General features: G+C 71.2%; 52 protein-coding genes, 1 tRNA gene and 1 pseudogene (2 of these 54 running past the window's edge). 26 read left to right on the forward strand and 28 right to left on the reverse strand.

Annotation, left to right across the window (positions count from 1 at the left end):
• A protein-coding gene (locus tag JR065_RS00735) for an efflux RND transporter periplasmic adaptor subunit (protein WP_206231398.1) crosses the window boundary here: on the reverse strand, nt 1-841 show its 5' portion. It extends 308 nt beyond the left edge of the window; only the first 841 of its 1149 coding nucleotides appear in the window; its start codon is at nt 839-841; its stop codon lies beyond the left edge, outside the window.
• A gap of 166 nt (nt 842-1007) precedes the next feature.
• Between JR065_RS00735 and JR065_RS00740 the strand changes: the two genes are divergently transcribed.
• The gene (locus JR065_RS00740) at nt 1008-1649 is read left to right on the forward strand and encodes a TetR/AcrR family transcriptional regulator (RefSeq protein ID WP_206231399.1); all 642 of its coding nucleotides are present in this window, start codon (nt 1008-1010) and stop codon (nt 1647-1649) included.
• A gap of 13 nt (nt 1650-1662) precedes the next feature.
• Here JR065_RS00740 and JR065_RS00745 read toward each other — a convergent pair whose 3' ends face one another.
• The 3 genes from JR065_RS00745 to JR065_RS00755 all read right to left on the reverse strand — a co-directional run bounded on the left by JR065_RS00745 (nt 1663) and on the right by JR065_RS00755 (nt 4393).
• The gene (locus tag JR065_RS00745) at nt 1663-3234 is read right to left on the reverse strand and encodes a protein adenylyltransferase SelO (protein WP_206231400.1); all 1572 of its coding nucleotides are present in this window, start codon (nt 3232-3234) and stop codon (nt 1663-1665) included.
• Nucleotides 3235-3341: 107 nt separating this feature from the next.
• Nucleotides 3342-4037: a glutathione S-transferase family protein gene (locus JR065_RS00750; protein WP_206231401.1), complete on the reverse strand. Its 696-nt coding sequence runs from the start codon at nt 4035-4037 to the stop codon at nt 3342-3344.
• Between the two features lie 146 nt (nt 4038-4183).
• Nucleotides 4184-4393 (reverse strand): cold-shock protein, encoded by a 210-nt coding sequence (locus JR065_RS00755; protein ID WP_019796342.1) that lies wholly within the window; start codon nt 4391-4393, stop codon nt 4184-4186.
• 355 nt (nt 4394-4748) lie between these two features.
• On the opposite strand from JR065_RS00755, the gene JR065_RS00760 reads away from it, so the two are divergent.
• Nucleotides 4749-5213: a YaiI/YqxD family protein gene (locus JR065_RS00760; RefSeq protein ID WP_206231402.1), complete on the forward strand. Its 465-nt coding sequence runs from the start codon at nt 4749-4751 to the stop codon at nt 5211-5213.
• Nucleotides 5214-5323: 110 nt separating this feature from the next.
• On the opposite strand, the gene JR065_RS00765 is transcribed toward JR065_RS00760, so the two are convergent.
• Nucleotides 5324-6226, reverse strand: coding sequence for a pseudouridine synthase (locus tag JR065_RS00765; protein WP_206231403.1), 903 nt, complete (start codon nt 6224-6226; stop codon nt 5324-5326).
• A gap of 42 nt (nt 6227-6268) precedes the next feature.
• Here JR065_RS00765 and JR065_RS00770 point away from each other — a divergent pair, with 42 nt between their 5' ends.
• The 3 genes from JR065_RS00770 (at nt 6269) to JR065_RS00780 (ending at nt 10260) form a co-directional block, all read left to right on the forward strand.
• Nucleotides 6269-6814, forward strand: coding sequence for a YaeQ family protein (locus JR065_RS00770; protein ID WP_206231404.1), 546 nt, complete (start codon nt 6269-6271; stop codon nt 6812-6814).
• Nucleotides 6811-8007 carry an NAD(P)/FAD-dependent oxidoreductase gene (locus JR065_RS00775; protein ID WP_206231405.1) on the forward strand — a complete coding sequence of 399 codons (1197 nt, stop codon included), beginning with the start codon at nt 6811-6813 and terminating at the stop codon, nt 8005-8007. The genes JR065_RS00770 and JR065_RS00775 overlap by 4 nt, the downstream gene beginning before the upstream one ends.
• 180 nt (nt 8008-8187) lie before the next feature.
• Nucleotides 8188-10260 carry a GGDEF/EAL domain-containing response regulator gene (locus JR065_RS00780; RefSeq protein WP_206231406.1) on the forward strand — a complete coding sequence of 691 codons (2073 nt, stop codon included), beginning with the start codon at nt 8188-8190 and terminating at the stop codon, nt 10258-10260.
• A gap of 138 nt (nt 10261-10398) precedes the next feature.
• Here JR065_RS00780 and htpX read toward each other — a convergent pair whose 3' ends face one another.
• A complete protein-coding gene (htpX, locus tag JR065_RS00785) occupies nt 10399-11283 on the reverse strand; it encodes a protease HtpX (protein ID WP_206231407.1) in 885 nt (294 codons plus the stop codon).
• A gap of 103 nt (nt 11284-11386) precedes the next feature.
• Between htpX and gluQRS the strand changes: the two genes are divergently transcribed.
• The 3 genes from gluQRS (at nt 11387) to phaR (ending at nt 13787) form a co-directional block, all read left to right on the forward strand.
• The gene (gene gluQRS, locus JR065_RS00790) at nt 11387-12286 is read left to right on the forward strand and encodes a tRNA glutamyl-Q(34) synthetase GluQRS (protein WP_206231408.1); all 900 of its coding nucleotides are present in this window, start codon (nt 11387-11389) and stop codon (nt 12284-12286) included.
• 52 nt (nt 12287-12338) lie between these two features.
• Nucleotides 12339-13079: a beta-ketoacyl-ACP reductase gene (locus tag JR065_RS00795; RefSeq protein ID WP_206231409.1), complete on the forward strand. Its 741-nt coding sequence runs from the start codon at nt 12339-12341 to the stop codon at nt 13077-13079.
• Between the two features lie 186 nt (nt 13080-13265).
• Nucleotides 13266-13787, forward strand: a complete 522-nt coding sequence (phaR, locus tag JR065_RS00800; protein ID WP_206231410.1) for a polyhydroxyalkanoate synthesis repressor PhaR — start codon at nt 13266-13268, stop codon at nt 13785-13787.
• A gap of 45 nt (nt 13788-13832) precedes the next feature.
• Here the strand turns inward: phaR and JR065_RS00805 are convergent, their stop codons facing one another.
• The 6 genes from JR065_RS00805 to JR065_RS00830 form a co-directional block, all read right to left on the reverse strand.
• On the reverse strand, nt 13833-14795 hold the full coding sequence (locus JR065_RS00805) for a TraB/GumN family protein (RefSeq protein WP_206231411.1): 963 nt from the start codon (nt 14793-14795) through the stop codon (nt 13833-13835).
• A gap of 13 nt (nt 14796-14808) precedes the next feature.
• On the reverse strand, nt 14809-15735 hold the full coding sequence (locus JR065_RS00810; RefSeq protein WP_206231412.1) for a DUF1684 domain-containing protein: 927 nt from the start codon (nt 15733-15735) through the stop codon (nt 14809-14811).
• Entirely contained in the window at nt 15735-17591 is a 1857-nt protein-coding gene (mutL, locus tag JR065_RS00815; protein ID WP_206231413.1) for a DNA mismatch repair endonuclease MutL, read from the reverse strand. Before mutL ends, JR065_RS00810 begins: the two co-directional genes overlap by 1 nt.
• Before the next feature lie 148 nt (nt 17592-17739).
• Nucleotides 17740-19467 carry an N-acetylmuramoyl-L-alanine amidase gene (locus JR065_RS00820; RefSeq protein ID WP_429001823.1) on the reverse strand — a complete coding sequence of 576 codons (1728 nt, stop codon included), beginning with the start codon at nt 19465-19467 and terminating at the stop codon, nt 17740-17742.
• A gap of 64 nt (nt 19468-19531) precedes the next feature.
• Nucleotides 19532-20011 carry a tRNA (adenosine(37)-N6)-threonylcarbamoyltransferase complex ATPase subunit type 1 TsaE gene (tsaE, locus tag JR065_RS00825; RefSeq protein ID WP_206231415.1) on the reverse strand — a complete coding sequence of 160 codons (480 nt, stop codon included), beginning with the start codon at nt 20009-20011 and terminating at the stop codon, nt 19532-19534.
• Nucleotides 20008-21492: an NAD(P)H-hydrate dehydratase gene (locus tag JR065_RS00830; protein ID WP_206231416.1), complete on the reverse strand. Its 1485-nt coding sequence runs from the start codon at nt 21490-21492 to the stop codon at nt 20008-20010. The genes tsaE and JR065_RS00830 overlap by 4 nt, the downstream gene beginning before the upstream one ends.
• 24 nt (nt 21493-21516) lie before the next feature.
• Between JR065_RS00830 and queG the strand changes: the two genes are divergently transcribed.
• Entirely contained in the window at nt 21517-22623 is a 1107-nt protein-coding gene (queG, locus tag JR065_RS00835; RefSeq protein ID WP_206231417.1) for a tRNA epoxyqueuosine(34) reductase QueG, read from the forward strand.
• A gap of 60 nt (nt 22624-22683) precedes the next feature.
• Nucleotides 22684-24030: an exodeoxyribonuclease VII large subunit gene (gene xseA, locus JR065_RS00840; RefSeq protein WP_206231418.1), complete on the forward strand. Its 1347-nt coding sequence runs from the start codon at nt 22684-22686 to the stop codon at nt 24028-24030.
• Nucleotides 24031-24484: 454 nt separating this feature from the next.
• Here xseA and JR065_RS00845 read toward each other — a convergent pair.
• A tRNA-Phe gene (locus tag JR065_RS00845) sits at nt 24485-24560 on the reverse strand.
• Between the two features lie 241 nt (nt 24561-24801).
• On the opposite strand from JR065_RS00845, the gene JR065_RS00850 reads away from it, so the two are divergent.
• The 11 genes and pseudogenes from JR065_RS00850 to dxs all read left to right on the forward strand — a co-directional run bounded on the left by JR065_RS00850 (nt 24802) and on the right by dxs (nt 36006).
• Nucleotides 24802-25014 (forward strand): hypothetical protein, encoded by a 213-nt coding sequence (locus JR065_RS00850; RefSeq protein ID WP_206231419.1) that lies wholly within the window; start codon nt 24802-24804, stop codon nt 25012-25014.
• Between the two features lie 91 nt (nt 25015-25105).
• Nucleotides 25106-25642 carry a lipocalin family protein gene (locus JR065_RS00855; protein WP_206231420.1) on the forward strand — a complete coding sequence of 179 codons (537 nt, stop codon included), beginning with the start codon at nt 25106-25108 and terminating at the stop codon, nt 25640-25642.
• 294 nt (nt 25643-25936) lie between these two features.
• A complete protein-coding gene (locus tag JR065_RS00860) occupies nt 25937-26413 on the forward strand; it encodes an LEA type 2 family protein (protein ID WP_206231421.1) in 477 nt (158 codons plus the stop codon).
• A 356-nt stretch (nt 26414-26769) separates the two neighbouring features.
• A pseudogene (locus JR065_RS21660) lies at nt 26770-26892 on the forward strand (exodeoxyribonuclease VII large subunit); the annotation flags it as partial.
• A gap of 366 nt (nt 26893-27258) precedes the next feature.
• Nucleotides 27259-27756 carry a MarR family winged helix-turn-helix transcriptional regulator gene (locus JR065_RS00870; protein ID WP_206231422.1) on the forward strand — a complete coding sequence of 166 codons (498 nt, stop codon included), beginning with the start codon at nt 27259-27261 and terminating at the stop codon, nt 27754-27756.
• Nucleotides 27753-29921, forward strand: a complete 2169-nt coding sequence (locus JR065_RS00875) for an FUSC family protein (RefSeq protein WP_206231423.1) — start codon at nt 27753-27755, stop codon at nt 29919-29921. The genes JR065_RS00870 and JR065_RS00875 overlap by 4 nt, the downstream gene beginning before the upstream one ends.
• Complete coding sequence (locus JR065_RS00880) at nt 29905-30111, forward strand: DUF1656 domain-containing protein (RefSeq protein WP_206231424.1); 207 nt, start codon at nt 29905-29907, stop codon at nt 30109-30111. The genes JR065_RS00875 and JR065_RS00880 overlap by 17 nt, the downstream gene beginning before the upstream one ends.
• Nucleotides 30112-30119: 8 nt before the next feature.
• Nucleotides 30120-31115 carry a biotin/lipoyl-binding protein gene (locus JR065_RS00885; RefSeq protein ID WP_206231425.1) on the forward strand — a complete coding sequence of 332 codons (996 nt, stop codon included), beginning with the start codon at nt 30120-30122 and terminating at the stop codon, nt 31113-31115.
• Nucleotides 31116-31289: 174 nt separating this feature from the next.
• On the forward strand, nt 31290-33074 hold the full coding sequence (locus JR065_RS00890) for an acyl-CoA dehydrogenase C-terminal domain-containing protein (RefSeq protein WP_206231426.1): 1785 nt from the start codon (nt 31290-31292) through the stop codon (nt 33072-33074).
• Between the two features lie 211 nt (nt 33075-33285).
• Nucleotides 33286-33951, forward strand: a complete 666-nt coding sequence (locus JR065_RS00895; RefSeq protein WP_206231427.1) for an HNH endonuclease — start codon at nt 33286-33288, stop codon at nt 33949-33951.
• A gap of 150 nt (nt 33952-34101) precedes the next feature.
• Nucleotides 34102-36006 carry a 1-deoxy-D-xylulose-5-phosphate synthase gene (dxs, locus tag JR065_RS00900; protein ID WP_206231429.1) on the forward strand — a complete coding sequence of 635 codons (1905 nt, stop codon included), beginning with the start codon at nt 34102-34104 and terminating at the stop codon, nt 36004-36006.
• 673 nt (nt 36007-36679) lie between these two features.
• Here the strand turns inward: dxs and lpxK are convergent.
• The 14 genes from lpxK to JR065_RS00970 form a co-directional block, all read right to left on the reverse strand.
• Nucleotides 36680-37714: a tetraacyldisaccharide 4'-kinase gene (lpxK, locus tag JR065_RS00905; RefSeq protein WP_206231430.1), complete on the reverse strand. Its 1035-nt coding sequence runs from the start codon at nt 37712-37714 to the stop codon at nt 36680-36682.
• A complete protein-coding gene (msbA, locus tag JR065_RS00910) occupies nt 37711-39462 on the reverse strand; it encodes a lipid A export permease/ATP-binding protein MsbA (RefSeq protein WP_206231431.1) in 1752 nt (583 codons plus the stop codon). The genes lpxK and msbA overlap by 4 nt, the downstream gene beginning before the upstream one ends.
• Complete coding sequence (locus tag JR065_RS00915) at nt 39459-39881, reverse strand: biopolymer transporter ExbD (protein ID WP_206231433.1); 423 nt, start codon at nt 39879-39881, stop codon at nt 39459-39461. Before JR065_RS00915 ends, msbA begins: the two co-directional genes overlap by 4 nt.
• Nucleotides 39882-39884: 3 nt before the next feature.
• Nucleotides 39885-40556, reverse strand: a complete 672-nt coding sequence (locus JR065_RS00920; protein WP_206231622.1) for a MotA/TolQ/ExbB proton channel family protein — start codon at nt 40554-40556, stop codon at nt 39885-39887.
• Entirely contained in the window at nt 40450-43005 is a 2556-nt protein-coding gene (locus JR065_RS00925) for a DNA internalization-related competence protein ComEC/Rec2 (protein WP_206231434.1), read from the reverse strand. The genes JR065_RS00920 and JR065_RS00925 overlap by 107 nt, the downstream gene beginning before the upstream one ends.
• 492 nt (nt 43006-43497) lie before the next feature.
• Nucleotides 43498-44235: a lipoprotein-releasing ABC transporter ATP-binding protein LolD gene (gene lolD, locus JR065_RS00930; protein ID WP_206231623.1), complete on the reverse strand. Its 738-nt coding sequence runs from the start codon at nt 44233-44235 to the stop codon at nt 43498-43500.
• Nucleotides 44236-44245: 10 nt separating this feature from the next.
• A complete protein-coding gene (locus tag JR065_RS00935) occupies nt 44246-45490 on the reverse strand; it encodes a lipoprotein-releasing ABC transporter permease subunit (protein WP_206231436.1) in 1245 nt (414 codons plus the stop codon).
• Nucleotides 45491-45512: 22 nt separating this feature from the next.
• Complete coding sequence (locus JR065_RS00940) at nt 45513-45962, reverse strand: hypothetical protein (RefSeq protein WP_206231437.1); 450 nt, start codon at nt 45960-45962, stop codon at nt 45513-45515.
• Nucleotides 45913-46161, reverse strand: coding sequence for a succinate dehydrogenase assembly factor 2 (locus JR065_RS00945; protein WP_206231438.1), 249 nt, complete (start codon nt 46159-46161; stop codon nt 45913-45915). The genes JR065_RS00940 and JR065_RS00945 overlap by 50 nt, the downstream gene beginning before the upstream one ends.
• Nucleotides 46162-46272: 111 nt before the next feature.
• Nucleotides 46273-47055, reverse strand: a complete 783-nt coding sequence (locus JR065_RS00950; RefSeq protein WP_206231439.1) for a succinate dehydrogenase iron-sulfur subunit — start codon at nt 47053-47055, stop codon at nt 46273-46275.
• A 104-nt stretch (nt 47056-47159) separates the two neighbouring features.
• On the reverse strand, nt 47160-48950 hold the full coding sequence (sdhA, locus tag JR065_RS00955; protein ID WP_206231440.1) for a succinate dehydrogenase flavoprotein subunit: 1791 nt from the start codon (nt 48948-48950) through the stop codon (nt 47160-47162).
• Nucleotides 48951-48984: 34 nt separating this feature from the next.
• Nucleotides 48985-49371, reverse strand: a complete 387-nt coding sequence (sdhD, locus tag JR065_RS00960) for a succinate dehydrogenase, hydrophobic membrane anchor protein (RefSeq protein WP_206231442.1) — start codon at nt 49369-49371, stop codon at nt 48985-48987.
• A complete protein-coding gene (gene sdhC / locus JR065_RS00965) occupies nt 49368-49760 on the reverse strand; it encodes a succinate dehydrogenase, cytochrome b556 subunit (protein ID WP_206231443.1) in 393 nt (130 codons plus the stop codon). Before sdhC ends, sdhD begins: the two co-directional genes overlap by 4 nt.
• A 60-nt stretch (nt 49761-49820) precedes the next feature.
• Entirely contained in the window at nt 49821-49991 is a 171-nt protein-coding gene (locus tag JR065_RS00970) for a DUF1674 domain-containing protein (protein ID WP_206231444.1), read from the reverse strand.
• A gap of 38 nt (nt 49992-50029) precedes the next feature.
• Here JR065_RS00970 and JR065_RS00975 point away from each other — a divergent pair, with 38 nt between their 5' ends.
• Complete coding sequence (locus JR065_RS00975; RefSeq protein WP_206231445.1) at nt 50030-50893, forward strand: folate-binding protein YgfZ; 864 nt, start codon at nt 50030-50032, stop codon at nt 50891-50893.
• 95 nt (nt 50894-50988) lie between these two features.
• Here the strand turns inward: JR065_RS00975 and JR065_RS00980 are convergent, their stop codons facing one another.
• Nucleotides 50989-52077, reverse strand: coding sequence for an ABC transporter ATP-binding protein (locus JR065_RS00980; RefSeq protein ID WP_206231446.1), 1089 nt, complete (start codon nt 52075-52077; stop codon nt 50989-50991).
• A 430-nt stretch (nt 52078-52507) separates the two neighbouring features.
• On the opposite strand from JR065_RS00980, the gene zwf reads away from it, so the two are divergent.
• From zwf to edd, 4 genes are all read left to right on the forward strand, one after another.
• Nucleotides 52508-53944: a glucose-6-phosphate dehydrogenase gene (gene zwf / locus JR065_RS00985; protein WP_206231447.1), complete on the forward strand. Its 1437-nt coding sequence runs from the start codon at nt 52508-52510 to the stop codon at nt 53942-53944.
• On the forward strand, nt 53941-54948 hold the full coding sequence (gene glk, locus JR065_RS00990) for a glucokinase (protein WP_206231448.1): 1008 nt from the start codon (nt 53941-53943) through the stop codon (nt 54946-54948). The genes zwf and glk overlap by 4 nt, the downstream gene beginning before the upstream one ends.
• Complete coding sequence (pgl, locus tag JR065_RS00995; protein ID WP_206231449.1) at nt 54945-55664, forward strand: 6-phosphogluconolactonase; 720 nt, start codon at nt 54945-54947, stop codon at nt 55662-55664. Before glk ends, pgl begins: the two co-directional genes overlap by 4 nt.
• Before the next feature lie 124 nt (nt 55665-55788).
• Nucleotides 55789-56098, forward strand: partial view of a phosphogluconate dehydratase gene (gene edd / locus JR065_RS01000; protein WP_206231450.1) — the start only. 1607 nt of this gene lie beyond the right edge of the window; 310 of the gene's 1917 nt are visible here — the first part of the coding sequence; the start codon lies at nt 55789-55791; its stop codon lies off the right edge, out of view.

Raw genomic sequence — 56098 nt, forward strand, 5'->3', positions numbered from 1 at the left:
TGGGGAAGCGTGCGCGCAGGGTGACGCTGCCGGTGCCCTCCGCCACGTCGATGTCGGCGAACTGCAGCGTGCCCGGCAGCGGATAGTCGCTGCCGTCGGACAGCTTCAGCCGCACCTGGGCCGAGGACGGCTGCACGCCGCCGGCGGCGATCGCCCGGCGCAGCGCCAGGAACTGGCTGCCGGACTGGGTGATGTCCACGTTCATCGGATCCAGTTGCTGGATCTTGGCGATCGCATCGGCCTGGCTGGCGGTCACCAGCGCCCCCGGGGTCACCCGCGCGCGGCCGATGCGGCCGCTGATCGGCGCGTCCACGGTGGCGAAGCGCAACTGCGTACGCGCGGTGTCCAGCGCGGCGCGTGCGGCATCGCGCGCCGCCACGGCCTGCTGGTAGCTGGCCTGCGCGTCGTCGACCTCCTGCTGCGCCGCCAGCTGGGTCCTGCCCAGCGTCCGGTAGCGTTCGGCGCGCAGCCTGGCGGTGACCAGCGCCGCGTCCGCGGTGGCCAGGTTGGCCTGCGCCTCGTTGGCCGCGGCCTGGTACAGCGTCGGCTCGATCTGGAACAGCGGTTGTCCGGCACGCACCTGCGCGCCTTCCTCGAACAGCCGGCGCACCAGGATGCCGCCGACCTGCGGCCGCACCTCCGACTCTTCCGACGCTGCCGTGCGCCCGGCCAGCTCCACGCTCAGCGCCACCGACTCCGGCCGCAGCGTCAGCACCCCCACCGCCTTGGGCGCCGCGGCGGCCTTGGGCTCGGAACGACCGCATCCACCCAGCGCCGCCGCGGCGGCGAGCAGCACACACGGCAACAGCGCCCGGCGCAGAAAGGGGCGGGTCGGGGTCATGCGCTTGATCCTAGGCGGCAACAGGGAGATGATTTAATTTACTTAAAGACAAATAAACAATAGTGAAGAGCAGCTTACCGACCGATCGGCGCCTGCCGCCGCAGCGCCCGATCGATGCATCGCCGCGCGTGCGGCGCCGGTGGCGGCGCGCTGGGGCAGGTGCGCGATGAGCGCGGCGAACGCACCGCGCCATCGCGGCCGGCCGATGGTCACCCGTCCGCGGCTGCTGCAGGCCGCGCGCGAGCTGTTCCTGGCGCAGGGGCTGGACGTGTCGCTGGAGCAGATCGCGCGCCACGCCGGCACCACCCGGCAGAGCCTGTACAACCACTTCGCCGGCAAGCCCGAGTTGCTGATGCAGGTGTTCGAGCAGCTCACCGACGAGATGCAGCTGCCGCTGGAGGGGATCGTCCGCCACGACGCGCAGGAACTGCCGCAGGTGCTGCAGCACATCGCCGCCACCGTGCAGTCGCACCTATTCGCGGCCACCACGCTGAGCATCCACCGCCTGCTGGTGCAGGCCACCGCGCAGATGCCGGCGCTGCTGCGTTCGATGCACGAACGCCGCGCCGGCCGCCTGCGCCAGCGCCTGGCCGACCTGCTGCTGCACCTGCACCGGCAGGGACGCGTGCAGGTGGACTCGCCGGCGCTGGCCGCCACCGCCTTCCTTGGCGCGGTGATGGGCTATGCCTACCCGATGGCCATCCTCAACGAGCGCGCGCCCGATCCGGCCGCGCAGCGCGCGCTGGCCGACGAGGCCATCGCCAGCTTCCTGCTCGCGTGGCGCTATCGCGCCGATCCGCCTGGCTGAGCCGGCGCCCGCGTCAGGAGCTGCACGACAGCATCGAGCACCCGGCGCGCTCGCGCGCCCAGTCCGGGCGCTTGGCGGCCAGAGCCGCGTACTGCGGCTGATCGTCGTACGGCCGCCGCATGACCTCCAGCAGTTCCAGCACGCCGCCGTTGTCGCCCTGCTCGGCGCGGTCGATCGCCTGCTGCGCCAGGTAGTTGCGCAGCACGTAGCGCGGGTTCGCTGCGCGCATCCGCGCACTGCGCGCGTCCGCGCTCCACCCGCCGTCGTCCAGGTCCTCGCGCAACCGCTGCGCGTAGCGCGCCAGCCAGGCCTCGAACGCCGGCGCCTGCGCCGCGTACTTGCCCGGGTCGTAGAACGCTTCGGCCAGCGGCGCCAGCGCCGGCGCCCGCGGATCGAGCCCGATCAGGCCACGGAACCACAGGGTCATGTCCACCTCGCCCTGCTGCAGCAGCTGCAGCAGGTCCTGCATCAGCGCCAGGTCCTCGTCGCGGCACGCGGCCAGGCCGAGCTTGGCCGCCGTATTGTCGCGCTCGGCCTGCGCGTAGCGGTCCTGGTACTGCGCCAGCCCGGCCTGCAGCGGCTCGACGTCGGCCAGCAGCGGCGCCAGCGCCTGCGCCAGCCGCACCAGGTTCCAGTACGCGACCTGCGGCTGGGTGCCGAAGCGGTAGCGGCGGCCCTGCGCGTCGGTGGTGTTGGGGGTCCAGTCCGGGTCGTAGTCGTCGATCCAGCCGTAGGGGCCGTAGTCGATGGTCAGGCCGAGGATGGACATGTTGTCGGTGTTCATCACCCCGTGCACGAAGCCGACGCGCATCCAGGCCGCCACCATGTCCGCGGTGCGCACGCACACCTGCGCGAACCAGTCGCCGTAGCGCGACGCGCCCTCGCCGCGCAGCTGCGGGAAGTCGCGGTCGACGACGAAATCGGCCAGCTGCCGCAGCAAGCCGACATCGCCGCGCGAGGCCGGCAGCTCGAAGCTGCCGAAGCGCACGAACGACGGCGCCACCCGGCACACCACCGCGCCCGGCTCGGCGCGCGGATGGCCGTCGTAGAACATGTCGCGGACCACCCGCTCGCCGGTGCCCACCAGGCTCAGCGCGCGCGTGGTCGGGACGCCCAGATGGTGCATCGCCTCGCTGCACAGGAACTCGCGGATCGACGAGCGCAGCACCGCGCGGCCGTCGGCGCCGCGCGAGTACGGCGTGCGTCCGGCGCCCTTGAGCTGCAGTTCCCAGCGCTGGCCGTCGCTGCCGAGCACCTCGCCCAGGCCGATCGCGCGCCCGTCGCCCAGCTGGCCGGCCCAGTGCCCGAACTGGTGGCCACCGTAGTTGGCCGCGTACGCACGCATGCCCGGATAGCGCGCGTTGCCCGCGAACACCTGCGCGAACTCCGGCGAGCGCACCTGCTCGTCGCTCAGGCCGAGCAGCGCGGCGACCTCGCGCGAATACGCCAGCAACTGCGGCGCGGCGACCGGGGTCGGCTCCACCTCCGACCAGAGCGCACCGAGGACCTCGCGCAGGCGCGGCCCGCGCTCCGGGTCGCCGGGCAGTTCGGCGGTGAAACGGTTGTCGAAGCGTAATGTGTCCATGCCGCCAGCTTAGTGCAGGCGCGTGAACCTCCGGTCCGCTGCGCGTCAGCGGCGCGTGGCCGCATCGCGCCGTTGCCGTAGCCACCCGCGTCAGGCGGCGCGGCGCCTCAGCGCGGCCGGACGCCGCCGAGCAGGTCGAACGGACCGCCCTGCTGCAGCGCGCGCCGGTAGGCCGGGCGCTGCTCGATGCGCTGCACGAAACCGGCCAGGTTCGGGTATGCGTCCAGGCTCGCGCGGACCGCGGCGGCCTGCACCGGGAAACTCATCTGCACGTCGGCGGCGGTGAAGCGATCGCCGGCGAACCAGCCGCTGGCTTCCAATTCGCGCTCCATCCAGTCCAGATGCAGCTTCAGCTGCGGCCCGACGAAGCCCTGCATCGCCTTGTCGACGATCGCGCGGGCGATCGGGCGGGCGAAGAACGGCATCTTCGCCGAACGGATCCTGGCCAACACCAGGCTCATCAGCAGCGGCGGCATCGCCGAGCCCTCGGCGTAGTGCATCCAGTAGCGGTAGCGCAGGCGTTCGGGCGCATCCAGCGGCTGCGGCGACGGCGACAGCCGGCGCTCGCCGTCGTAGCGGTCGGCCAGGTATTCCAGGATCGCGCCGGACTCGGCGAGCACGTGGCCGTCGTCGACCAGCACCGGCGATTTGCCCAGCGGGTGGATCGCGCGCAACTCCGCCGGCGCCAGCCAGCTGCGCCGGTCGCGCTCGTACTTGACGATCTGGTACGGCAGGGCCAGTTCTTCCAGCAGCCACAGCACGCGCTGCGAGCGCGACTGGTTGAGATGGTGGACGGTGATCATCGGCAGGTTCGCAAGGGCCAGCGGCGGATGATAGCCGCCCCGCGCGGGCGGCCCTGCAGGCGCCGCCGCCATGGGGCGCACACAAAAGAAAACGCCGGAAGCTTGCGCTTCCGGCGTTCTGGCAACCTAACGGTGGCCGGCGGGTATTAGACCGCCTGCACCTGGTCAGCCTGCATACCCTTCTGGCCCTGCACGGCGACGAACGTCACCTTCTGGCCTTCCTGCAGCGATTTGAAGCCGGTGCCCTGGATCGCGCGGAAATGCACGAACAGGTCCGGGCCGCTTTCCGGGGTGATGAAGCCGAAGCCCTTGGCGTCGTTGAACCACTTGACGGTACCGTTCTGACGATCAGACATTTACTAACTCCTGAAACATTTAATTGAAGAAATCGCAGCCACCGGGTATCGGGACCGAGACTGAGTTGCAGGCGTTGGTAAAGCGGAACGATGAAGCGGATCGCGAGATCAACTGCACCAGGCCACGATTCACGGTGACCCTAGCAAACACAGTGGGATGCACCATACGCGGGTTGCGGGCAAAAAGCGACTGGTTCGTGTAGACAAAACCGGGATGGCCGGCAAACAAGCTTGATGCGGGCCTAAAGCCGGGCCGACGGCGGCCGATATCGCTGCCGTCCTGCATCCCCTGCCCGGCCAAGGCGGCCTGGCGAGGCGCCGCCGCAAGCCCAGCCCACATACTTACACTGGCCGCATGACCACCGCCAGCCTGCCCCGGATCTGGGTCGATGCCGACGCCTGCCCCGGCGTCATCAAGGACATCCTGTTCCGTGCCGCCGAACGCGCCCAGGTGCCGGTGACGCTGGTGGCCAACCACCCGCTTCGCACCCCGCCCTCGCGCTGGGTCCGCGCCGTTCAGGTTCCCGCCGGCCTGGACGTGGCCGACGGCGAGATCGTGCGCCGCGTCGGGCGCGGCGACCTGGTGGTGACCCAGGACATCCCGCTGGCGGCGCTGGTGCTGGACAAGGCCGCCGTGGCGCTGAATCCGCGCGGCGAGCTGTACACCCCGGACAACATGGCCGAACGGCTGTCGATGCGCAATTTCATGGAGGAACTGCGCGGCAGCGGCGTCGCCACCGGCGGCCCGGCGGCGCTGCACGCGCGCGACCGCCAGGCCTTCGCCAACCAGCTCGATCGCTGGCTGGCGCAACGGCGCTAGCCGGCGACGCCATGTCCACGGCCAGCGCAGCGCCACCGCATGCGGCGGCGCCAGGCCCGCGCAGCGGCCGGCGCCGGCGCGCCGGCGAGCGCAGCCCGCAGACACGCCCCCTACTCCGGCGGCGGCCATGGCAAGGCGCGCTCGCTGACGAAGCGCCGCGTGATGCCGGTCAGCGGGTCGGCGAAGGCCAGCGAGCGCGCCAGCAGCTGCAGCTCACGCTCCGGGTCCGCCGCCTCGCGCAGCGCCGGATACAGCGCATCGCCGAGGATCGGCGCGCCCAGCGCGGCCATGTGCACCCGCAGCTGGTGCTTGCGCCCGGTCAGCGGCGCCAGCGCGTAGCGCCACACCGGCCCGGGCGGCGCCTGCAGCAGCTCGATCCGGGTCAGGCTGTTCGGCAGGCCGGGCGCCTCGGCCATGCGGAAGAACGGCTCGCCGCGCACCAGGCGGCTCTCGCGCGCCAGCGGAAACGCCTGCGCCGGCAGCGCCGGCGCCAGCGCCTCGTAGGCCTTGTCGATGCGCCGCTCGCGGAACAGCGCCTGGTACGCGTCGCGACTGCGCGGATCGGCCGAGAACAGCACCAGGCCCGCGGTGCCGCGGTCCAGGCGGTGCAAGGGCACCAGGTGGGGATTGCCCAGCCGCGCGACCAGGCGCGCCAGCAGGGTCTCGCGCACGAAGCGGCCGGCCGGCGTCACCGGCAGCCCGTGCGGCTTGTCGGCCACCACCAGGTGCGCGTCGGCATGCACGATGCGCTCCAGGCCCGGCACCGGCGCCTCGTCGGCCACTTCGCGGAAATAGCGCACCTCCAGCCCGACCCGGTACGGCAGCGACGCCGGCAACGGCCGGCCGTGCACGTCCTGCACCCGCCCGCGCGCGAAGCGGTCCAGCCAGTGCCCGCGCGGCACCTGCGGAAAGCGCGCGCACAGCCCGTCCAGCAGCGTCGCCCACGGGCCGGGCGGCAGCTGCAGACGGCTCGGGGCCGGTTCGAACGGCAGCGGCGCGCGGGGATCGGGCATCGCCAAGCATTATCATGGCCGCCCTTTGATCCCGGTAGCCGCATGGCCCCCAACGCCACCCTCCGCAAGGCCGAGCTGCAGATTTCCGACATGGACCGCGGCTACTACGCGGCGCATTCGCTGACCCTGGCCCAGCACCCCTCCGAAACCGACCAGCGGCTGATGGCGCGGCTGCTGGCCTTCGCCCTGTACGCCGACGAGCGGCTGCTGTTCGGCAAGGGCCTGAGCAGCGACGACGAGCCGGACCTGTGGCGGCTGGACTACACCGGCGCGGTCGAGCAGTGGATCGAGGTCGGCCAGCCCGACGAATCGCGCATCCGCAAGGCCTGCGGCCGCGCCCGCGAGGTGATCGTGGTCAACTACGGCGGCCGCGCCGCCGAGATCTGGTGGGAGAAGAACGCCTCCGGCCTGCTCAAGCTCAAGCCGCTGCAGGTGGTCGACCTGCCCGCCGACGCGGTGGTCGCGGCCGGCGAGCTGATCCAGCGCGCGATGCGCTTCGACGTGGTGATCCAGGACGGCGAAGTGCAGCTGCTCGGCGACGACCACAGCGTGGTGTTCACCCCGACGGTGCGCAAAGCCGCGGCATGAGCGGGCGCGCCGAGGCCACCCGCGTCGACGTGCTGGTGATCGGCGCCGGCGCCGCCGGACTGATGTGCGCGCTGACCGCCGGCCAGCGCGGGCGCACGGTGCGGGTGATCGAGCACGCCAACAAGGTCGGCAAGAAGATCCTGATGTCCGGCGGCGGGCGCTGCAACTTCACCAATACCGGCGCGGCGCCGGGCAACTTCCTGTCGGCCAACCCGCACTTCTGCAAGTCGGCGCTGGCCCGCTACACCCCGGCCGACTTCGTGGCGATGGTCGAGCGCCACGGCATCGCCTACCACGAGAAGGAACTGGGCCAGCTGTTCTGCGACGTCTCCTCCAAGCAGATCGTGCGCATGCTGCTGGACGAATGCGACGCGGCCGGGGTGCGGATCCACGTGGGCTGCGCGGTCGACCGGGTCGAGTCCGGCGCCGACGGCTTCCGCGTGGACACCGGCGAAGGCCGTTTCGAGGCCGCCTCGCTGGTGGTGGCCAGCGGCGGCCTGTCGATCCCCAGCCTGGGCGCCAGCGGCTTCGGCTACGCGCTGGCGCGCCAGTTCGGCCACGAGGTGCTGCCGACCCGCGCCGGGCTGGTGCCGCTGACCCTCACCGGCAAGCACCAGGAACGCCTGAACGACCTCAGCGGCGTCGCCCTGCCGGTGGAGGCGCGCTGCAACGGCGCGCGCTTCCGCAACGCGATGCTGATCACCCACCGCGGCGTCAGCGGTCCGGCGATCCTGCAGATCTCCTCCTACTGGCAGCCGGGCGACGACCTGCGCCTGGACCTGCTGCCGGGCGTCGACGCGGCGCAGTGGCTGCACGAGCAGAAGCGCCAGCGCGGCGCCAGCGAACTGCGCAACGTCCTCGCCGACGTGCTGCCGCGCCGCTTCGCCCAGCGCCTGTGCGAGGTATGGCTGCCGGACAAGCCGGTACGCCAGCTCGACGAGCCGCAGCTGCGCGCGGCCGCGGCGCTGCTCGGCGGCTGGCCGCTGGTGGCCAGCGGCAGCGAGGGCTACCGCACCGCCGAGGTGACCCTTGGCGGCGTCGCCACCGATGCGGTGTCCTCCTCGACGATGGAGTCGCGGCGGGTGCCGGGGCTGTATTTCGTCGGCGAGGTGCTCGACGTCAGCGGCTGGCTCGGCGGCTACAACTTCCAGTGGGCCTGGGCCTCGGGCCATGCCGCCGGCAGCGTGGCCTGAAGCCCGGGATTGGGGATCGGCAAGAGCGGGCCTCCCTGTCCGAACGTTCGCGGGCCGCCCGAGGCAGAGCCCAAGTACCGAAGCGCGCCGTTGCCGATCCCCAATCCCGAATCCCAATCCCCGCCATAAATGGACGCCACGGCGGCCATCGTGTATTAAACCCGTCCCCCGGGAGGCTTCATGCAGACAGGCAAAGACACCACCCTCCGCCTGATGATCGTCGACGACAGCGGTGAAAACGCCGAGGCGATCGTCAGCAGCCTGCGCAACAGCGGCATCGCGGTCCGCCCGTCGCGCCCGCAGCACGCCGAAGAGCTGGCGGGCATGCTCGCCGCGCAGCCGATCGACCTGGTGCTGGCCGCGCGCTCGCAGTCCATCCCCCTGCCGCAGGTGCTGCAGCGCGTCGGCGCCAGCGGCAAGGACATCCCGGTGATCCTGCTGGCCGACAGCATCGACGAGACCGAATGGGTCGAGGCGGTGGCCGGCGGCGCCCGCGCGATCGCGCTGCGGCAGCGTCCCGAACACCTGCTGGCGGTGGTGCGCAACACCTGGGCCGACCTGCAGGCGCGGCGCGGGTTGCGCCGGATCGAGGCGCAGATGCGCGAGACCGAGCGCCGCTGCGACGCGCTGATCGCCTCCTCGCGCGATCCGATCGCCTACATCCACGAAGGCATGCACATCCGCGCCAACGAGGCGTACCTGGAGATGTTCGGCTTCGAGTCCTTCGACGACGTCGAGGGCATCTCGCTGCTGGACATGGTCGCCCCGCAGCACGTGGAGGAGTTCAAGCAGTTGCTGAAGTCGCTGAGCAAGGGCGAGCCGCCGCCGGCGCAGTACCAGGTGGACGCGCGCACGATGGCCGGCGACAGTTTCCCGGCGACGATGGAGTTCGCCACCGCCAGCTACGAAGGCGAGGCCTGCGTGCAGGTGGTGTTCCGCCGCCGCGAGGAGTTCGACCCGGAGCTGGCGCGCGAGGTCGAGGACCTGCGCCAGCGCGACCAGGTCACCGGCCTGCTCAACCGCCCCACCTTCATGCTGGCGCTGGAAAACGCCGTGGCCCAGGTCGGGCGCGGCGACGGCGTGTACGGCTTCCTGCTGGTCGAGCCCGACCACTACGCGCGGCTGCTGGCCGACATCGGCCTGGACTCGGCCGACGCGCTGGTCGCCGCGCTGGCCCGGCACCTGGCCGCGGCGGTCGACGGCGACGTGCAGGTGGCGCGCTTCGGCGAGCACAACTTCGCGCTGCTGCTCGGCGGCGACTACGCGCGCACCTCGGCGGTGGCCGCGCAGTTGCGCGACGCGTTCGCCTCGCACGTGTTCAGCATCGGCGAGCGCTCGGCCACGGTCACGGTCAGCATCGGCGGCGTGCAGATCGGCGAGAAGATCGCCAGCGTCGGCCAGGTCCTGGCCCGCGCCAGCGAGAACGTGCAGGCCACGATCGAGCTGGGCGGCAACGCCAGCAAGATCTTCGACCCTGGCGCGGCCGACCGCGCCGAGGAGGAACGCATCCAGCGCTGGGTCGAGCACCTGCGCGAGGCGCTGGCCGGCAGCGGCTTCCTGCTGCACTACCAGCCGGTGCTGAACCTGCAGGGCGAGACCCACGAGCTCTACGAGGCCTACCTGCGGCTGGAGCGCAACGGCGAGACCATCAATCCGACCACCTTCCTGGGCATCGCCCAGGAGCACGGGCTGATGGCCGAGATCGACCGCTGGGTGGTGGCGCGGGCGATCGCGGTGATCGGCGAGCGCCAGCGCGCCGGCCACGCCACCAGCCTGATGGTCAAGGTGAGCCCGGACGCCTTCGCCGACCCGCAGATGGTGGCGCTGATCCAGCGCGAACTGGCGGCGCAGGCGGTGCCCGGCGAGCGCCTGTGGCTGCAGACGCCCGAGGCGAAGGTGTTCACCCACCTGCGCAACGCCCAGCAGTTCCTGGCCGCCGCCACCGGGATGGGCTGCAAGGTCGGCCTGGAGCAGTTCGGCTCCGGGCTCGATTCGTTCCAGCTGCTGGCGCACTTCCAGCCGTCGTTCCTCAAGCTCGACCGCGGCTTCACCCAGGACCTGGCGCAGACCCGCGAGCACCAGGAAAAGATCCGCGAGATCACCGAGCGCGCGCAAACCGCCAACATCCGCACCATCGCCGAGTTCGTCACCGACGCCGCGTCGATGAGCCTGCTGTTCAGCGCCGGCGTGGACTACGTGCAGGGCGAATTCGTCGGCCTGGCGACGCCGGGGATGACCTTCGATTTTGCTTGAGGACCGGGATTGGGAATGGCGGGATTGGGGATTGGCGGAAGCCGCCAACCGTTTCCGACCCGCACGAAAAAACGCCAGGCCGGTTCCCCGGCCTGGCGTTGTTGAACCGGGTGGCGGCGCGCAGCCGCCGCTGCGCGGTCAGCTCACCGTCGCGTTGACCTGCAGGGTACGCAGCGCCGAGATGCGCTCGGGCAGCGGCGGATGGCTCATGAACAGCTTGCGCAGGCCCTCGCCCATGCCGCCGGCGATGCCGAACGCCTGCACCTGCGACGGCAGGGTGTTCTGCCCGTGGTTGAGCTGCAGCCGCTCCAGCGCCGCGATCATCTTGCCGCGGCCGGCCAGGCCGGCGGCGCCGGCGTCGGCGCGGAACTCGCGGTAGCGCGAGAACCACATCGCGATCATCGTCGCGAACAGGCCGAACACCATCTCCAGCGCGAACACGATGATGTAGTAGGCAAAGCCGCGGCCGCCCTCGCGATTGCCCGACAACGCGCTGTCGACGACGCCGCCGACCACGCGCGCCAGCACGATCACGAAGGTATTCAGCACGCCTTGCAGCAGCGCCATCGTCACCATGTCGCCGTTGGCGACGTGGCTGATCTCGTGCGCCAGCACCGCCTCGGCCTCGTCTTCGGTCATGTTCCGCAGCAGGCCGGTGGACACGGCGACCAGCGCGTTGTTGCGGTTGGCGCCGGTGGCGAAGGCGTTGATCTCCGGGCCGTCGTACACCGCCACCTCGGGCATGCCGATGCCGGCCGCCTGCGCCTGGCGCCGTACCGTCTCCAGCAGCCAGCGCTCGGTCTGGCTGCGCGGCTCGGTGATCACCTGCGCGCCTGTGGCGCGCTTGGCCATGAACTTGGACAGCAGCAGCGAGATCAGCGAGCCGCCGAAGCCGAAGATCGCGGCCATCACCAGCAGCCCGCCCATCTGGTTGGGGTCGACGCCGAGCACGGACATGACAATGCCGGCCAGCACCAGCACCGCCAGATTGGTGATGAGGAACAGGGCGATTCGATTGAACATGTGGAAAGTGCGCTCCGCACGATGGAAGGAAGGACTGACGCCGAATCTGCGGCGCGCACCGGTTGAATTCAAGCGCCCACCTGACCGACGATTCAGCTTGCCCATGCCCGACCTTCCCTACCGCGGCCGCTTCGCCCCCTCGCCGACCGGCCCCTTGCACCTGGGTTCGCTGCTGGCCGCGTTCGGCAGCTGGCTGCTGGCGCGCCGCGCCGGCGGGCAGTGGCTGGTCCGCATCGAGGACGTGGACCGGCCGCGCAGCGTGCCCGGCGCAGCCGAGCGCCAGCTCGCCACCCTGCACGCCTGCGGGCTGGTGCCGGACGCTCCGGTGCTGCGCCAGAGCGCGCGCGAGGCGCTCTACCGCGACGCGGCGCAGCGCCTGCTGCAGGCCGGGCTGGCCTTCCATTGCAGTTGCAGCCGCAGCGAACTGGCCGCGCAGGGCGGCGTGCACCATCGCTGCGTGGCGCGGGCGGCGCGGGCGCGGCCGGCGCTGCGCCTGCGCGTGCCTGCCGGCAGCGTGGTCGGCTTCGACGACGGCGTCCGCGGCGCGGTGCGCCAGGACGTGCATGCGCAGGTCGGCGACTTCGTGCTGCTGCGCGCCGACGGCTGCTGGGCCTACCAGCTGGCGGTGGTGGTGGACGACGCCGCGCAGGGCGTCAGCGACGTGGTCCGCGGCGCCGACCTGCTCGACTCCACGCCGCGGCAGATCCTGCTGCAGCGCGCGCTGGGCCTGCCGACGCCGCGCTACGCGCACCTGCCGCTGCTGCTGGACCAGCATGGCCGCAAGCTGTCCAAGTCGCAGGCGGCGCTGCCGCTGGACGATGCCGACCCGCTGCCGGCGCTGCGCGCGGCATGGGCCCTGCTCGGGCAGCCGGCGGCGGCGCTGCGCGGCGCCGGGTCGGTGCCGGCGCTGCTCGGCGCGGCGCTGCGGCACTTCGACCCGGCGCGGCTGCCGGGCGTCGACGGCACGCTCGGCGCCGCCCCCGACGACATCAAGGCTGACTAGAATCCCGTATCGGCCGCATCGCGGCTGCCCTTTTTCCTTCCGGAGCGAATTCATGACATCACGCGTTGCGCTGGTTACCGGCGGTACCGGCGGCATAGGAACCGCGATCTGCCAGCGCCTGGCCGAGCAAGGCCACCGCGTCGCCAGCAACTACCGCGACCAGGCCAAGGCGCTGGCCTGGCAGCAGCGCATGCGCGAGCGCGGCCACGAGATCACCCTGGTGGCCGGCGACGTCGCCTCGCCCGAGCACGCGCAGGCGCTGGTGCGCGAGGTGGAGCAGCAGCTGGGGCCGATCGAGGTGCTGGTCAACAACGCCGGCATCACTCGCGACACCACCTTCCACAAGATGACCGCCGAGCAGTGGCACGAGGTGATCAACACCAACCTCAACTCGGTGTTCAACGTCACCCGCCCGGTGATCGAAGGCATGCGCAAGCAACGCTGGGGCCGGGTCATCCAGATCAGCTCGATCAACGGCCTGAAGGGCCAGTACGGCCAGGCCAACTACGCCGCGGCCAAGGCCGGCATGCACGGCTTCACCATTTCCCTGGCGCGCGAGAACGCCGGCTTCGGCATCACCGTCAACACCGTCTCGCCCGGCTACGTGGCCACCGACATGGTGATGGCGGTACCGGAAGAGGTGCGCGCCAAGATCATCGCCGACATCCCCACCGGGCGCCTGGGCAAGCCGGAGGAGATCGCCTACGCGGTGGCGTTCCTGGTCGCCGAGGAGGCCGCATGGATCACCGGTTCGAACCTGGACATCAACGGCGGCCACCACATGGGCTGGTAGGGCGCCTGAACCGCTCAGGCGGTAGCGGCGGGTCGAGGTAACGCTACCGCCCATGCTGCGCCTTGGGATAATTATGCTGCGCAGCATTTTTTCCGGCCTGCGCCCCGCCGATCCTGGCTTTTGGCGGTTGCAAGCCCTGCTGCGCTGCGCCATGCTGCGCGCCTACCGTCAACGAGCGATCGCTTCATGGCTGAGATTCGCATCATCAAGAAGTACCCCAATCGCCGCCTCTACGACACCGAGATTTCGAGCTACATCACCATAGAAGACGTCCGCCAGCTGATCATCGACGGCGAGGAATTCGAGGTCCGCGACGCCAAGACCGGCGAAGACCTCAGCCGTGCGGTGCTGCTGCAGATCATCGCCGACCAGGAACAGGACGGCGAGCCGATGCTGTCCACCCAGCTGCTGAGCCAGATCATCCGCTTCTACGGCGACTCGCTGCAGGGCTTCATGGGCAACTACCTGGAGCGCAGCATGCAGGTGTTCCTGGACCAGCAGCAGCAGTTCCGCCAGCAGATGGGCAACCTGCTCGGGCAGACCCCGTGGACGATGATGAACCAGCTGACCGAGCGCAACCTGGAGCTGTGGCAGGAATTCCAGCGCAACCTCGGTACCGGCTTCGGCCGTCCCGCCGCCGGCGCGCCCAAGCCCACCGCCGCCGAACCGCCGACCGCCGGCGCCGCGCCGAAGTCGCGCGCCCGCTGAGCGAACGTCAGGCCGGCGTCCACGGACGCCGGCCGCCCCCCCGCCTCAGCGCGATCGCGCCTGCGGCTGGCAGCCCGAACAGATCCGCTCCACCTTGTAGCCGCGCGCGCGCAGCCGCTCGACCACGCCTTCGGGCCCGAGCAGGTGCAAGGCGCCGACCACCACCAACGTATCGCCCTGCCCGTCGCGCAGGCGCTGCTCCAGCCGCGGCATCCACGCCTGGTTGCGCTCGACGTTGATGCGCTGGTACAGCCGCGGGTACTCGCGCTTCATCTCCGCGCCCATCTCGTCCCACAGCTGGCGATCGTCGCCGCGGCGCCATGCATCGTGCAGGCGCTGGGTCTGCGCCGGCCCCTGCTCGGCCTCTTCCAGCGCCTCGGCGAGCAGTTGCCGCTGTTCGAGCGGGTCCATGCCGTCGAGCATGGCGATCTGCGCCTGCGCAGTCTCCAATCCCTCGACCGGCTTGCCGGCCTGCACCGCCAGATCCATGAAGTGCCGGTCCAGGCCGGCATCGGCATCCAGGCCCATCGCCTTCATTTCGGCGATGCTGATGCTCAGGCCGACGAACCAGGCCTCGAAACCGCTCATCTGCGCCAGCGGCAGCGCGTGGCTGGACGCGTAGTCGCGCAGCCGCTGCCAGGTGGCCGGGTCCAGGTCGTCCTGCAGGCGCTTGCCGTCGCGGCGCTGCGCGGCCTGCAGCATCTGCGCGGCCAGCTGCGGCGAGGCCACGTCCTGCGGCGACAGCTCGAACAGCAGGCGCGGCGACGCCGCGTAGGCTGCGTCGACCTCGCTCGCCAGCGGGTAGTCGTCCGGCTTGAGCAGGTGGAACGAACCCAGCAGGTACAGCGCGCCGCGCGGGCCGCTGGCCTTCCACAGCAGCGGCGTCGGCGCGTTGGCCTGGGCGGCGGGCACCGCGACCGGCAGCGGCGTGCGCGCCAGCGCCGGCGCGGCGACCAGCAGGGACAGGCTCAGCAGCGCGCCATGCAGCACGCGGAACATCGAATTCATGCGCGGGTCTCTCTCAATGCGGCGCGGCCGCGTACTTCTCGCCGGCGTCCACCCGCAGCTCCAGGCGGTTCTCCGGCGGCGGCAACGGGCAGGTGGCGAAGGCGGTGAACGCGCACGGCGGGTTGTAGGCGCGGTTGAAGTCCAGCACCACCTTGCCGTCGGCGCCGGGCGCCGGCACGTCCAGGAAACGGCCGGCGGGATAGCTGCCGCGGCCGCTGCTGCGGTCGGCGAACACCACGAACAGCGCGCGCCCCGGTTCGCCGATCGCCTCCAGGCGGTAGCGGTGGCCGTCGCGGTCGAACTCCACCGCGCCGGCATTGGGCATGTCGGTGGATACGCCGATGATGTCGATCACCGGCATGGTCTTGCCCACGGCGTTGGGCACGAAGCGGCCGACGATGCGCCAGCCTTCGTCGAGCGGCCAGTAGCTCAGGCCGGCGAACGCGGTGCGCGTCGGCGCGTCGGCGTGCTTGACCCGCAGCGCATAGCGGCCGCCACGCTGGATCAGGCTCAGCTGGCCCTTGCCTGCGTCGAAGCCGATCACGGTCGGCCCAGCATCGTGATCGCTGTACAAGCGCACCTGCCGCTGCAGCGGCTTGCCGTCCAGGGTCAGCGCCGCGCCCGGCTCGGGGCGGAAGAACACCTGGCCGTTCTGGCTGGACACCAGGCCCATCCGCGCCGGGCCCACGGCCAGGCGGATGCCGCTGCCGGGGCCGCTGCCGATGTAGTGCTGCTTCAGCTCCAGCCAGTGCAGGCCGACCAGGCTGGTCCAGCCGTCCGCCGCCTGCAGTTCGTGCAGACGCTGCTCGCGCCACACCTGGTGGTCGGCGAGGAACGCCTTGTCGGCGACCTTCGCCGGCGCCGGCGCCGGCTCGCGCCCGCAGCCGGCCAGCAACATCGCGCCCGCCAGCAGCGCCGCGCGCCTGCCTCGGTTTCCCATCACCGCCCCCGTAAGAACCAACGATCGATCTCGCCAAGCGTGAAGCGCGCCCAGGTCGGACGCCCATGATTGCACTGCCCGGAGCGCTCGGTGGCCTCCATGTCGCGCAGCAGCGCGTTCATTTCCGGCACGGTCAGGCGCCGGTTGGCGCGCACCGCGCCGTGGCAGGCCATCGTCGACAGCAATTCGTCGCGCGCGCCGGCCACGCGGCCGCTGTGGCCGTGTTCGCGCAGGTCGGTGAGCACGTCGCGCAGCAGCGCCTCCGGCTCGGCGTTGGCCAGCAGCGCCGGAATGCTGCGTACGTGCAGCGACTGCGGGCCGCTGCGGGTGATCTCGAAGCCGAGCTGGCTCAGCGTCTGCGCTTCGCGCTCGGCGGTGTCGGCGTCGCGTTCGCCCACCGCCAGGGTGATCGGCACCAGCAGCGGCTGCGCGTGCAGGCCGATGCCGTCGTGCGCGGTCTTCAGCCGTTCGTAGCCGATGCGCTCGTGCGCGGCGTGCATGTCGACCACGATCAGCCCTTCGGCGTTCTCGGCCAGGATGTAGATGCCGTGCAGCTGTGCGATCGCATAGCCCAGCGGCGGCACGCCGCTGTCGGCGGAGGTGGCCGGCAGTCCGCCGCCGTCCTGCGCCAGCGACGGCATCGTCGCGGCGCCGTCGCCGGAAGGCGCCGCATACAGCGCGGCATACGCGGCCGGCGCCTCGTTGATGCGCAGCCCCAGCGGCGACTGCGCCGGGCGCCACTGCGCGCCATAGCCGTTGCCGCCACCGCTGCCATGGCCGGCGTACGCCCCGGGCGCGGCGGACGCCGCCGGCCGCGCATCGGGCGACAGCGCGGCAGCCTCGGCACCGGTCGGCGTGCTGCCGGCGCGGGTCTGCGCCAGCGCATCCTGCAGGGTGCGGTAGACGAAATCGTGGATCAGCCGCGAGTCGCGGAAGCGCACCTCGTGCTTGGCCGGGTGCACGTTGACGTCCACCCGCGACGGATCCAGCTCCAGGAACAGCACGTAGGCCGGCTGCCGCCCATGGAACAGCACGTCGCCATAGGCCATCTTCACCGCGTGGGCGACGCTGCGGTCGCGTATCGAGCGGCCGTTGACGTACAGGTACTGCTGGTCGGCGCTGGCGCGCGAGTAGTGCGGCTGCGCGATCCAGCCGTGCAGCCGCAGCCCGGCGCCGCTGTGGTCCACGCGCAGCGCCTGGCGCGCGAAGTCCTCGCCCAGGGTCTCGCTCAGGCGCGCGTCCGAATACAGGTCGCCGGGCTTGTAGCGCCGCGACGGCTTGCCGTTGTGCGATACGCGCAGCTCCACGTCCGGCCGCGCCAGCGCCAGCGAGCGCAGCCATTCCTCGATATGGCCCAGTTCGGTGCGCTCGGCGCGCAGGAACTTGCGCCGCGCCGGCACGTTGTAGAACAGCTCGCGCACCTCCACGGTGGTGCCCGGCGCATGCGCGCGCGGCATCACCTGCCCGACCTTGCCGCCTTCCACCTGCAGCGCCGAACCGTGCTCGTCGTCGGCGCGCCGCGAGGCCAGGGTGAAGCGGCTGACCGAGGCGATCGACGGCAGCGCTTCGCCGCGGAAACCCAGCGTGCCCACCGATTCCAGGTCGTCGAGCGAGGCGATCTTGCTGGTGGCGTGGCGCGATACCGCCAGCGGCAATTCGTCGGCGGCGATGCCGCCGCCGTCGTCGCGGATGCGGATCAGGCGGACCCCGCCTTCCTCCAAGTCAATGTCCACGCGGCGCGCGCCGGCATCCAGCGCGTTCTCGACCAGTTCCTTGACCACCGATGCCGGCCGCTCGACCACTTCGCCGGCGGCGATCTGGTTGATCAGGATATCCGGCAGCTGGCGGATGCTCATGCGTGCCCCGCGCACGGGCGCGCCGCCGATGTCGGCGTCGATGCGGCAGCAGGGGCAAACGGGGCGAGCGGAACAGGCAAGGACATCGGCACGGCTTACGGCGCGGACGCCGCCATCGAGGATCAGCCGCCGATGATAGCCGAGCGCTTCAGCGGCTGCCGCCGGCCACGGTGCTGGCCGCTTCCATCTCGGCCTGCGCGCGCGCGGCGAACAGCGTGCCCGGCGGCGGCTGGCGGGTGAAGAACGTATTGACGCCGTCCAGCACCGCGCTGGCCAGGCGCCGCTGGTAGCTGGGATCGGTCAGGCGGCGCTCTTCCTCCGGATTGGAGATGAAGGCGGTCTCCACCAGCATCGCCGGCATGTCCGAGGTGCGCAGCACCGCGAAGTTGGCCCGTTCCAGGTCCGGCTTGTGGTTGTTGCCGATGCGCTTGAGCCCGCCGAGCACGTGCCCGGCGGCGTCTTCGGACGCCTTCATGTGTCCGCTCTGGGCCAGGTCGAGCAATACGCTGGCCAGGGTGCTGTCGGTCTTCTGCAGGCGCACGCCGCCGACCAGGTCGGCCGCGTTTTCCTTGTCGGCCAGCCAGCGCGCGCGTTGCGAGGAGGCGCCCTTGGTCGACAGCACGTACACCGACGAGCCGGTCGCGCTGCGGTTTTCCGCCGCGTCGGCATGGATCGAGATGAAGATGTCGGCCTTGGCCGCGCGCGCCTTCTGCGCACGCATCGGCAGCGGGATGAACACGTCGCTGTCGCGGGTCATGTAGGCCTTCATGCCGGGCGTGGCGTTGATCTGGCGCGCCAGTTCGCGGCCGATGGCCAGGGTGACGTCCTTCTCGCGCTTGCCGGTCGGCCCGGTCGCGCCGGGATCCTGCCCGCCATGGCCCGGATCGATCGCCACGATCAGCGGGCGCATGCCCGGCTTCATCGCGATCCGCGACGGCGCGCTGGGCATCACCGGGCGCGCCTCGGCGGCCGCGGCGATCGCCGCGTCGGCGGCGGCAGACGATGCTTCCGGCCTGGCTGGAGCGCTGGTTGTGGTCGTCGGCGCCGCGGATGCGGAGGCCGGCGCGGCCGTCGTCCCGGCCTGTGCGGTGGACGCAGCGGCGCTGCCGGCGACCGCCGTACCGCCGTTGAGGATCGCCGCCGGCGTAGCCGACGCGGCGGCGGGATTGGAGGTGCCCGACGGCGTCGCCGATGCGGGCGCGGCGGCCGCGATACCTGCCGAAGCGGGGGTCGTGGCCGTAGTGGTGGTCGGCGCAGCGGCGGTCGGCGCCGCCTGCGGCGCAGCCATCGCCGTCCCGGCGGCTGGAGTCGGAGTCGGAGCCTGCGGCGCCGGCGCGGCGCGCTGCACCACCGACGAGGTCAATGCCGCAGTGGCGCGCGCGGCGTCCTGGCGCGGATCGGAAGCAGGGGCCGGCTTGGCAGGCGCCGGAACAGCGGCCGCGGCCGTCTTGCCGGCCGGCGTATCGCCCGGCCACTCGATCACCAGCACCGAGGTGCCGCCGATGGTCTGCATCTGCGGCTTGAACGCCACCACCGGGCTGGACAGGTCGAACACGATGCGCAGCGTGCCCGGCACCGGCTGGCCCGTACGCACCGCCGTGACCACGCCGCTGGCCGACGGCAGCTTCAGGCCGTGCGCGGCCGAGGAGGCAGGCAGGTCCACGACCAGTCGATGGGGATTGGCCAGGTTCAACGTGGTGAAGCCGCCGCTGCCCTGCAAGCGGATTTCGGCGCGGGTGCCGGTGGCACCGTCGCCCAGCGAGACCGCCTGCACCTGGCCGGCCAACGCCGTCTGCGCCGCCAGGCTCAAGCCTGCGGCGAGTACGGAACAGGCTAGAAGTGGGATCCCCAGGCGCATAGGCAGCGATTCAAGCACCGCGGGACAATAAAGGCAAGAGGTTTTCCCTTAATAATCCATAACCTGCCTGCACTTCCTAGTGTCAGCCAGCAGAAAGGCCCTGCAAGTCGCCCGCGGCCGCCGCCCGCGCCAGCCAGGCCTCGCCGGTAGCCGTGCCCGCGCCGAGCTGCGCCAACCGCCCTTCCCCGTGCAGGGCCAGGGCCACGGTCAGATCCGGACGCGGCAACGCCGCGCCGCCGCGTTCGGGCCATTCCACCAGCCACAGCTTCGCGGCGGCATCGTCCAGGCCCAGGAAATCGAGTTCGCCGGCATCGGCGATGCGGTACAGGTCCAGGTGCCAGGCTTCGCCGTCGGGCAGCGGATAGCGTTCGACCAGGGTATAGGTCGGGCTGCGGATCGCGCCCTGCACTCCGAGCGCGCGAAGCAGCGCGCGCGCGAGCGTGGACTTGCCGGCGCCCAGGTCGCCGTGCAGATGGACCGCCGCCGAGGGCGGGCGGGTGGCGGCGAGGGCCTGGCCGAGCCGTGCGGTGGCATCGGCATCGGGCAGTTGCAGGCGCATCATGCCTCCGGTTCCGGGTTGGCCAGCCGGCGCAGCGCCGGCAACATGTCGCTGGGCAGCAGGCCGCGCTGGCCGTCGCGCGCGGCCACGTCGCCGGCCGCCGCATGCAGCAGCGCGCCGACGCTGGCCGCGTCGAACGCCGACAGGCCTTGCGCGCGCAGCGCCGCGATCACCCCGGTCAACAGATCGCCCATGCCGCCGACCGCCATGCCCGGATTGCCGGCGGCGATCAGCCGCGGTGTCTGCGCCACCGCGGCGACCACGCTGCCGGCGCCCTTCAACACCACCGTGGCGCGGTAGCGCGCGGCCAGCGCGGCGGCGGCACCGAACCGGTCGTGCTGGACCTCCTGCGTGGACACGCCGAGCAGCCGCGCCGCCTCGCCCGGGTGCGGAGTCAGCACCGCGTCGTCCAGCGCGCGCGGCGCCTGCGCCAGCAGGTTCAGCGCATCGGCATCGAGCACCAGCGGCGTGCCCGCCGCCAGCGCCAGCCGCCACAGCCCTTGCGCCCATTCGTCCTGGCCCAGGCCCGGGCCCAGGGCGACTACACCGGCCTTGCGCAGCAGCGGCACCAGTTCGGCACCGTCCTCGATCGCATGCGCCATCGCTTCCGGACAGCGCGCCAGCAGCGGCGCCACATGCGCGCCACGGGTCGCCACGCTGACCAGCCCGGCGCCGCTGCGCAGCGCCGATTCGGCGCACAGCATCGCCGCGCCGCCGCCGCCGAGATTGCCGCCGATGCACAGCACGTGGCCGGAATCGCCCTTGTGGCTGTCGCGCCGGCGCGGCGCCAGGCGCGCGGCCAGCTCGCCGGCGGTCCAGGCGCGCGCCTGCGGCGTGCAGCCGTCGAACGCGGCGGCGGGCACGTCCAGGTCCGCCAGTTCGGTGCCGCCGACGTAGTCCAGCGCCGCCCCGGTATGCAGGCCGGTGTGGGCGACGATGAACTGCAGCGTGAGCGTGGCGCGCAGCGCGGCGCCGGGCACGGTGCCGCGCTCGGCATCCACGCCGCTGGGCACGTCCAGCGCCAGCACCGGCGCGTCCAGCGTGGCGGCCGCGCCGAGCAGCGCCGCGAGCTCCGCATCCGGGGCGCGATTGAGGCCGATGCCGAGCACGGCGTCGACCACCACGTCGGCGTGGTCTAGCGCCGCGTCGAACACCTCGATGCGGCCGCCGGCGCCGATGTAGTCGGTACAGGCGCGCTGCGCCAGCGGCGATTGCGGGCCGCGCCCGGGCAGGTGCAGCACCCGCACGCGGCGCCCGGCGCGGTGCGCCAGCCGCGCCAGCACGTAGCCGTCGCCGCCGTTGTTGCCGGTGCCGCACAGCACCAGGATGCGCTGCGCCTGCGGCCAGCGCTGCGCCAGCGCCTGCCAAGCGGCCTGGCCGGCGCGCTGCATCAGCGTATAGGCGTCGCCGCCGAGCAGCGCGGTGGCCTGCGCATCGATGCGCCGCGCCGCGGCGGTGCCATGGAGATCGAACGAAGCGTGCATGCCGGGGATTCTATACTTGCGTCCATGTCCGCCACCGCCCTTCCCGTCGATCCCGTCGCCGCCGCTGCGCGCATCCGCGCGCTGGCGCGCGAGTTCGGTTTCCAACGCTGCGGCATCGCCGGCATCGAACTGCAGCAGGACGAGGCGCACCTGCGCGACTGGCTGGCCCAGGGCCTGTACGGCACGATGGAGTGGATGGCGCAGCATGGCGACAAGCGTTCGCGCCCGGCCGAACTGATCCCCGGCACGCTGCGGGTGATCTCGGTGGGGCTGGACTACGGCCGCAACGACGACGATTCGGCCTGGGACACGCTGCGCGACGGCGAACGCGCCTATGTCGCGCGCTACGCGCTGGGCCGCGACTACCACAAGCTGATGCGCAACCGCCTGCAGAAGCTGGCCGAGCGCATCCAGGCCGAGATCGGCCAATTCGGCCATCGCGTGTTCGTCGATTCGGCGCCGGTGCTGGAACGCGCGCTGGCGCGCGACGCCGGGCTGGGCTGGATCGGCAAGCACACCTGCCTGATCGACCGCGGCGGCGGCTCGTGGTTCTTCCTCGGCGAGATCTACGTCGACCTGCCGCTGCCGGTGGATCCGCCGGCCAGCGCGCACTGCGGCACCTGCACGCGCTGCATCGACGTCTGTCCGACCCAGGCGATCGTCGCGCCGTACCGGCTCGACGCGCGCCGTTGCATCGCCTACCTGACCATCGAACACGACGGCCCGATCCCGGAGGAACTGCGCCCGGCGATCGGCAACCGCATCTTCGGCTGCGACGATTGCCAGCTGGTATGTCCGTGGAACAAGTTCGCCAAGCGCACCGACGAGCCCGACTTCCGCGCGCGCAACGACCTGGACCGGGCGACGCTGGCGCAGCTGTTCGCGTGGGACGAGGACGAATTCCTGCGCCGCACCGAAGGCAGCGCGATCCGCCGCAGCGGCCACGAGCGCTGGTTGCGCAACCTCGCCGTGGCCCTGGGCAACGCGCCGAGCAGCGTGCAGGTCCTGCAGGCGCTGGCCGCGCGCGAACGGCATCCTTCGCCGCTGGTGCGCGAGCACGTGCAGTGGGCGCTGTCGCGGCATGCCGGCGCGGCCGCCACGCGCGCGATGCCGATCGATCCGCCGGCATAGCGAACCCGTCGCGGCGACGTGCGACGATACCGTTCCCCGACGCAGGCCTTTCCACCCCGCATGTCCGAACGCAGCGACCAGATCCTCAGCCCCAGCCAGCTCAACACCCTGGCGCGCGACCTGCTGGAGAGCGCCTTCCCGCTGGCCTGGGTGGAAGGCGAGCTCGGCAACGTCACCCGCCCCTCGTCCGGACATCTGTACTTCACCCTGAAGGACGCGCGCGCGCAGGTGCGCTGCGCGATGTTCAAGCCGAAGAGCCAGTGGCTGAAGTTCGTGCCGCGCGAGGGCCTGCGCGTGCTCGCGCGCGGCCGCCTGACCCTGTACGAGGCGCGCGGCGACTATCAGCTGGTGCTGGACCACCTGGAGGAAGCCGGCGAAGGCGCGTTGCGCCGCGCGTTCGAGGAACTGAAGGCGCGCCTGGCCGCCGAAGGGCTGTTCGCCAGCGAACGCAAGCGCGCCCTGCCCGCGTTCGTGCGCCGCCTGGCGGTGATCACCTCGCCCAGCGGCGCGGCGGTGCGCGACGTGCTCAGCGTGCTGGCGCGGCGCTTCCCGCTGCTGCAGGTGGACGTGCTGCCGAGCCTGGTGCAAGGCGCCAGCGCCGCGGCGCAGATCGTGTCGCTGTTGCAGCGTGCCGACGCCAGCGGGCGCTACGACGCGATCCTGCTGACCCGCGGCGGCGGTTCGCTCGAGGACCTGTGGGCGTTCAACGACGAGCACCTGGCGCGTGCGATCGCCGCGGCGTCCACGCCGGTGGTGTCGGCGGTCGGCCACGAGACCGACGTGAGCCTGGCCGACTTCGCCGCCGACCTGCGCGCGCCGACCCCATCGGTCGCGGCCGAACTGCTCGCTCCGGACCAGCGCGACCTCGCCGCGCGCCTGCGCGCGCAACAGGCGCGGCTGGCGCAATGGCAGCAGCACCGCCTGCGCCAGGCGATGCAGCGCACCGACCGCGCCCTGCTGCGGCTGCAGGCGCAAAGCCCGCAGGCGCGGCTGCAATTGCTGCATCGCCGCCAGCAGGACGCCACGCGGCGGCTGGACGCGCTGTGGGCGCAGCAGCAGGAACGCCGCAGCGCGCGGCTGCGGCATGCCGCCGCAGTGCTGCGCAGCGCGCAGCCGCAACGGCGCCTGGATGCGTTGCGCGAGCGCTTGCTGGCGCTGGGGCGGCGGCCGCAGGCGGCGATGGCGCGGCAGCTGCAGGCGGACGCGCAGCGCCTGCGCGCACTGGCCCGCGCGCTGGAGACGGTCAGTCCGCTGGCGACGGTCGCGCGCGGCTATTCCATCCTGACCCGCGCCGACGACGGCGCGCTGGTGCGCTCGATCGCGCAGGTCGCTGCGGGCGACACGCTGACCGCGCGGGTGGCCGATGGCCAGCTGACGCTGCGCGCCCAGGGCAGCGCGCGGCGCTGACGCGTGGCGCGCATCGGCGTGGCGATCGCCTGCGCAAGGTCGGCGCGTGCGGCACAGCGGTTCGGCGGGAACGCGATCGCCACCGATACTCGCACCGCCATGGTCGCGGGACGCCGGCTCCGGGTCTGGCACGCCGGGGCTTGCCGCGGTGGCGCTGCCATGGCGCCGCGCCGGACGGCGCGATGCCGGCGCGTCATCTCGTCCGGCTAGCCGCTTCGTTCTTTGCGCGATCGACAGACCCGCTGCGCAAAGCGCACGGCCTTGCGCCGACGCTGACAGCCGCTCGCAGTTCGTCCCCGGCATCACACCCGTCATTGCCGACGGCGAGGGCAGCGCCGTAAACAGAAAGAGCCCGCATCGCTGCAGGCCCTCGGTGGCCAGGCTCCGGTTTGCAGAATCGGATCGAGCCCTAAAACCAGGAAGGCCCCACATTTCTGCAGGGCCTTGAATTTAATGGTGGCCGGGGACGGAATCGAACCGCCGACACGGGGATTTTCAATCCCCTGCTCTACCAACTGAGCTACCCGGCCACTGCGCAACGCGGCAGAACCGGTGCGAGGACGCGCATCATAGCGATGCGATCGGGATTGGGCAAGCGTGCCGTATCGGAATTTCCCTACCTGCCGACGCGGCCTGCGCCGACTGCGCCGCCGCGCCGCGCAAGGCCATGATGGACGCGTCCCTGGCATCTGGCCTATGGACAGGCACGGATGCCGTAAGTGATGGGCATAGGCCAGATCGCCGGGGACGCTACCAGTGCCGGGAGGCCCTATGGAACGGTTGCTGATCCGCATCGAACGTACCGTCGTCGGCTGGGAAGTGCTCGATGCCGGCGGCATCCCGCATTCATGCAATCTGCAGCAGCGCGCGCTCGACGCAGCGGAGAGCCTGGCCCTGGGCCATCACTTCAAGACCGGCCGCCCGGTCGGGGTGGTGATGCAGATGGGCGCGGCGGATTCGGTGCTGCTGTCCCGGCACGGCTAGACCGGCTGCGGCGGCGCGTTCGCGCCGCTGCGCTTTACATCCTCCGGTGCGTCCTGCATAAGCTGATCCTTTCCGTCTTCGGGATCGCCTCATGCGCCATTCCTGGATCGCGCTGCTGTTGCTGGCGTGCCTGGCCTTGCCGGTGCATGCCGCGCAACCGGTCACTTCCGTCGCCGATCTCGATATCGGACGCTATGCCGGACAATGGCACGAAATCGCGCATCTGCCGGTATCGTTCCAGAAGAAGTGCGTGGGCGACATCACCGCGGCCTATACGTTGCGCGACGACGGCCAGATCGGCGTGCGCAACGCCTGCCGCACCGGCAACGGCCAGATCCAGGTCGCCCAGGGCGTGGCGCGCGCGGTGCCGGGGCATCCCGGACGCCTGCAGGTGCGCTTCGTGCCGGACTGGCTGGCGTGGGCGCCGCTGGTGTGGGCCGACTACTGGGTGATCGCGCTGGATCCGGACTACCAGTGGGCATTGATCGGAGAACCCGAGCGCAAGTACCTGTGGGTGTTGTCGCGCTCGCCGCGGATGGATCGCGTGCTGTTCGAGCAGATCAAGAACAAGGCGCGGGCGATGGGCTACGACCTGGATCCGCTGCTGGTCGCCGCGCCGCTGGATTGAGCGCCGGCCTGCGCCGCATTCGCGGCAACGCACCGGCCTGTTCCGGTCCAAGGTCTGGAGGCAGGCGGACCACCGACCGCCGACACCCGGCGCGCCCCGCCTGATCGAGCATGCGGCCGCTGCCAGGCGCACCCGCATCGGTCCCTCGGCGACGGCAGCTTCAACGCGAGGTCGTGAGGCCGAACCCGCCGAACCGGTCCACTGCGCCGGAAGCCCGGTTGCCCTTGGCGCTTTGGATCGGCGGCGAGCGGCGAAGTAGTATCCTTCGCCGACTCCCAAGCCACGGAACACGATATGCGCCAGCGGTTTCGCCTCGCCCTGCTGCTGTTGTCCATTGCGCTGCTGAGCGCCTGCGGCGACGGCATGGTGCGCCGCGTATCCGACCCGGCAGCCAGCGTGCAGCAGCTCACGGTCAACCTGGACGGCAGCTGGAAGGTGGAGCTGCGGCTGCAGAACTACAGCAGCATCCCGATGCGCTACGAGCGCCTGCGCCTGGACCTGGGCGTCGGCGGCGAAGCGGCCGGCACGCTGCAGGCCACTCCGGGCTTTTCGATCGGGCCGGAGACCGCCGACGTGATCAGCCTGTCGCTGCGCCCGAGCTCTGCCGCGCGCATCGCCGTGGCCGACGCGCTGGCCGGCCGCCGCAGCCTGGAGTACACGCTCAAGGGCGAGATCGAGGCCACGCCCGAGGAAAAGAAGCTGCGCAGTTTCGAGATCGATACGCGCAACCTGCTCAGCCCCGCCCCCGGCCTGGACGGCGTGCTGCGCTGAATCGCGCACGCACGCTTTTCGCTGCGCGAATCAACCGGCAGGAATCGCGCGCACCGGGCAACCGGCCAGGCCCGCGGCAGCAACGAGACATCGGACATCGGGAGCCGTGACCCTGCCTGTCGACCCGGCTGAGCCGGCCGCCAGACGGCGCGTTCCGCCTCTGCATGGCGCCGCTTGCTGGTCCATCGTGCGCTCGCAAAGATACCGACCGTCGCTGGCTCTCACGCCGCCGGGCCGAGCGCCAGGCGTTCGTTCGACCCGCAGCGCCGGCGCCTGGACGTTGTGTACCGGTGGCGCGCATCGCCAGAAAGGTTCCCGTCGCACCGAACGCAACTGAAGGCGTACCTGACCGCCGAGGCCTGTTCACCAGCGGACGCAAGCGCGCCCTGCCCGCGTTCGTGCGCCGCCTGGCGATGATCACCTCGCCCAGCGGCGCGGCGGTGCGCGACGTGCTCAGCGTGCTGGCGCGGCGCTTTCCGCCGCGGCCTGCGCCACGCCGCGCCATCCGCGCACGCCCACCATCGCGCGCTCGCCACTGCGAACCGCGCGCACGTTGACGGCCGGACACTGCCGCAGGGCCCGCCCTGGCTCGCAGCCAAAGCCTAGACGTCGCGTGGCGGCAGCGCGACGCCGTTGGAGCGTGTCGCGACCGTACTCGACCTCGACACTCCGCAGTCGCGGTTGTCGGCACCGGCACGCTCAAGCGCCGGCGGATTCGCCTCTGCAAGCCCAGCCCAGCTAGTGTCATCTGGACGGACCGCACCCAGCCCGGCGTTCATCCGCCGTTACCGCTCAAATACTACATAAATGTAATATATGCATATGTACAAACGAGCCTGCCATCCATGAGCCGCTTCGCCGCCACCGAGCAACGCCTCGATGTCACCCATCGCAAGCATCCGGGCTTCCCGCGCGATGCCGCCAAGGTCGTGCGGCTGGTCAAGCTGCTGCACAAGCTGATCCTGGACCAGGGCAACGACCTGCTGCGCGAGTACGGATTGAACTACTCCGAATACAACGTGCTGATGATGATCGACGCCAGCCCCGACGGGACGCTCAACCCGTCCCAACTCGGCGATGCGGCGAGCGAGAAGTCGGCGAACGTGACCCGCCTGACCAGCCATCTGGTCGACAAAGGCCTGATCCAGCGCACCCCCAGCGAGGACGACCGGCGCATGCTGCTGCTGCGCCTGACCGCGCAGGGCGAGGCGCTGATCGCGCGCTTCATGCCCGACGTGTTCGCGCAGCTGCGCGGCTATGTCCGCGCGCTCGATGCGGCCGACCTGGCCCAGTTGGAAGCCTTGCTGAAGAAGCTGCTGCAGGGCGTGGAAGCCGACGCGTGAACGCCGCCGCTCCCGCCGCTTCGCCGCAGCCGCTGCGCCCGCGCTGGCGCGCGGCGCTGGCCGACGCGTTGCGCGGCGAAGGCAGCGCCTGGCTGTTCGTGCTGCGCACGCTGCTGTCGATCTACATCGCCGGCTGGATCGCGCTGCGCCTGGACCTGTCCTCGCCGATGACCGCGATGATCACCGTGGTGGTGGTGATGCACCGGCAGACCGGCATGGTGTTCGCCAAGGGCTTCTACCGCGTGCTCGGCACCTTGGTCGGCAGCGTCGCGTCGCTGGCGATGGTGGCGCTGTTCCCGCAGGAACCGGTGCTGTTCGTGCTGGCGCTGGCGATCTGGATCGGCCTGTGCACCGGCGGCGCGCTGCTGTATCGCAACTTCAAGGCCTATGCCTTCGTGCTGTCCGGCTACACCGTGGCGCTGATCGCGCTGCCGGCGGTGAACCAGCCGCAGAACGTGTTCGCGCTGGTCACCGCGCGCGTCACCGAGGTGCTGCTGGGGCTGCTGGTGACCGGCGTGGTCAGCGACGTGGTGTTCCCCAGCCGCCTGCGCCAGACCCTGCGCGACACCGTGCGCCGCGCCTACGACGGCTTCCTGGACTTCGTCCGCGACGCCACCGGCGGCCAGTTGCCGCGCGCGGCGATGGAACAGGCGCACCTGCGCTTCGTCCGCGACGCGGTGGACATCGAGGACCTGCGCAGTTCGGTGGTGTTCGAGGACCCGGAGGCGCGCGCGCGCAGCGGTCGCCTGCGCCTGCTCAACCAGCGCTTCATGGCCGTGTCCACCAGCTTCCAGTCGCTGCACCACTACATCAACCGTCTGCTGCGGCAGGCCGAAGGCGATGTCGCCGACGCGCTGATCGGCCTGTACCGGCCGTTGAAGGCGGCGCTGAGCGAGCGCGGCGGACGCGAACGTACCGCCGAGACCGCGCGCCGGCTGGCCGAGTGCCGCGATGCGCTGGCGCCGCGCGCGGCCGCGCTGCGCGACACGCTGCCGGTCGCGCGCCACGAGGACTTCGATACCGGCGTATCGCTGCTGCGGCGCTTCTTCGGCGAGTTGCACGACTACGTCGCCACCGAGGCCACGCTGGTCGCGCCGCAGCAGTGGCGCACGCCGCAGGATGGCGGCGATACCGCGGTGTTCGTGCGCGGCAACGACTACGCGGCCGCGGCGGTGACCGCGCTGCGCAGCGCGCTGCTGGTGGCGGCGATGTGCTGGCTGTGGATCCACGCCGGCTGGATCAGCGGCGCCACCGCCGTGTTCCAGGCGGTGGCGCTGAGCGCGATCCTGTCCTCCAGCGCCAACGCGCCGGCGGCCGCGCGCTCGCTGTTCAAAGGCTTCGTGTTCGGCGCCGTGCTGGGAATGGCCTGCCAACTGCTGGTGCTGCCGCATATGGACGGCTACGGCCTGTTCGTGGCCGGGACCGCGCCGTTCCTGCTGCTGACCCTGTACCTGGCGTCGAAGCCGGCCTTGTTCGGCTTCGCCACCGGCACCAACCTGGCCTTCATCTCGATCCTGGCGCTGCAGCCGACGCCGAGCTTCGATGCCGCCGCCACCTTCAACAGCGTGGTGCCGCTGCTGCTGGGCACGCTGGCGGTGAGCGCGGCGTTCGTGTTCGTGCCGCCGGTGATCGGCACCCGCTGGCATCGCCGGCGCCTGCTGGAGCAATTGCGCCGCCAGACCACCCTGGCCGCGCGCGCCCCGCTGCCGGGCCTGCAGCTGCGGCTGGAAAGCGTCAACCGCGACCTGTTCCAGCAGATCGTCGCGCACACCCCGCCCGGCGGCGACGAACTGCGCGAACTGCTCGGCTGGGCGCTGTCGGTGCACGAGACCGGCCGCACCCTGATCGAGCTGCGCCGCGACGCCGCCGACGGCGAGCTGCCGGCAGCACTGGCGGCCGCGGTGGACGCTGCGGTGCAGGCGCTGGCCGAGCTGTACCTGGCGCCGTCGCCCGCGCGCCACCGCCTGGCGCTGGAGCGGATCGACGCGGCGCTGGCGGCCTGCCGCATCGGCGAGGTGGTGCCGCTGCGCTGGCGTCCCACCCGCGAGCACCTGCATCTGCTGCGCGGCGCGCTGCTCGATGCCGAGTCCGTGCTCGCCGCGCTCGCCGCCGAACCCGTCCCCTCTCCGACCGCGCCAGGAGCCGCCGATGTCGCTGCCCGCTGAAATCTCCATCGCCGGCGTGTACGTGCCCGGCCTGCTGGTACTGGCGGCGCTGCTGCTGCCGGTCGCCTGGGCGGTCGACGCGCTCGCCGGCCGCGCGGGGCTGTACCGCTACGCCTGGCACCCGCCGCTGTTCCGTCTGGCCGTGTACGTCGGCGTGTTCGCCGCGCTCGGCCTGCTCCTCCTGCCGTGAGTCCCGCCATGAAGACCCCTGCCCTGATCCGTTTCGCCCTGACCGCGCTGATCGTGCTGATCGCCGCCCTGCTCGCGCACGCGCTGTGGCGCCACTACATGCTCTCGCCGTGGACCCGCGACGGACGCGTGCGCGCCGAGGTGGTGCGCATCGCCCCGGACGTGTCCGGCCTGGTCGATGCGGTCGCGGTGGCCGACAACCAGCACGTCAAGCGCGGCGACGTGCTGTTCAGCGTCGACCGCCGGCGCTTCGAGCTGGCGCTGGCGCAGGCCCGCGCCGATCTGGCCGCCGCGCAGGCGCAGGCGCGCTCGGCCGGCGCCAGCATTTCCGCCGCGGCCGCCAGCCAGGCGGCGAGCGAGGCCGAATTCCAGATGCGCCGCGCGCAGGCCGAGCGCCGCGCCCGCGCCGCGTCGGTGGTTTCCGCCGAAGCGCGCACCGATGCCGAGGCCACCGCGCGCTCGGCACAGGCCGACGTGCACCGCACCGCCGCCTTGCGCGGCCAGGCCAGCGCCGCGCAGGCGCAGGCGCTGGCGGCCGTGGCGCAGGCGCAGGCCGCGGTCGACCTGGCCGAGCTGGACCTGCAGCGCACCCAGGTCCGCGCCACCGCCGACGGCTACATCACCAACCTGGACGTGCGCGTGGGCGACTACGCCCAGGCCGGCGGCGCACGGCTGGCGCTGGTGCGCGACGACGCGGTGTGGGTCTACGGCTACTTCGAGGAGACCAAGCTGCCACGGGTCCACGTCGGCGACCGCGCCGACATCCGCCTGATGAGCGGCGGGGTGATGCTGCACGGCCGGGTCGAGGGCATCGCCCGCGGCATCGCCGACAGCGACAACCCGACCGGCGCCTCGCTGCTCGCCGACGTCAGCCCCACCTTCAACTGGATCCGCCTGGCGCAGCGCGTACCGGTGCGGGTGCGCATCGATCCGGCCAGCGTGCCCAGGGGCACCATCCTGGCGGCGGGCATGACCGCGACGGTGACGGTGCATCGGGGGCCGTGAGCGGGGATTCGAGATTGGGGATTCGCAAGAACAGCGAATCTTGGCGACGATCCATCCACTGCGCAGACGGCTGTCGCGAATCCCGATCCCAAATCCCCATCCCCGCGCTACATCCATACGCCGTAGTATCCTGCCCGCCTCGGCCGCGCCGCGGCCTCTGTCACGAGCGACCGCATGAGCACCTACCAAGCCCCGCTGACCGACCTGCGATTCGCGCTGCACGACGTGCTGCAGGCCGAGGCGCTGTTCGCCCGCCTGGGTCATGCCGAGGCCAGCGCCGAGGTGATCGACGCGGTCCTGGAGGAGGCGGCGCGGTTCACCGGCACCGTGCTCGCGCCGCTGAACCGGGTCGGCGACGAACACGGCTGCAAGCTCGACCCGGCCACCGGCGCGGTGACCACCGCGCCCGGCTTCCGCGAGGCCTACCGGCAGTTCGCCGAGGGCGGCTGGACCGGGCTGACCGCGGCCACCGAGTTCGGCGGCCAGGGCCTGCCGCACACGCTGGGCGTGCCGCTCAACGAGATGGTCAATGCCGCCAACCTGGCCTGGGGCAATTTCCCGCTGCTGTCGCACGGCGCGGTCGAGGCGCTGAAGCAGCATGGCGAGGCGTGGCAGCAGGAGGTGTTCCTGAAGCCGCTGGTGGACGGCCGCTGGACCGGCACCATGTGCCTGACCGAGCCGCACTGCGGCACCGACCTGGGCCTGCTCAAGACCCGCGCCGAGGCCAACGCCGACGGCAGCTGGTCGGTCAGCGGCACCAAGATCTTCATCACCGCCGGCGAGCACGACTTCACCGACAACATCGTGCATCTGGTGCTGGCGCGGCTGCCGGACGCCCCGGCCGGCGCCAAGGGCATCTCGCTGCTGGTGGTGCCCAAGTTCAAGGTGGCGCGCGACGGCAGCGTGGGCGAGCGCAACGCGGTGCGCTGCGGTTCGCTGGAACACAAGATGGGCATCCACGGCTCGGCCACCTGCGTGCTGAACTTCGACGGTGCCCAGGGTTACCTGGTCGGCCAGCCGCACAAGGGCCTGCAGGCGATGTTCACCATGATGAACACAGCGCGGCTGGGCGTAGGCCTGCAAGGCATCGGCCTGTCCGAGCGCGCCTACCAGAACGCGTTGCGCTACGCGCGCGAACGCCTGCAGTCGCGCTCGCTCAGTGGCGCCAAGCTGCCGGACAAGCCGGCCGACCCGATCCTGGTCCACCCCGACGTGCGGCGCATGCTGCTGACGGTCAAGGCGCTGACCGAGGGCAGCCGCCTGCTGGCGCTGCACGCGGCGACGCTGATCGACATCGCCCACCGTGCGCAGGACCCGGCCGAGCGCGAGCAGGCCGACACGCTGGTGAGTTTCCTGACCCCGATCTCCAAGGCCTGCCAGACCGAATGGGCGGTGGAGAACACCTACCACGCGCTGCAGTGCTTCGGCGGCCATGGCTACATCCACGAACACGGCATGGAGCAGCTGGCGCGCGACGCGCGCATCACCACCCTGTACGAAGGCACCACCGGCATCCAGGCGCTGGACCTGATGGGACGCAAGACCGCCGCCAGCCAGGGCGCGGGCCTGAAGCTGTTCCTGGCGCAGATCGAGGCCTTCGCCGCCGAGCATGCGGACAATTCCGCCGTGGCCGAATTCGTCGCCCCGCTGCGCGAGAAGGCCGGCGAATGGGCGGCGCTGACCCGGCGCATCCTGCAGCGCGCGGCCGGCAATGCCGACGAGATCGGCGCGGCCAGCTACGACTACGTGTTCTATTCCGGCTACGTGGTGCTGGCCTACTGGTGGGCGCGCAGCGTCGCGGCGGCCAACGCGTCGGCGCACAGCGACGCGTTCAAGCAGTCCAAGCGCGAGACCGCGCGCTTCTACTTCGCCAGGCTGCTGCCGCGCACGCTCACCCACGCCGCGGCGATCGACGCCGGCGCCGAACCGCTGATGGCGATGGCCGACGAGCGCTTCTGAGCGCAGTGCGGCGACCGGTGGCCAGGCCGTGCCGCGCCCGGTCGCCGGTCCCGCGCCGTTTCGCAGGCCGCGCGCGGCATCGCCACGGCACGAAGATCGGAACACGCGCCGCGCGTTGGCGGCCCGCGGAACAGCGCCTGCGACCGGGTGGCCGGAAACGCCCGCGCCGGATACACAAATCGTCAACAATCGGGTATAAGCTGTCTTCCCGATGGAGACAGACACAACAACGCTTGGTCTGGTCGATACCGGAGCCTACGACGCTTCGGCGGTCGTGCCGTCGATGTCGCTTTCCCCGCCCCTGCCTCACCTGCCTTCGGTGCGACTGCTGTCGCTGGACGCGCATGGGCGCGTGCTGGACTGGATCAACTGGCAGGATGCGGCCTGCCTGTACGCCCGCGGCGCGGTGGCCTGGACCCTGGGCGAACCGTGCCTGCATATCCATGGCGGGATGTCGCGGCTGACCGGCGAACGCAGCGTGCTGCAGCTGCACCCGATCATCGCCGCGCGCGGCCACGCCCGCTCGCGCGCGCTGGACCCCACGCCGACGCTGACCAACACCGCGCTGTTCGCCCGCGACGCGCAGCTGTGCCTGTACTGCGGCCAGCAGTTCAGCCGCCCGCAACTGACCCGCGACCACGTGCTGCCGGTGTCCAAGGGCGGCCGCGACACCTGGGAGAACGTGGTCACCGCCTGCTTCCACTGCAATTCGCGCAAGGGCAACCGCACCCCGCAACAGGCCTCGATGCCGCTGCTGGCGGTGCCGTACCGGCCCAGCTGGATCGAGCACCTGATCCTGTCCAACCGCAACATCCTCGCCGACCAGATGTCGTTCCTGAAGGCGCAGCTGCCCAAGCGCTCCAAGCTGTCGGTCTGAACGGGTCAGCGGCGCGCAACGCGCCGCGCCCTGCGACGTTTTGTCGCAGGACCGTCCCGCAACGTCTGCCGTTCCGCCCGCCTGAACCGGTTTGCTTGCCCGGTTCCGGAATGGGGAGGAAAATGACCGGTCCGTTGAACCACTACCCCGATGATCGATCCCACCCGCTATCCGCGCCTCTCGCGCATCCAGATCCCCGCCGAACTGCGCCGCTTCGATGAAGCCGAGCTGCCGGCGATCGCGGAAGAACTGCGCGCCTACCTGATCGAGTGCGTCGGCAAGAGCGGGGGCCATTTCGGCGCCGGCCTGGGGGTGATCGAACTCACCGTCGCGCTGCACTACCTGTACGACACCCCGGCCGACCAGCTGGTGTGGGATGTCGGCCACCAGACCTACCCGCACAAGATCCTCACCGGACGCCGCGACCGGATCCACACGGTCAAGCAGGCCGACGGCGTGGCGCCGTTCCCCAAGCGCGAGGAGAGCGAGTACGACACCTTCGGCGTCGGCCATTCGTCCACGTCGATCTCCGCGGCGCTGGGCATGGCGATTGCGCTGCAGCGCGCCGGCGACGAGCGCAGGGTGGTGGCGGTGATCGGCGACGGCGCGATGACCGCCGGCATGGCCTACGAGGCGCTGAACCATGCCGGCGGCATGGAGCCGGAGCCTAACCTGTTGGTGGTGCTCAACGACAACCGCATGTCGATCTCCGAGGCGGTCGGCGGCGTGACCAAGATGCTCGGGCGCATGACCGGCAGCAAGACCCTCAACGCGATCCGCGAAGGCGGCAAGAGGATCCTCGGCGACAAGAAGACCAATCCCACCGCGCGTTTCGTGCGGCGCTGGGAAGAGCACTGGAAGGGCATGTTCGTGCCGTCCACGCTGTTCGAGGAGATGGGCTTCCACTACACCGGCCCGATCGACGGCCACGACCTGCCGGCGCTGATCGGCGCGCTGAAGACCCTCAAGACGCTCAAGGGCCCGCAGCTGCTGCACGTGATCACCACCAAGGGCAAGGGCTACGAGCTGGCCGAAGGCGACCAGATCGGCTATCACGCGGTCGGCCCGTTCGATCCGAGCAAGGGCCTGATCGCCAAGCCCGGGGCCAAGAAGCCGACCTACACCGACGTGTTCGGCGACTGGATCTGCGACATGGCCGCGGCCGAGCCGACCCTGCTGGCGATCACCCCGGCGATGCGCGAAGGCTCGGGCCTGGTGCGCTTCAGCAAGGAATACCCGCAGCGCTATTTCGACGTGGCGATCGCCGAGCAGCACGCGGTGACGCTGGCCGCCGGCATGGCCACGCAGGGCGCCAAGCCGGTGGTGGCGATCTATTCGACCTTCCTGCAGCGCGGCTACGACCAGCTGGTGCACGACGTGGCGCTGCAGAAACTGGACGTGCTGTTCGCGATCGACCGCGGCGGCGTGGTCGGCCCGGACGGCGCCACCCACGCCGGCAATCTCGACCTGAGCTTCCTGCGCTGCGTGCCGCACATGGTGGTGATGGCGCCGGCCGACGAGGCCGAATGCCGGCAGATGCTCAGCACCGGCCTGCGCTATGCGGGGCCGGCGGCGGTGCGCTACCCGCGCGGCACCGGGCCGGGCGTGGCGCTGGACACGGCGCTGGACACGCTGCCGATCGGCAAGGCGCAGCTGCGCGCGAACGGCAGCACGCTGGCCCTGCTCGCCTTCGGCTCGACCGTCGCGGCGGCCGAGCAGGTCGGGCGCGAACTGGGGCTGAGCGTGGTCAACATGCGCTTCGTCAAGCCGCTGGACCGCGCGCTGCTGCTGGAACTGGCGCGCAGCCACGAGGGCTTCGTCACCGTCGAGGACAACGTGGTCGCGGGCGGCGCCGGTTCCGGCGTGGCCGAACTGCTCAATGCCGAAGGCGTGCTGCGCCCGGTGCTGCACCTGGGCCTGCCGGACGACTTCCAGCACCACGCCAGCCGCGAGCAGCTGCTCGCCGAGGCCGGCATCGACGCGGCCGGCATCCGCGCCGCGGTGCTGGCGCGCTGGCCGCAACTGGCCGACGCGCCGCGCAGCGCGGCCGGCTGACCGGCGCCGCACGGGGCCATCCGTCCCTGCTCGGCCCGATCCCTCCTGCGCGCGGCATTCTGCTGCGGGATTCGACAAGCGTCGCTCCATAGCGGCCAGACCCTCTGCGATGCCTCCTCGGGCCGATGGACCGGCAACAACTGCTCGGCCACCGGCACGCGGGCGCACAGGCCGCGCGGCCAGGACAGTGTCCGGACACAGGGAGAGGAGCGCGTTTGCGAATCGCCGATCCCGTATCCCGAAATCACATCCGGAACGCGCTGGGTGAAGTGGGACGGCGACCAGCCGCATCCAGTCGATCGCAGCGCAAGCCGCGGCAGCACCGGTTCGCCACCCTCGGCGCCCAAGCCGAACGAACCCTGTGGGGAGCGGCGGGTGGCCTCGGGCCATCGCTTGCGACTTGCTCCCCCGCCCATGCCTGTTGCGACTGATGCCCGGGGCCATCCGGAGTCATTGCTTCAGCGCTGCGGTCACCGGGTCGAGAACGCTCAGGCGTCGAGGCTTGCTGCCGCGCGGTTTCGAACGGCAATCCATAGAACAGCATCGGGCAAGCCGGCTGGGATCGAAGCCTCGCCGTGCAAAACCCCGTGATTTCCGGACATCGTGGACGGTCTTGGTCTTGTGGCGCACGGCCCGAGCCGCCGCCGAATTCGCCGCGGACCGCGATCCGCCGCTAGGGCGCGACGTCGTCGATGCGCGCGCGCAGCTTCTCCAGCCGGTCCAGCAGGCCGACCCAGAACGCCGCCGGCAGCTCGGCGGTCAGCGGCACGCTGAAGCACCATTCGTTGACGAAGGCGGCGCACTTGACCGCGTCCTTCTCGGTCATCAGCACCGGCAGTTCGCTGCCGAACGACAGGTCCCCGGCGTGGTAGCGGTGATGGTCGGGAAACGCGTGCGGCACCACGCCGATGCCGAGCGCGCGCAGCATCTCGAAGAAGCGTTGCGGATGGGCGATGCCGGCCACCGCGTGCACGCGCTGCCCGGCGAAGCTGCGCAGCGCGCGCGTGCGTCCGCCCTGCAACGGCTGGGCGCTGTCGATGCGCAGCCGCATCGGCCATTCGCCGAAGCCGGCCTGCGCCGCCGCATCGTCGCTGGCCTGGCCGAGGTTGACCACGCGGAAATCGCACTCGCGCGCGCGCGCGGCCGGCTCGCGCAGCGGGCCGGCCGGCAGCAACCGGCCGTTGCCGTAGCGGCGGTGGCCGTCGACCACCTCGATCTCGATGTCGCGCTGCAGGCGGTAGTGCTGCAGGCCGTCGTCACAGACCACGATGTCGCAGCCGGCCTGCACCAGCGCGCGCGCGGCGGCGACGCGATCGCGGTCCACCCGCACCGGCACGCCGGTCTTGTGCGCGATCAGCACCGGCTCGTCGCCGCCGAGGTCGGCGGTGGTCGCCGCCTCGATCCAGCGCCCGCGCTGGTCCTGCGCGCGGCCGTAGCCGCGCGTGGCCACCCCGGGCTTCCAGCCGGCCTCCAGCAGCTGCCGCACCAGCGCGATGGTCAGCGGGGTCTTGCCGGTACCGCCGGCGGTGACGTTGCCCACCACCACCACCGGCACCTCCACGCTGTGGCGCTTGCGCCAGCCGCGGCGGTACAAGGCGCGGCGCAGCGCGATCGCGGCGGCGTAGATCGGGCTCAGCAGCCGCGCGTACAGCGGCGGCCGGCCCGGGCCGTACCAGTAGCCGGGCGTCTGTCTGCCGGGACCGCTCATCCCGGCTGCCTTTCGCGGAACTGCATGCTGTGCAGATGCGCGTACAGCCCGCCCTGCTCCAGCAGCGCGTGGTGGGTGCCGCGTTCGACGATGCGGCCCTGGTCCATCACCAGCACCTGGTCGGCATGCTCGATGGTGGACAGGCGGTGCGCGATCACCAGCGTGGTGCGCTCGGGCATCAGCCGGTGCAGCGCGTCCTGCACCAGGCGTTCGGACTCGTTGTCCAGCGCGGCGGTGGCCTCGTCGAGGATCAGGATCGGCGCATCGCGCAGGATCGCGCGCGCGATCGCCAGGCGCTGGCGCTGGCCGCCGGACAGCAGCGCGCCGTTCTCGCCGACCTGGGTGTGCAGTTGCTGCGGCAGGCGCTCGATGAACTCCCAGGCGTTGGCCGCTTCGGCCGCGGCGCGGATCTGCTCTTCGCTGGCCTCGGTACCGTAGGCGATGTTGGCGGCGATACTGTCGTCGAACAGCATCACCCGCTGGCCGACCAGCGCGATCTGCCGGCGCAGGTCGTGCAGCCGGTAGTCGTGCAGCGGCACCCCGTCCAGGGTGATGCGTCCGCCGCTGGGCTCGTAGAAACGAGGCACCAGCCGGACCAGGCTGGTCTTGCCGCTGCCGGAACGGCCGACGATGGCGGTGACCGTGCCGGGGCGCGCGACGAAGCTGATGTCGTCCAGCGCCAGGCCGCTGTCGTGGCGATAGCGCAGCATCACCTGGTCGAACACCAATTCGCCGCGCACGCGCTGCACCGCCACGGTGCCGGTATCGCGCTCCTCCGGCGTGTCCAGGATCGAGAACAGGCGCTCGGCGGCGGCCACGCCGCGCGAGATCGAGGTCTGCACGCTGGTGAGCCGGCGCAGCGACGGGATGATCGCCATCATCGAGGTCATCAGCGCCATGAACTGGCCGGCGTTCAGGCGCCCGGCCAGCGCTTCGCGGGTGGCGACCCACACGATCGCCGCCAACGCCACCGCGGCCAGGAACTGCACCAGGCTCGAGGCCAGCGCGCGCGTGGTCTCGACCTTCATGTTCAGGCCGAGCATGCGGTTGGCCAGCGCCGCGTAGTGGTCGATCTCCAGCGCCTGGGTGCCGTGCACCTTCACTTCCTGCTGCGCGCCCAGCGATTGCTCGGCGCGCTGCGCCATCGAGCCCATGCCGTCCTGGATGCCGCGGCTGATCTTGCGGTAGCGCTTGCCGACGTAGGAGACGATGACGCCGATCAGCGGCGCCACCACCAGCAGCGCCAGGGTCACCTTGACGCTCATCTGCAGCATCACCACCAGCATGCCGATGATGGTCAGGGTGTCGGCCACGAGCGTCTTCAGCGCGTCGGAGGCGGCCTGGGTGACCTGTTCGGTGTCGAAGTTCAGCCGGCTGACCATCATCGGCGTGGCTTCCACGTCGAAGTGCGACGACGGCAGGTGCAGGTACTTGGCCAGCACCTGCTCGCGCAGGTCGCGCACCACGCTGCGCCCGGTGCGCGCCATGCAGTAGTCGCCGACGAAGGTGGCGAAGCTGCGCATCAGGAACAGGCCCAGGATCGCCAGCGGCAGCAGCACCGCCATGCGCGCCTCGGGATTGACGAAGCCGCGGTTGACCAGCGGGTCCATCAACCGGGTGAAGAAATAGCCGGCGGTGGCTTCGATCACCATCGCCACCAGCGCTGCGACCAGCATCACCCAGTAGGCGCGGGTATAGCCGAGCAGCCGACGGTAGATCGGCCAAACCGGCACCGACTTGCCGCTCACGGCTTGGCTTCCGGCGCGGTGGCGATGGCGATGCGGCGGAAGCCGAGCTGGCCCAGGGCATCCTGGGCGGTCACCACCGCCTGGTACGGCGTGCGCGCATCGGCGCGCAGCAGCACCGGCTGCTCGCGGTCGTCGCCGGCGAGTTGGGCGATGCTGCGCTTGACCGACTCCACGTCGGTGCGCAGCACTTCCTGGTCGTTGATGAAATAGTGCCCGTCGGCGTTGATCAGCACGCTGAGCGCGCGTGGCGGCGACGGATTGTGCTGGTCGCTGGCGTTGGGCAGCTGCAGTTGCAGGGTGGAACGCGCGTCGAAGGTGGTGGTCACCACGAAGAAGATGATCAGTACCAGGATGACGTCGATCAGGGGCACCAGGTCGATATGCGGTTCGTCCTGGGCGCGGTCGTCGCGGATGCGCACGGCTCAGCCCTTGGCCGCGGCGGCGGCGGGGCGGCCGCCCGGGGCCGCGCGCGCGGCGGGCGGCGGCGTGCCCGCACGGCCGTCCAGCGCGTCGGTCAGCGCCGCGGCTTCCTGCTCCATCTCGATGATGTAGCCGGCGATGCGCCCCTTGAAGTAGCGATGGAACACCAGCGCCGGCACCGCGATGATCATGCCGGTGGCGGTGCACACCAGCGCCTTGCCGATGCCGCCTGCGAGCTGGTTCACGTCGCCGACGCCATGGTCGAGGATGCCCAGGAACATCTGGATCATGCCGACCACGGTGCCAAGCAGGCCGAGCAGCGGGCCGGCCGAGGCCACCGTGCCCAGCGCGTTGAGATAGCGCTCCATGCGGTGCACCACGTGGCGCCCGGTGTCCTCGATGCGTTCGCGCACGACCTCGCGCGGACGGTTGCGCACGTCCAGGCCGGCGGCGAGCAGCGCGCCCAGCGGCGAATTGCGCCGCAGCGACTCGATGTGGTTGGCGTCGAGCTTGCCGCGCGTGGCCCAGTTGCGGACCTCCTGGCCCAGCCCCGGCGGCAGCACCTCGCTACGGCGCAGGCTCCAGAACCGTTCCAGCACGATCGCCAGCGCCACCACGCCCAACAACAGCAGCGGCACCATCGGCCAGCCACCGGCCTTGACCAGTTCCCACACGTCGCAACCCTCCGGCGCCATCGGCCGTTCGTTCACTGGCCGATAGGATAGCAGCCGCCCGCCGCCGCTCCGCGGCGTCCCAGAACCGCGCCCGCCATGGCCGGCGTTCGCGCAGCTGCAGCCCGGCCCGGCCCACCCATACGCGCAGCGCGCCGGCCTCGGCCGTGGTCGCGACCTCGGCGCCGGCGTCCTGCCAGCGCTCGACCACCGCGGCGCGCGGATGCCCGAAGCGGTTGCCGTGGCCGGCCGAGATCAACGCCAGCCGCGCCCCGGTGGCGGCGACGAAGTCCGGTTGCGAGGAGCCGGCGCTGCCGTGGTGCGGCGGCAGCACCACGTCGGCACGCAACTCGGTGCGCGCCAGGCGCAGCAGCCGGGTCTCGATCACCTCGCCGATGTCTCCGGTCAGCAGCAGCGTCCCGAACGCGCTTTCCACCCGCAGCACGCAGCTCGATTCGTTGCCCAAGTAGGGGAATCCCGGCGTGGGGTGCAGGAAGCGGAAGCGCACGCCGTCCCAGGTCCAGCGCTCGCCGGCCACGCACGGCCGGTCGACCGCCAGCGGCGCGCCCGCCGGCGCCGCCGCACGCGCCACCGGCACCGCCGCGCGCACCGCCTCGAAGCCGCCGGCGTGGTCGTTGTCGCCATGGCTGATCACCGCCCGGTCCAGCCGCGACACGCCCAGGGCGTGCAGCGCCGGCACCACCGCGCGTTCGCCGGCATCGAAGCCGTCGGGAACGGCCGGGCCGGCGTCGTACAGCAGCTGGTGGTGCGCGGTGCGCAGCAGCACCGACAGGCCCTGCCCCACGTCGATCATCACCAGTTCCACCTCGCCGGGCGCCGGACGCTCCAGCGGCGGCCAGAACAGCGGCAGCCACAACAGCGCCGCCAGCGGCTTGCCGGGTACCGCGCGCGGCAGCAACAGCCAGAACGCGCCGAGCAGCGCCAGCGGCAACGCCCAGGCACGCGCTTCCGGCAGCCACCACAGCGCGAAGCGGCTGCTGCCGAGCGTCTCGAACAGCGGCCAGAGCAGATCGAAGCACCACGCCGCGCTGCGCCATGCCCAGGTCCCGGCGCCGGCATATAGCGCCTCCAGGGCAGTGCCGACCAGCGCCAGCGGCACCACCACCAGGCTCCACCACGGGATCGCAAGCAGGTTGGCGACCGGCCCTGCCGCCGACGCCTGCCCGAACAGCACCGTACTCAGCGGCAGCAGGCCCAGGGTGGCCACGCCCTGCGCGGACAGGAATTCGCGCAGCCGGCCGCGCCAGCCGTCCGCGCCCGCGCCCGCGCCGGGCATGCACCAGGCCAGCCAGGCCACGCCGACGAAGCTGAGCCAGAAGCCGGCGACCAGCACCGCCAGCGGATCGCACAGCAGGACCGCGATCGCCGCCAGCGCCAGCGCATCGACCACCCGCACCGGACGCCGCCACAACCGCGCCGCCACCACCACCGCGATCATCAGCAGCGTGCGCACGGTCGGCAGCGCCATGCCCGACAGCAGGGTATAGCCGCCGGCGCCTAGCAAGGCCAGCAGCGCTGCCGCCTGCAGCCTGGGCCAGCGCCGGCCCAGCCCCGGCCACAGCCGCCACAGGCCGGCGCCGAGCAGCGCGCAACCGCCGGCGACCAGCCCGACATGGAAGCCGGAGATCGCGATCAAGTGGGTCAGGCCGGCGGCGCGCAGGATGCGCCAGTCGCGGTCGTCCAGGCCGCGGGTGTCGCCCAGCGCAAGCGCCTGCACGTAGCGCGCCGACGGCGAAGCGACGCCGGCGCCGATGCGCGCGGACATGCGTTCGCGCCAGGCGTCGATGCCGCGCGCAGGCGCCAGCTCGCGCGCCTGCTGCGGCGCCTGCACGTAGCCGGCGGCGGCGATCCGCTGCGCCAGCGCATGCGCCTCGGCATCGAAGCCGCCGGGATTGCTGAGGCCGCGCGGCGCGCGCAGGCGCAGCGTCAAGCGCCAGCGTGCGCCGGCCTGCAGGCCGCTGCGCGGTCCGATGCGGCGGGCGCCGAACTCGTCGTACCACGCCAGTTGCAGCAGGCGCCCGCGCAGCAGCGCGGGCTGCGACGCGTCGTCGTCCACGCGCAGCAGGAAACGCGTGCGCCGCGGCTCCGGTTGCGGCAGATCGACCACCTGCCCGCTCACGCTGGCGGCGCGCCTTTCCCACTCCGGCGGCAGCTGCCGCGCCAGCACCCACCCCGCATGCAGGCCCAGCCAGCCGACGCCGAACAGCGCCGCACCGAGCCAGCGCCACCGCGGCGCGCGCAGCGCCAGCAACGCGCCGGCCAGCGCCAGCAGCGCGGACAGCGGCACCGGCGGCAGGCGCGGCAGCCACACCGCGGCCACCACGCCGGCCAGCAACCCCGCCGCCACCGCGGCTCCGAACGGCGCAGTCGGCGGCGGCAGGCGCAGCGCCGCTAGCAGCGCCTGGTGCCACGGGATCGTGTGTGGCTGCATCGTCGGCGCCCTCCTGGCGCGTGCGTATCCCTGGTGTCTTGGCTGGACGGCGGCCGTCGCGATCAGGCGCGCGACCTGCGCCGAGACGCGCCGGACAGCGTCGCCAGCCACAGCATCGCCGTCGGCGATGCCGCCGGCTATCGGGCAAGCCGGACAAGCCGTGTAGGAATTCGCCGGATGCATGCGCGGGTTCGCGCTGGCCAGCGGTGTCGTGCCGACCATCGAAGCGCCGGCGACCACGCGCTTCCAGCGGCAATCCATGGCGGCGACGGTCCGCGCGCCCGCTCGCCGACACCGACGCGGCGGTCGCAGGACGTAGCCAGGCTCCTACAGCGCCCTCATCTTCGCAGGCAGCGAAATGCCGCATGAGCGGCCGCGGGCGATCCGGGCCTTAGGTCCGACAGGCGCTTCAATGTCGCGACCGATGGCCAAGGCCAAAGCCCGCGAGTCGCCCCCATCCCGCGCGATCTGCGATCGGCGGGAAGGAAAACGCTAGACGTCGGCCGCAGCCAGTTCGCGCAGCTTGCCTTCGTGCAGCTCCAGCACCCGGTCGAGCTTGCGCGCCAGGCTGCGGTCGTGGGTCACCAGCGCCAGGCTCGTGCCGTGGGCGCGGTTGAGTTCGAGCATCAGCGCGAACACGTTGGCCGCGGTCTTGTCGTCCAGATTGCCGGTCGGCTCGTCGCCGAGCACGCAGGCCGGGCGGTTGACCAGCGCGCGCGCCACCGCCGCGCGCTGGCGTTCGCCGCCCGACAGCTCGCCGGGCTTGTGCTCCAGCCGATGCCCCAGGCCCACCGATTCCAGCAAGGCGCGCGCGCGCGCGTCGGCGTCCTTGACCTCGGCGCCGCCGAGCAGCACCGGCATCATCACGTTCTCCAGCGCGGTGAACTCCGGCAGCAGGTGATGGAACTGGTAGACGAAGCCGAGCGAGCGGTTGCGCAGCTGGCCGCGCGCCGCATCGCTCAGCGCCGACATGCGCTGCCCGGCCACGTACACCTCGCCGGCAGTGGGCACGTCGAGCCCGCCGAGCAGGTGCAGCAGCGTGCTCTTGCCGGCGCCGGACGCACCGACGATGGCCACGGTCTCGCCCGGCGCCACGCTCAGGTCCAGCCCGTCGAACACCGGCGTGCGCATCTTGCCCTCGGCGTAGGTCTTGCCCAGGCCTTCGGCGCGGATCGCCGCATCGGCACGCTGTGGCTTTTGCACTTCCGAGTCCCGAGTCCCGAGTCCCATGTCCCGATGCTCATTCATAACGCAGCGCCTCCGCCGGTTGCGTACGCGCCGCGCGCCAGGCCGGATACAGCGTGGCCACGAAGCTCATCAGCAGCGCGACGAGGGTGATCACCACCACGTCGTGCGGCTGCATGTCGGTCGGCAGGCCGGTGATGTAGTAGACGTCCTCCGGCAGCAGCTTGACGTTGAACACCGCCTCGATCGCGCCGAGGATGCGCTCCAGGTTCAAGGTCAGCACGATGCCGCCGATCACCCCGGCCACGGTGCCGATCACGCCGATCAGCGTGCCCTGCACCATGAACACCTGCATCACCCCGCCCGGGCTCAGCCCCAGCGTGCGCAGGATCGCGATGTCGGCCTGCTTGTCGGTGACCAGCATCACCTGCGAGGACACCAGGTTGAACGCGCCCATCGCGATGATCAGCGACAGCAGGATGCCCATCACCGTCTTTTCCATCTTCAGCGAGTGGTAGAGGTTGGCGTTCTCCCGGGTCCAGTCGCTGACCAGGTAGTTGCCGTGCAGGTTCAGCGCCAGGTCGCGGGCCACGCTCCAGGCCAGGTCCATGTCGTGCAGCTTCAGGCGCACGCCGGTGACGCCATCGCCCATGCGCAGCACGCGCTGCATGTCCTGCATGTCGGTCACCGCCAGGCCGCGGTCGATCTCGTTGTAGCCGGCCTCGAAGATGCCGCTGACGGTGAAGCGCTTGAGCTTGGGCAGCACGCCGACCGGCGAGCCCTGGAAGTCGGACAGGGTCACCACCACCTGGTCGCCCACGCCCACGCCCAGCCACAGCGCCAGTTCCTGGCCGAGCAGGATGTTGTAGGAGCCGGGGGTGAGGCTGTCGACCGAGCCCTGCTTCATCTTCTGCGCCAGCACCGAGACCTTGGCCTCTTCCGCCGGCAGGATGCCGCGCACCATCGCCGGCTGGTTGCGGCTGCCGGACAGCAGCGCTTCCTTCTCGATGTACGGCGCGGCGCCGGCCACGCGCGGATCGCGCCTGGCCACGTCGATCGCGTGCTGCCAGTCCTCCAGCGGGGCGCCCTGCGCGCTGACCGTGGCGTGCGCGGCCATCTGCAGCAGGCGGTCGCGGATCTCCTTCTGGAAACCGCTCATCACCGCCAGGGTGGTGATCAGCACGGTGACCCCCAGGGCGATGCCCAGGATCGACGCCATCGAGATGAAGGAGATGAAGTTGTTGCGGCGCTTGGCGCGCAGGTAGCGCAGGCCGATGGCCACGGGAAGGGGTTTGAACATGGGCGCCACCGTTCAGGGGACGCTATGGTGCCATCTGCGGTGGCGCAGACGAAGCGGCACGTGCATGAGCGGCCAGACGCAGTTCACGTCGCGCCGCCGCCGGCAGCGTGTCCGGCCACCACGCCAGCCGCCGCACCCTGCCGTGCCGGTCGCGCCAGCGCACGAACGCCAGCGGCCCGCGCCAGTCCACCTGCAGTTCCTCCACCGCCTGGCCGTCGACCGTGGCCGCGCCGGCCGCCGGAATGGTCAGCGCGCGCGACGGCCGCCGCGCTTCGCGCCGCAGCAGCGCGGCCCCGTACAGCATGGCGCCCAGCGCCGCCGGCCAGGCCAGCAGCGGCGCCAGGTCCGACAGCAGCAGCGAAACCGGCGCCAGCAGCGTCAACAGCCCCAGCGCGGCGAGCAGCCAGCGCGAGGGGCGCCATTCAAGCCGGCAAGGCGCGGATGGTGGCGATGAGTTCGGCGGCGCGCGCATCGGGACAGGCCTCGTAGCCCATGAACCAGCGCCACAACTTATCGTCCTCGCAATCGAGCAGGTATAGGAAAACCCCGCGCTCGGCCTCGGAAGCCTGCACCCAGCGGCGGTCCAGGTAGCGGCCGAACAGCTGGTCCAGCTCGCGCATGCCGCGCCGGCAGCGCCAGCGCAGCTTCTTCAGTTCGGTGGCTTCGTCCATCGCATCGCCCTGCTGCTGAGCGGCCGCCGCCGCCAACGAACGCGGCACCGTACCCGAAGGCCGATGCCGCGCAATCCGACGGGCGCGCCCGTCGTGTGGGTCCGCCGCGTATCAGGCGCGGCGCGCCATCATCAGCTTCTTGATCTCGGCGATCGCCAGCGCCGGGTTCAGGCCCTTCGGGCAGGTCCGCGCGCAGTTCATGATGGTGTGGCAGCGGTACAGCTTGAACGGGTCTTCCAGGTCGTCCAGGCGCGCACCGGTGTCCTCGTCGCGCGAGTCGATGATCCAGCGGTAGGCCTGCAGCAGGATCGCCGGGCCCAGGTAGCGCTCGCCGTTCCACCAGTAGCTCGGGCAGCTGGTCGAGCAGCATGCGCACAGGATGCATTCGTACAGGCCGTCGAGCTTCTTGCGGTCTTCCGGCGACTGCAGCCGCTCGCGGTCCGGCGGCGGCGGGGTCTGGGTGCGGATCCACGGCTTGATCGACGCGTACTGCGCGTAGAAGTGGGTCAGGTCCGGCACCAGGTCCTTGATCACGTCCATGTGCGGCAGCGGGTAGATCGGCACCTCGGCCTTGTGGCAGTCGGCGATCGCACGGGTGCAGGCCAGCGTGTTGGTGCCGTCGATGTTCATCGCGCACGAGCCGCAGATGCCCTCGCGGCACGAACGGCGGAAGGTCAGCGTCGGATCGATCTCGTTCTTGATCTTGATCAGCGCGTCCAGGACCATCGGGCCGCACGCGTCCAGGTCGATTTCGTAGGTATCGGTGCGCGGATTGCTGTCGTCGTCCGGATTCCAGCGGTAGATCTTGAAGGTGCGCGCGTTCTTCGCGCCCTTGGCCGGGAAGTGCTTGCCCTTGCCGATCTTGGAATTCTTGGGGAGGGTGAACTCTGCCATGGCTTTTAAAATCCGGGATTGGGGATTAGGGATTGGGGATACGGCGAGAGCAGGAAGCGAAGGGTTTCGAATCCCGAATCACCAATCCCCAATCCCGGCTTTGGTCAGTAGACGCGCGGTTTCGGCGGCACCACGTCAACGTCCTTGCTGAGCGTGTACATGTGCACCGGGCGGTAGTCGAAGCTGCACTGGCCCTTGTCGTCGACGGTGACCAGCGTGTGCTTCTGCCAGTTGACGTCGTCGCGGTCCGGGAAGTCCTCGTGCGCGTGCGCGCCGCGGCTTTCCTTGCGCTGCTCGGCCGAGTTGATCGTCGCCACCGCGTTGAGCAGCAGGTTGTTCAGCTCGTAGGTCTCGATCAGGTCGGAGTTCCAGACCAGCGACCGGTCGGAGACCTTCACGTCCTCGAAGGTGGCGAAGATCTCGGCCATCTTGTCCACGCCTTCCTTCAGCGTCTTGCTGGTGCGGAACACCGCCGCGTCGGACTGCATCGTGCGCTGCATCTTGTCGCGGATCACCGAGGTCGGCGTGGAGCCGTTGGCGTTGCGCAGCTTGTCCAGCAGCGACAGCGCCTTGTCGCAGGAATCGCCGGCCAGGGTCTTGTGCGGCATGCCGGTCTTGATCGTCTCGGCGCAGCGGTTGGCCACCGCGCGGCCGAACACCACCAGGTCGAGCAGCGAATTGGAACCCAGGCGGTTGGCGCCGTGCACCGACACGCAGGCCGCCTCGCCGATCGCGTACAGGCCCGGCACCACCGAATCGGGGTCGTCGCCGTTCTTGCGCACCACTTCGCCGTGGTAGTTGGTCGGGATGCCGCCCATGTTGTAGTGCACGGTCGGGATCACCGGGATCGGCTGCTTGGCCACGTCGACGCCGGCGAAGATGTGCGCGCTCTCGGCGATGCCCGGCAGCTTCTCGTTGATCACCTCCGGGCCGAGGTGGGTCAGGTCGAGCAGGATGTGGTCCTTGTGCTCGCCGACGCCGCGGCCTTCGCGGATCTCGATGGTCATCGAGCGCGACACCACGTCGCGCGAGGCCAGGTCCTTGTAGTGCGGCGCGTAGCGCTCCATGAAGCGCTCGCCGTTGCTGTTGCGCAGGATGCCGCCTTCGCCGCGCACGCCCTCGGTGATCAGGCAGCCGGCGCCGTAGATGCCGGTGGGGTGGAACTGCACGAACTCCATGTCCTGCATCGGCAGCCCGGCGCGCATCACCAGCCCGCCGCCGTCGCCGGTGCAGGTGTGCGCCGAGGTGGCGCTGAAGTAGGCGCGGCCGTAGCCGCCGGTGGCCAGCACCACGCCGTGGGCGCGGAACAGGTGCAGCGAGCCTTCGGCCATGTCCAGCGCCAGCACGCCGCGGCATACGCCTTCTTCGTCGAAGATCAGGTCCAGCGCGAAGTACTCGATCATGAAGCGCGCGTCGCGCGCCAGCGACTGCTGGTACAGCGTGTGCAGCATCGCGTGGCCGGTGCGGTCGGCCGCCGCGCAGGTGCGCTGCGCCGACGGGCCTTCGCCGTACTTGGTGGTCATGCCGCCGAACGGACGCTGGTAGATTTTGCCGTCCTCGGTGCGGCTGAACGGCACGCCGTAGTGCTCCAGCTCGATGATCGCCGGGATCGCCTCGCGGCACATGTACTCGATCGCGTCCTGGTCGCCCAGCCAGTCCGAACCCTTGATGGTGTCGTAGAAGTGGTAGCGCCAGTCGTCCTCGCCCATGTTGCCGAGCGCGGCGGAGATGCCGCCCTGCGCGGCCACGGTGTGCGAACGGGTCGGGAAGACCTTGGTCAGGCAGACGGTCTGCAGCCCCTTGGCGGCCAGGCCGAAGGTGGCGCGCAATCCGGCGCCGCCGGCGCCGACCACGACCATGTCGTACTTGTGTTCGGTGATCTTGTAAGCGGACATCGAATTCTGGATTCCTAGGTGGGTCGCCGGCGGATCAGGCGATGCCGAGCGCGATGCGCGCCACGGCGAACACGCTGACGATGGCGCCGAGCACGGCGACGAAGCGCACGATGGTCTGCGCCGCGAGGGCCAGCAGCGAGGTATGCACGTAGTCCTCCAGCACCACCTGCATGCCCAGCTGCGCATGCCAGAAGGAGGCGATGAGGAAGCCGACCAGCAGGATCGCGTTCCACGGCTTGGCCACCGCCTCGGTGGCGGCCACGTAGTCCGAGCCGATCAGGCTCAGCACGAAGATCAGGAACCAGATCGACAGCGGCACCAGCGCGGTGGCGGTCAGGCGCTGCACCACGAAATGCTCGGTGCCGGTCTTGGCGGCGCCGAGGCCGCGGACGTTCTTCAGCGGAGTGCGGTAACGGTTCATGCGCCGGCTCCCAGCAACACGTAGGCCCAGACGGCGGCGGTCAGCACGAAGCTGAGGATCACCGACAGCCAGCCGATGGTGACGAACGAGCGCACCGCGTAGCCCTGGCCGAAGTCCTGCAGGATGTGGCGCAGGCCGCCGAACAGGTGGAAGGCGAAGCACCAGGTCCAGCCGAACAGGAACACCTGGCCGTACCAGGCGCCGGCGAGGTCGCGGAAACAGTTCCAGGAGGCCGGGCCGAGCATCAGCGTCAGCAGCGCGGCGGCGATCACCAGCGCGCCGATCGCCAGCACGATGCCGGTGACTCGATTCAGGATCGAGGTCACCATCTGGATCTGCCAGCGATAGACCTGCAGGTGGGGGGACAGAGGACGTTCGCGGATAGCCATTCGCTGGGCTCGTTGTCTCGGCTGGGCGGCGTGCTTAGGGCCGCGTTGGCTCAATGCTGCTCAAAAATCGATGCAGCGTCCGTTTTTCTCCCAGTCGCCGTAGCGCGTCGGCTCGAGGCCGCCGCGACCGCCGATCTCCCGTGGCGCAGGCGCCGCTTCCGGAGTGTCCTCCTCGGCGGGTCGCTGCGTTTCGGTATCGGGCTCGGGTGTGGGGGTTGGTTGGCCTATCATGCGGGTCTCACAACAATGTAATTTTAGTCCTCCCCCTCGTGCCTGACAACCTGAATCTCGCTTTCGACGGCTTTTGCGCCGTGCCCGAACTGCAATGCGTCGCCTTGCAGGGTCCCGATGCGGTCGTTTTCGCGCAGGCGCAGTTCGCCAACGACGTGCAGGCGCTCGCGCCCGGGCATTGGCAGTGGAACGCATGGCTGACGCCGAAAGGCCGCGTGATCGCGGTCTTCGCCTTGCTCAAGCTCGCCGACGACGCGTTGCTGCTCGCGCTGTCCGACGGCGCCGGCGCGGAACTGGCCGCGGCGCTGAACCGTTTCGTGTTCCGCCGCAAGCTGCGCATCGCGCACCGCGAAGACCTCGTGGCGCTGGGGCGGCTGGCGGCGCCCGCGCAGGCGCACGGCGCGCGGCTGGCGACGCTGGACGGGGACGCGATCGAACTGGACCTGGGCGGCGACGGTCTTCCGCGCACCTTGCTGTTGGCGCAGGCCGGCACCGCCCGCGCCGACCCGGCGTTCGCCGACGCCTGGCGCCAGGCCGATCTGCGCCTGGGCCTGCCGCGCCTGGGCGATGCGCAACGCGAGCAGTGGACCCCGCAGCAGCTGGCGCTGGACCGCCTGCACGCCTTCAGCGTCAAGAAGGGCTGCTATCCGGGCCAGGAGATCGTGGCGCGCACGCATTTCCTCGGCAAGGCCAAGCGCGCGGCGCAGCTGCTGGAAGTGGACGGCACGGCCGAGGCCGGCGCGCAGGTGCTGCGCGACGGGCAGCCGCTGGGCAGCGTGGTCAGCGTCGCCGGCACGCTCGCGCTGGCGGTGCTGCCGCTGGAGCAAACGCCGCCGACGGCATTGCAGGTCGGCGACCACGCCGCGCGCTGGCAGCCGCTGCGCGACGGCCTGGCACGCTGAGCGGGCGCTGCGCAGCCGCCGCACCTGCCCAACCCGGTGCGCCTGCCCCGCACCTGGCGATCGGCGCGGCGGACCACCGCGCGCGCCAAGGGGCGCTATGCCGCCTGCAGGCGCTCGCCGGTTTCCACGTCGAAGAAGTGCAAGGCCTCCCCGCGCACCGCCACGCGCAGGTTCTCGCCCAGCCCCGGCAGCGCGCGCGGCGATACCCGCATCACCAGCGGCTGGCTGCCGTGACTGAGGTTGACGAAGATCTCGTTGCCGACCGGCTCGATCACCTCGATGGTGGCGTCGAACCCGGCCCGGGCATCGTCCGACGGCTGCAGATGCTCCGGGCGCACGCCGATGGCCACCGGCCGGCCGAGCCACTGCGGCGCCACCTGCGCGCCGGCCAGCGGCACGCGCCAGCCGTCGGCCATGCGCAGGTGCACGCCGTCGTCGGCGACCAGCTCGCCCTGCAGCACGTTCATCGCCGGGCTGCCGAGGAAACCGGCCACGAACAGGTTGGCCGGGCGGTCGTACAGCGCCATCGGCGTGTCGATCTGCTGGATCACGCCGTCCTTGAGCACCACGATGCGCTGGCCCAGGGTCATCGCCTCGACCTGGTCGTGGGTGACGTAGATCATCGTGGTGCCGAGCTTGCGGTGCAGTTGCGCGATCTCGGTACGCACCGAATGGCGCAGCTTGGCGTCCAGGTTGGACAGCGGCTCGTCGAGCAGGAACACCGCCGGCTCGCGCACCAGCGCGCGGCCCAGCGCCACGCGCTGGCGCTGACCGCCGGACATCGCGCGCGGCAGCTTGCCCAGCATCGGCGTCAGCCCGAGCGTCTCGGCGGCCGCGGCCACCCGGCGCTCGATCACGTCCTTGGGTTCGCCGCGCAGCTTCAGGCCGAACGCCAGGTTCTCGGCCACGGTCATGTGCGGGTACAGCGCGTAACTCTGGAACACCATCGCGATGTCGCGATCCTTCGGCGCCACGTCGTTGACCACGCGCTCGCCGATGCGCAGCTCGCCGCCGCTGATCTCCTCCAGCCCCGCGATCATCCGCAGCAGGGTCGACTTGCCGCAGCCCGATGGCCCGACCAGCACCATCAGTTCGCCATCGGCGACCTCGAAACTGGCCCCGTGCACGGCGACCTGGCCGTTGTCGTAGACCTTGCGGATGTTGTCCAGCTGTACTTTCGCCATATTCCAGTATCCGGTTCCGGCAGTAGTGACGGGCTGCCGCCGGTCCCTCCCGAGGGCAGTGCATACGAATGCGACCGCTGCATGGTGCCTGCGCCACAGGCAACAATCCGGCCGCAATGCGTTATTCTGCCATGTAACCGTTTTCACGGGGCAACATCGATGCCTGCGAGGGCCATTGCGATGCGACCCGCCAGCCCTGCCGGATGCAGCGTCGCCGCACCGGCCCCTGATGTAGGCATTGGACAGGTATGCTCAGAGGTCTGGCAGTCGTATTCATCTCCAGCTCGATCCGTCCCGTCGCGGCGCAACACCCCGCTACGCTCCGCACGAGCCGCAGGACGGATACAGGCCGGGCCCGCTGCTTACCACCCGCCACATCCCTAGCCCCCAGGTGATCGACGAAATGTCACCCGAAACCGAAAACCGGTCGATGCACGATACCTTCCTGCTGTTTGGCGCCACGGGCGATCTGGCCCAGCGCTATCTGTTCCCGTCGCTGCTGCGCATGCTCGACGACGGCTTCCTGCCGGAGGACTTCCGCATCCGTGCGCTGGCGCTGTCGCCGCACGATACCGCCAAGTTCCACGAGATCCTCAAGCCGCGGCTGCAGACGGCGATGCCGCAGGTCAGCGAGGCGATCATCCAAGCGCTGCTGCAACGCATCGACTACCGCTCGGTGGACCTGCGCAATCCCGAATCGGTGGCCGAGGCGGTGCGCGACCTGGCCGCGCGCAAGTGCGTCAGCTACCTGGCGATCCCGCCGGGGCTGTACATCACCACCTGCCAGGGCCTGTCGCTGGGCGGCGCGCTGGCTGCGCCGAACCGGCTGATGCTGGAGAAGCCGATCGGCCACGATTCGGCCAGCGCGCGCGAGATCCTGCAGGCGATCGGCACGCTGATCGACGAGGACCGGGTGTTCCGCCTGGACCACTACCTGGGCAAGGCCGCGGTGCAGAACCTGATCGCGCTGCGCTTCGGCAACACCCTGCTCGAAGCGGTGTGGAACCGCAACTACATCGAATCGGTGGAGATCCTGGTCGCCGAGAGCGAGGGCGTGGACGGGCGCGATGCGTACTATGCGCGCTCCGGCGCGCTGCGCGACATGGTGCAGAGCCATATCCTGCAGCTGCTGTGCCTGGTGGCGATGGAGCCGCCGGCGTCGCTGGAGGCCGACCGCATCCGCGACGAGAAGGTCAAGGTGCTGCGCGCGCTGCGCCCGCTGCAGGCCGAACACGCCGCGCGCGACAGCGTGCGCGGGCGCTACACCGCCGGCAGCATCCATGGCCAGCCGGCGCAGGCCTACCAGCCGCCGGAAGGCAGCGACGTGGAGACCTTCGTCGGCGTCACCGCCTACATCGACAACTGGCGCTGGGCCGGGGTGCCGTTCCACCTGTGCACCGGCAAGCGCCTGGCCGAGCGCTCCACGCGCATCGTGGTCACGCTCAAGCCGGTCACCCACTGGCTGTTCGAGCGTCCGGACGCCCGGCACGTGGCGCCGAACCGGCTGACCTTCCAGCTGCAGCCGCAGGAGAACATCGAACTGGGGCTGATGAGCAGCCTGGCCGGCCCGGAATGGGGCGCGCTGGAACTGCAGCCGCTGGAACTCGAACTTTCCGTGCCGACCGGGCTGCACCGGCGCATCGCCTACGAGCGGCTGATGCTCGACGCGCTCAACGGCAACCACGCGCTGTTCGTGCGCGACGACGAGGTGCGCGCGGCGTGGGCGTGGATCGACAGCGTCAGCGAGGCCTGGGCGCAGGCGCAACTGCCGCTGCTGCCCTACCCGGCCGGCAGCTGGGGCCCGGAGCAGGCCGCGCGCTTCGTCTCCGCCGACGACGCCAGCGCCGTGCAGCGGGAGCCGGCATGAGCGTTCCGCCGCGCCCGGTGCTGGTCGCCGACATCGGCGGCACCAACGCGCGCTTCGCGCTGGCCGACCTCAGCGCCTCGGCGCCGCTGCTCGACGACAGCACGCAGACCTTCGCGGTGGTGGATTTCCCGTCGCTCGGCGACGCCGCGCGCCACTACCTGCAGCAGACCGGCGTGGAAGCGCGCCAGGGCGTGTTCGCGGTGGCCGGGCGGGTGGACGGCGACGAGGCGCGGATCACCAACCATCCGTGGGTGATCTCGCGCTCGCGCACCCGCGCGATGCTCGGCTTCGAGGAACTGCACCTGATCAACGACTTCGCCGCGCAGGCGATGGCGATCAGCCTGCTGCAGCCCAAGGACGTGGTCCAGGTCGGCGGCGCGGCATGGCAGCCGGCGCCGATCGAGCAGCCGCGCAACTACGGCGTGATCGGCCCCGGCACCGGGTTGGGCGTGGGCGGCCTGCTGGTGCGCAACGGCCGCTGCTATCCGCTCGAGACCGAAGGCGGCCACGTCAGCTTTCCGCCCGGCACGCCGGAGGAGATCCGCATCCTGGAGCTGCTGTCGCAGCAGTTCGGCCGGGTGTCCAACGAACGGCTGATCTGCGGCCCGGGCCTGGTCAACATCCACCGCGCGCTCAGCGAGATCGCCGGCGACGACCCCGGTCCGCTGCAGCCGGCGGACATCACCGCGCGCGCAGCGCAGGGCGACTACCGCAGCATGCGCACCATCGACGTGTTCTGCGCGGTGTTCGGCGCCATCGCCGGCGACCTGGTGCTGATGCAGGGCGCCTGGGACGGCGTGTTCCTGACCGGCGGGCTGGTGCCGAAGATGCTCGACGCGCTCCAGCATTCCGGCTTCCGCCAGCGCTTCGAGCACAAGGGCCGGTTTTCCTCGATCATGGCGCGGGTACCGTCGCTGGCGGTGATCCATCCCCGTCCCGGCCTGCTCGGCGCCGCGGCCTACGCCGTGGACGTGGAGCGCGAACGCACAGGAGTCATCGCATGAACACGATGCTGTCCGAACGCATCTCCCTGGTCCGCTACGACGATCCGGACGAATGGATCGAGGCGGCCGCGGCCGAGATCGGCCAGGTGCTGCGCCACGAGATCGACGCGCGCGGCAGCGCGCGCATGCTGCTGTCCGGCGGCACCACCCCGGCGCCGGTCTACCAGGCGCTGGCCGAGCTGCCGCTGGACTGGACCAAGCTGGAAGTGGGCCTGGTCGACGAGCGCTGGCTGTCGCCGCAGGACAGCGACAGCAACGCCTACCTGGTGCGGCAGAGCTTCCTGGAGCGCGCCGAAGGCGCGCGCTTCGAGCCGCTGGTGCGGGTCGGCAAGCCGCTGCAGGACTGCGTGCACGCCGCCAACCTGCATGCGCGGCATGCGCAGGTGCCGTGCGTAGCGGTGCTGGGCATGGGCGGCGACGGCCATACCGCCTCGCTGTTCCCCGGCGCCACCGACCTGTCCAAGGCGCTGGCCAATCCGTTGCCGTACGCCGCGCTGGACGCGACCGGTTGCCCCGGCGCCAACACCTGGCCGCTGCGCATCACCCTGACCCCGGCCGGCCTGGCGCCGATCGGCCAGCGCCTGCTGCTGCTGCGCGGCAAGCAGAAGCTGGACGTGCTGAACAAGGCGCTGGCCGGCAGCGATGCGCACGAATACCCGATCCGCGTGGCGCTGGATGCGCCCGGCGCGCGCCTGCGCGTGCACTGGTGCGAATGAAGCCGGGACCGGGGACCGGGGACCAGGGACCCGGAACAACCCTGCCCCGCCGCATCTCCGCTTTTCCCGGTCCCCGGTCCCCGGTCCCGAGTCCCGGCCACCCCACTCATAGCCATCTCAGCCAATGACCCTGCATCCGAAAATCCACGCCATCACCGAACGCATCCGCCAGCGCAGCGCCGCGTCGCGGCGCGCCTACCTGGCCGGCATCGATGCCGCGTTGCGCGACGGCCCGTTCCGCAGCCGCCTGAGCTGCGGCAACCTGGCCCACGGTTTCGCCGCCTGCGGCCCGACCGACAAGAGCCGGCTGGAAGGCGGCATCACCCCGAACCTGGGCATCGTCACCGCGTACAACGACATGCTGTCGGCGCACCAGCCGTTCGAGCACTACCCGGAGATCATCCGCAACGCCGCGCGCGCGCTGGGCGCCACCG

The organism is Xanthomonas sp. (assembly GCF_017163755.1).
Lineage (GTDB): Bacteria > Pseudomonadota > Gammaproteobacteria > Xanthomonadales > Xanthomonadaceae > Xanthomonas_A.

Bases quoted from the DNA above. Each gene is read 5' to 3' on its own strand.
- JR065_RS00740 (WP_206231399.1), top strand. From the start codon at position 1,008: ATGAGCGCGGCGAACGCACCGCGCCATCGCGGCCGGCCGATGGTCACC.
- JR065_RS00745 (WP_206231400.1), bottom strand. From the start codon at position 3,234: ATGGACACATTACGCTTCGACAACCGTTTCACCGCCGAACTGCCCGGC.
- JR065_RS00750 (WP_206231401.1), bottom strand. From the start codon at position 4,037: ATGATCACCGTCCACCATCTCAACCAGTCGCGCTCGCAGCGCGTGCTG.
- JR065_RS00755 (WP_019796342.1), bottom strand. From the start codon at position 4,393: ATGTCTGATCGTCAGAACGGTACCGTCAAGTGGTTCAACGACGCCAAG.
- JR065_RS00760 (WP_206231402.1), top strand. From the start codon at position 4,749: ATGACCACCGCCAGCCTGCCCCGGATCTGGGTCGATGCCGACGCCTGC.
- JR065_RS00765 (WP_206231403.1), bottom strand. From the start codon at position 6,226: ATGCCCGATCCCCGCGCGCCGCTGCCGTTCGAACCGGCCCCGAGCCGT.
- JR065_RS00770 (WP_206231404.1), top strand. From the start codon at position 6,269: ATGGCCCCCAACGCCACCCTCCGCAAGGCCGAGCTGCAGATTTCCGAC.
- JR065_RS00775 (WP_206231405.1), top strand. From the start codon at position 6,811: ATGAGCGGGCGCGCCGAGGCCACCCGCGTCGACGTGCTGGTGATCGGC.
- JR065_RS00780 (WP_206231406.1), top strand. From the start codon at position 8,188: ATGCAGACAGGCAAAGACACCACCCTCCGCCTGATGATCGTCGACGAC.
- htpX (WP_206231407.1), bottom strand. From the start codon at position 11,283: ATGTTCAATCGAATCGCCCTGTTCCTCATCACCAATCTGGCGGTGCTG.
- gluQRS (WP_206231408.1), top strand. From the start codon at position 11,387: ATGCCCGACCTTCCCTACCGCGGCCGCTTCGCCCCCTCGCCGACCGGC.
- JR065_RS00795 (WP_206231409.1), top strand. From the start codon at position 12,339: ATGACATCACGCGTTGCGCTGGTTACCGGCGGTACCGGCGGCATAGGA.
- phaR (WP_206231410.1), top strand. From the start codon at position 13,266: ATGGCTGAGATTCGCATCATCAAGAAGTACCCCAATCGCCGCCTCTAC.
- JR065_RS00805 (WP_206231411.1), bottom strand. From the start codon at position 14,795: ATGAATTCGATGTTCCGCGTGCTGCATGGCGCGCTGCTGAGCCTGTCC.
- JR065_RS00810 (WP_206231412.1), bottom strand. From the start codon at position 15,735: ATGGGAAACCGAGGCAGGCGCGCGGCGCTGCTGGCGGGCGCGATGTTG.
- mutL (WP_206231413.1), bottom strand. From the start codon at position 17,591: ATGAGCATCCGCCAGCTGCCGGATATCCTGATCAACCAGATCGCCGCC.
- tsaE (WP_206231415.1), bottom strand. From the start codon at position 20,011: ATGATGCGCCTGCAACTGCCCGATGCCGATGCCACCGCACGGCTCGGC.
- JR065_RS00830 (WP_206231416.1), bottom strand. From the start codon at position 21,492: ATGCACGCTTCGTTCGATCTCCATGGCACCGCCGCGGCGCGGCGCATC.
- queG (WP_206231417.1), top strand. From the start codon at position 21,517: ATGTCCGCCACCGCCCTTCCCGTCGATCCCGTCGCCGCCGCTGCGCGC.
- xseA (WP_206231418.1), top strand. From the start codon at position 22,684: ATGTCCGAACGCAGCGACCAGATCCTCAGCCCCAGCCAGCTCAACACC.
- JR065_RS00850 (WP_206231419.1), top strand. From the start codon at position 24,802: ATGGAACGGTTGCTGATCCGCATCGAACGTACCGTCGTCGGCTGGGAA.
- JR065_RS00855 (WP_206231420.1), top strand. From the start codon at position 25,106: ATGCGCCATTCCTGGATCGCGCTGCTGTTGCTGGCGTGCCTGGCCTTG.
- JR065_RS00860 (WP_206231421.1), top strand. From the start codon at position 25,937: ATGCGCCAGCGGTTTCGCCTCGCCCTGCTGCTGTTGTCCATTGCGCTG.
- JR065_RS00870 (WP_206231422.1), top strand. From the start codon at position 27,259: ATGAGCCGCTTCGCCGCCACCGAGCAACGCCTCGATGTCACCCATCGC.
- JR065_RS00880 (WP_206231424.1), top strand. From the start codon at position 29,905: ATGTCGCTGCCCGCTGAAATCTCCATCGCCGGCGTGTACGTGCCCGGC.
- JR065_RS00885 (WP_206231425.1), top strand. From the start codon at position 30,120: ATGAAGACCCCTGCCCTGATCCGTTTCGCCCTGACCGCGCTGATCGTG.
- JR065_RS00890 (WP_206231426.1), top strand. From the start codon at position 31,290: ATGAGCACCTACCAAGCCCCGCTGACCGACCTGCGATTCGCGCTGCAC.
- JR065_RS00895 (WP_206231427.1), top strand. From the start codon at position 33,286: ATGGAGACAGACACAACAACGCTTGGTCTGGTCGATACCGGAGCCTAC.
- dxs (WP_206231429.1), top strand. From the start codon at position 34,102: ATGATCGATCCCACCCGCTATCCGCGCCTCTCGCGCATCCAGATCCCC.
- lpxK (WP_206231430.1), bottom strand. From the start codon at position 37,714: ATGAGCGGTCCCGGCAGACAGACGCCCGGCTACTGGTACGGCCCGGGC.
- JR065_RS00925 (WP_206231434.1), bottom strand. From the start codon at position 43,005: ATGCAGCCACACACGATCCCGTGGCACCAGGCGCTGCTAGCGGCGCTG.
- lolD (WP_206231623.1), bottom strand. From the start codon at position 44,235: ATGGGACTCGGGACTCGGGACTCGGAAGTGCAAAAGCCACAGCGTGCC.
- JR065_RS00935 (WP_206231436.1), bottom strand. From the start codon at position 45,490: ATGTTCAAACCCCTTCCCGTGGCCATCGGCCTGCGCTACCTGCGCGCC.
- JR065_RS00940 (WP_206231437.1), bottom strand. From the start codon at position 45,962: ATGCGCGCGCCGCCGAACTCATCGCCACCATCCGCGCCTTGCCGGCTT.
- JR065_RS00945 (WP_206231438.1), bottom strand. From the start codon at position 46,161: ATGGACGAAGCCACCGAACTGAAGAAGCTGCGCTGGCGCTGCCGGCGC.
- JR065_RS00950 (WP_206231439.1), bottom strand. From the start codon at position 47,055: ATGGCAGAGTTCACCCTCCCCAAGAATTCCAAGATCGGCAAGGGCAAG.
- sdhA (WP_206231440.1), bottom strand. From the start codon at position 48,950: ATGTCCGCTTACAAGATCACCGAACACAAGTACGACATGGTCGTGGTC.
- sdhD (WP_206231442.1), bottom strand. From the start codon at position 49,371: ATGAACCGTTACCGCACTCCGCTGAAGAACGTCCGCGGCCTCGGCGCC.
- sdhC (WP_206231443.1), bottom strand. From the start codon at position 49,760: ATGGCTATCCGCGAACGTCCTCTGTCCCCCCACCTGCAGGTCTATCGC.
- JR065_RS00970 (WP_206231444.1), bottom strand. From the start codon at position 49,991: ATGATAGGCCAACCAACCCCCACACCCGAGCCCGATACCGAAACGCAG.
- JR065_RS00980 (WP_206231446.1), bottom strand. From the start codon at position 52,077: ATGGCGAAAGTACAGCTGGACAACATCCGCAAGGTCTACGACAACGGC.
- zwf (WP_206231447.1), top strand. From the start codon at position 52,508: ATGCACGATACCTTCCTGCTGTTTGGCGCCACGGGCGATCTGGCCCAG.
- glk (WP_206231448.1), top strand. From the start codon at position 53,941: ATGAGCGTTCCGCCGCGCCCGGTGCTGGTCGCCGACATCGGCGGCACC.
- pgl (WP_206231449.1), top strand. From the start codon at position 54,945: ATGAACACGATGCTGTCCGAACGCATCTCCCTGGTCCGCTACGACGAT.